Consider the following 52,310-nt stretch of genomic DNA (forward strand, 5'->3'; position numbering starts at 1 on the left):
ACGGGAGTGCTCGTCCGCCGGCGGCTACCTACCCACCAGGAGTCTGCCGGATGGCTTACTCCCAGAACCCATTAGGAAACCACTCCCGATGCCCTCGGCCATCCGCCACGTCACCGTCGACCTCGCGCCGCCGTACGAGCCGTACGAGCTGGCGTCGTTCTGGAGCGCGGTGCTGGGCTGCCCGGTGGGCGCCGCTGACCGGCCCGGCGACGACGAGGTCACGGTCGCGCCGCCGCACGGGCCGGCCCTGCTGTTCGTGCGGGTGCCCGAGGCCAAGACGGCCAAGAACCGGCTGCACCTGGACCTGGAGCCGGACACCGGCCGGGACGACGAAGTGCAGCGGCTGGTGAAACTGGGCGCCGCCCTGGTCGACGACCAGCGCCGGGCCGACGGCACCGGCTGGGTGGTGCTCGCCGACCCGGCGGGCAACGAGTTCTGCGTGGAGCGCAGCACCGCCGAACGCGCCGGCTGACCCGAGCCGCAGCAAGCCGGCCCGGGTGGGCTCAGCCGTACAGGTAGGCGCGGCCGTCACGGTTGGCCAGCAGCCGCCCGCGCAGGTCGATGTCGGTGATCCGGTCACCGGCGGCCAGGCCGGCGGTGGTCAGGTCCACGGCGCCGCCGCGCCGCCACAGTGCGGGATGGCTGGCGCCGTCGGCGGTGTCCGCCCACCCGGCGATCAGGCCCCGGTCGTTGACCGCCGACGCGGTGCCGTTGTCGCCGCCGAGGGTGCCCAGATCGGTCAGGGTGCCGTCGCGCCACCGGAACGGGTGGTCGAAGGCGATGTACGGCGTCGGTCCGGGCGTCGCGGCCCACCCGACCAGCACGCCGCGGTTGTTGATGTCGTACGGGTACGACTTCATCCACGCCTCGTCGACGCCGAAGTTGCCGACGGTGGTGACTTGCCCGTTCTGCAGCACCCCGGCGGAGCAGTCGCACGGGTAGCCCCACTGGGTCACCAGGTAGGTGCCCATGATCTGCATCCGGTTGTTCACGCCGAGCGTCTCGGTGTAGTCGGGGACCAGCCCGAGATCGGTCATCTGCCCGTTCGTCCACGCGAACCGGTGGATGTGCCCGTCGGCGATGTCGCTTTCGCCGATGACCACGCCGCGGTCGGTGATGCCCTTGGCGGTGCTCGCCTGCCCGCCCAGCGTGCCCAGGTCGGTGATCACCCCGCGGTGCCAGGTGACCGCGTGGGCGTTGCCGTCGGCGGTGGCGGCGGCGCCGGCGATCACGCCGAACTCGTTGACCGCGACGGCCCTCGACCAGGACCCGCCGAGGGTGCCCAGCGCGGTCATCTGCCCGCGGCGCCACACGAACCCGCGGCTGTTCCCGCTGGCCAGGGTGCCGTTGCCGACCACGGTGCCGGTCTCGTTCATCATCACCGCGGTCGCGCCGGGCCCGCCCAGCGTGCCCAGGTCGGTCGGCTGGTAGGTGTGTGCGGCGGCGGTGGCCGGGGCGGCGGGCAGCACGGCGGCGGCGGCCAGCGCGGCAACGGCGGCGGGCAGGGCCGCCGCACGTAAGGCATGAGATGGCATGGCGATCACTCCTCGTTCGTACGGGGATCCAGTGTGGACGCCCTGCAGCGGCCGAGACTGTCCGGGCGGCGACACCGGCGGCCGATGACATCGGGTCGTGCCGTCCGGCGGTGGCGGTGGCGGTGCGGCACTGACAGATGTCATGGCCGGGTCGTGACGCGTGAGCCACCGCCGCGGTGCGGCCGGCCGTCATGATCGACGTCATGACCCTCACGGCATCACCCGAGCGCAGCACCACCGGCCCGTACGCGGTCGAGGTGGTTTCGGCGGTCAAACGATTCGGCGACGTCACCGCCGTCGACGGGCTCAGCCTGTCGATCCGCCCCGGCGAGGTGGTCGCCCTGCTCGGCCCCAACGGCGCCGGCAAGACCAGCACCGTCGACATGATGCTGGGCCTGTCCCGGCCCGACACCGGCACCGTCAGCGTCTACGGCCGGCGCCCACGCGACGCGGTCGAGCTCGGACTGGTGTCCGCGGTGATGCAGACCGGCGGGCTGCTCAAGGACTACACCGTCGGGGAGACCGTGCGGCTGACCGCGGCGCTGTTCGGCCGCGGCCGAGGCGACGTGGAGAAGGTCATCGACCGGGCCGGGCTGGGCGAGGTGCGCGGCCGGCTGGTCGGCAAATGCTCCGGCGGGCAACAGCAGCGGCTGCGGTTCGCGATGGCGCTGCTGCCCGACCCGGAACTGCTCATCCTGGACGAGCCCACCACCGGCATGGACGTGGGCAGCCGGCACGCGTTCTGGTCGGCGATCCGCGACGACGCCCGCGCCGGGCGCACCGTCATCTTCGCCACGCACTACCTGGAGGAGGCCGACGCGTACGCCGACCGGGTGGTGTTCATGCGCCGCGGCCAGGTGGTGGCCGACGGCACCGCGGCGCAGGTGAAGGCGCTCGCCTCCGGCCGCACCGTGCGCGCCACCCTGCCCGGCGCGTCCCGCGAGGAGCTGGCCGCGTTGCCCGGCGCCGATCAGGTGGAGGTGCGCGGCGACACCGTGCTGGTGCAGGCCAGCGACGCCGACGCGGTGGCCCGCCACCTGCTCACCCGCACCGCCGCGCACGACCTGGAGATCACCTCACACAACCTGGAGCAGGCGTTCCTCACCCTGACCTCCGACGACACCGGCGGCGACGGCACCACGACAGGAGACCCCCGATGAGCACCACGAGCACCCCCGCCACCACCGGCCCCGCCGCCCGGACCCTGCCGCGGCTGGGCGGATTCACCCCGGCGATGATCGGGCTGGAACTGCGCCGGATGCTGCGCAACCGCCGCACCGTGGTGTTCACCGTGGTGATGCCGCCGGTGTTCTTCCTGATCTTCGGCAGCGGTGACGACCTGCGCCATCAGAGCGCCGGCGGCGGCAACGTCGCCGGGTACGTGCTGGTCAGCATGGCGGTGTACGGTGCGATGCTGGCCACCACCGCGGGCGGCGCGATGGTCTCCATCGAACGCGCCGCCGGATGGTCGCGGCAACTGCGCCTGACACCGCTGCGCCCCGCGGCGTACATCGCCATCAAGATCATCCTCGCGATGATCGTCGGGGCGGTGTCGGTGCTGGCCACCTTCGCCGTCGGCTCGGTGTCCGGCGCCCGGCTGCCCACCGAGGCCTGGATCGGCTGCGGCCTGCTGGCCTGGCTGTGCGCCCTGGTCTTCGCCGCCTTCGGCCTGTTCATGGGATATCTACTGCCCAGCGAGAACGTCATGCAGATCCTCGGGCCGGTGCTGGCCGTGCTGTCCTTCGCCGGAGGGCTGTTCGTGCCCGTCGACTCGCTCGGCCACACCTTCGCCACCATCGCCCAGTTCACCCCGGTGTACGGCGTCGGCGTGATCGCCCGGTACCCGCTGATGCACGACGGTGGCCTGGCCGTCGCGGTGCTCAACGTGCTCGCCTGGACCGCCCTGTTCGCCGCCGGCGCGGTGTGGCGGTTCCGCCGCGACACCGCCCGGGTCTGACCGGCCGGTACCGTCACCGTCATGAGCTGCGCGCCCCCGGCCCGGGGCCTACGCAAGGCCTCCCGGCACGGGTGGCTGCTGGCCGCGATCTGGCTGTTCTACCTCACCGACACCGTCCTCACGCTGTGGCACCAGGACGTGGCATGGATCCGCTACCTCGGCCTGGCCGCGGTCGCCGCGTTCGCCGGTGTCTACCTGTTCCTGGTCCGCATGGCCCGGCCCCTGCGGTACGGGGTCCGCCCGCCCGGGTTCGCCGGGCGGGCGGCCGCAGGGGTCGCCGTGCTGCTGGTGCTGTTCGCCCTGCAGATCCCCGGCGCCGGTTTCCGCGCGCTGAGCTGCCTGGTCTACATCGCCGCGTTCGGCATGGCCGCGCTGCCGCTGCCGGCCGGCATCCTGCTCGCCGCGCTGCTGGGCACCGGCGCGGAAGTCCTCGCCAGCGTGGTGCCCGGCTGGCAGGACAACGGCTACGGCCTGGCGGTGGTGCTCGGCTCGCTGGCCACCTGGGGAGTCCGGCTCGCCACCGAACGCCAGCAGCGGCTCAGCTCCGCCCAGCAGGAAATCGCCGACCTGGCCGTGCAGAACGAACGCGCCCGCATCGCCGCCGACCTGCACGACATCCTCGGCCACTCACTGACCGTGGTCACCGTCAAGGCCGAACTGGCCCAGCGGCTTCTCGACGTCGACCCCGGCCGGGCCCGCAAGGAACTCAGCGACCTGGAGGCGCTGGCCCGCGACGCGCTGGCCGACGTGCGGTCCACCGCGATGGGCGTGCGCGGCATGTCCCTGCCCGGCGAGATCGCCGCCGCCCGGGCGGCGCTGGCCGCCGCCAACGTCGAAGCCGACCTGCCCGGCGCCGCCGACGAGGTGCCCAGCCGCAACCGGGAACTGTTCGCCTGGACGATCCGCGAAGCCGTCACCAACATCGTGCGGCACAGCAAAGCCACCCACGCCCGCGTCCACCTGAACCCGGGCAGCGTGGAAATCGTCGACGACGGCGTGGGCCGCGCCGCCGCCGACGCAGGCGGGCAAGGACTCGCCGGGCTGCGGCGACGGGCCGACGCGGCGGGCGCCCACCTCACCGTCGGCGAACGCGACGGACAGCCCGGCTTCCGGGTACGCGTGGAGGTGCCCACATGATCCGCCTGCTGCTCGCCGACGACCAGGCCCTGGTACGCGGCGCCATGGCCGCCCTGCTCGACCTGGAACCCGACCTGAACGTGGTCGCCGAAGTGGGCCGCGGCGACGAGGTGGCCGCCGCCGCGGTGGCCCACACCGCCGACGTGGCGCTGCTGGACGTGGAGATGCCCGGCATGGACGGCGTCGCCGCCGCCCGCGAGCTGCGCCGGGCCGCGCCCTCCTGCCGGGCGCTGATGGTCACCACCTTCGGCCGCGCCGGATACCTGCGCCAGGCCATGGCCGCCGGCGCCTCCGGATTCGTCGTCAAGGACACCCCCGCCCGGCAACTGGCCGACGTGGTCCGCCGCGTCCACCAGGGCCTGCGCGTCGTCGACCCGTCCCTGGCCGCTCAGTCCCTCGCGTACGGGGACTCGCCGCTCACCGACCGCGAAGCCGACGTGCTGCGCGCGGCCCGCGACGGTGGCACGGTCGCCGACATCGCCCGCGAACTGCGCCTGTCCGAAGGCACCGTGCGTAACCACCTGTCCTCGGCCATCGGCAAGACCGGCGCCCGCACCCGCGCCGAAGCGGTCCGGCTGTCCCTGGACAACGGCTGGCTGCTGTCCTGACCCACCCCCGCACGGCCCGCGCCGATTGAGGATTTCCGGCGCCCCGATCCGGATGCAACCGTCCGGCAACCGCAAGTGATCTCCGCCTGCACCCCGCACCCCGAAAAGTTCCCCCGGTCAGCCGGTTGAGCCGCTCCGGCGGCCACACGAGGGGGAACCGACCATGACCGCAGCGCAGCGCACCACCGTCCCGGCCCTGACCCGCGCGCAGGAGGACATGATCCGGGAGAACATGCCACTGGTCGGCCACCTGGTCCGCGGCATGCTGTTCAAGGTGCCACCGCATGTGCACCGCGACGACCTCGCCTCCGCCGGGTACGCCGCCCTGGTCACCGCCGCCCGCGCCTACGACGAGACCCGCGGCGTGCCGTTCGGCAAGTTCGCCGCCGCCCGGGTGCGCGGCGCCCTGCTCGACGAACTGCGCGGCATGGACTGGGCCAGCCGCTCGGTGCGTGCCCGCGCCCGCCGCGCCGAGCAGGCCCGCGAAGAGCTCACCACCCGGCTCGGCCGCACACCCACCCCGACCGAACTGGCCGAACTGCTCGGCGTCGGCGTCACCGAACTCGCCGACGTCGACGACGACGTGCAACGCGCCGCCGTGCTGTCCCTGCAGGGCTTCACCGCCGGCACCGCCGAGGACATGGTCACCGAACCCGACCTCAACCCCGAGGAGATGCTGCTGCACCGCGAACGCCTCGGCTACCTGCACGACGCCGTCGCGGTCCTGCCGCAGCGCCTGCGGTACGTCGTCGAGGCGTCCTTCCTGCAGGAACGCCCGCTGTCCGAGGTGGCCGCCGAACTGGGCGTCACCGAATCACGAGTGTCCCAGCTTCGCACCGAGGCGCTGGCGCTGCTGCGCGACGGTCTCACCCGCCACATGGACCAGCGCGACACCACCACCGGCCGCGGCACCGCCGGCAAGGACGGCTGCGTCGCCCGGCGCCGGGCGGCGTACGCCGCGCAGATCGCGGCCCGCACCACGGTGGCGTCCCGGCTGGCCGCGACCGACGTGCGCGGCCACCGCATCGCCCCGGCAGCGTGAGCGTTCAGCCGCCCGCCCCGGCCAGCACCGCCGCCTCCACCCCCGGATCCAGCCCCACCTGCGGCCGGTCCGGCCGCGGCGTGAACCCGTGGACACCCCGCAACCACGCCCAGGTGTCCGCGACCGTCTGCTCCACCGGCCGCACCCGCAGACCCGCCGCCACCGCCCGCGACACGTCCCCCCGGTGCAGGAAGTCGTACTCCGGGCCGGGCGGCAGCCACACCGGCAACTGCACCCACGGCTGAATTCCGGCCGCCAGGATCCGCTCCGGCGGCACCCAGCGCAGCCGCCCCCGGCCACCGGTCACCGCGTTCACCGCCGCCAGCAACCCACCCATCGTCGTATGCCCCGGCTCACTGACCAGGTTGAACGCGCCGGACCGCCGGGCCGACGCAGCATCCAGCAGGAACCGCGCCAGGTCCCGCGCGTCGATCAACTGCAACGGCAGATCCCGCGGCCCCGGCGCCAGCACCGGACCGCCGCGCCGCATCCGGTGCAGCCACCACGGCAACCGGCCCACATCCTCATACGGGCCAAGGATCAACCCGGCGCGGGCCAGCAGCACCGGCGCGTCCGACTGCAGCGCGGCCAGTTCACCACCCCGCTTGGCCGCCGCGTAGTCCCCGTCCGCACCCGCATCCGGGTCACCGTCGACCAGCGGCGCGTCCTCGGCCAGCCGCCCGGCCGCCGCCTGCAGGTCGTACACCGAACGGCTCGACACGTACGTGTAATGCCCCACCCGGGACCGCAGCGCCCGCGCCGCCTCCCGCACCACCCGCGGCGCACCCGACCAGGTGTCCACCACCGCATCCCAGCACGCGCCACCCAGCGCGGCCAGACCCTGCGGCCCGGCCCGGTCACCGGCCACCGCCCGCACCCCAGGCACCGGCGCACGCCGCCCCCGGTTGAACACCGTCACCCGGTGACCGTGCGCCACCGCAGCCTCCGCCACCGCCCGGCCCACGAACCCCGTCCCACCCAGCACCAGCACTCTCATGGCCGAGACGATCCCCGGCCGGCGCCCCCGCGGGGAAGCGCTGATCGCTGTCAGCGGATTACGCCGCCCGCGCAATCCCGCCCGTGGATCAGTCCCGACTCCGCAGCCGGCGCAGCCACAACCCCGCCGCGGCCAGCGCCACGAACACCACCGCCGAACAACACACCGCCTTGATGAACACCCTCACCTCCCGTTGGCTACTGTCGACGCCGTGCGCCTGGCCACCTTCAACCTGCTGCACGGCCGCTCACTGTCCGACGGCAAGGTACACGCCGGGCGCGTCGCCGCCGCGGTGGCGGCCCTCGACGCCGACATCCTCGGCCTGCAAGAAGTCGACCGCGGCCAGCCCCGCAGCGGCCTGCTGGACCTCACCGCCATCGCCGCCGACGCGCTCGGCGCTCCCGTGCACCGCTTCGCCGCCGCCATCGCCGGCACGCCGGGGGAGACCTGGCAGCCCTGGCGCAGCGACGACGACAACACCCGCCCCCTCTACGGCATCGCCCTGATCAGCCGCTACCCGGTGCGCCGCTGGCAGATCACCCAGCTTCCCGCCGCGCCGGTGCGATCCCCGGTCTACGTGCCGCAACGCGGCGTGACCCTGCTCAAGGACGAACCCCGCATCATGATCGCCGCGGTGCTGGACACCCCGCGCGGGCCGCTCACCGTCGGCACCACCCACCTGTCGTTCGTACCGGGATGGAACCTGCGCCAGTTGCGGGCCGCCGTCCGCGCCCTGCGCGCCCTGCCCGGCCCGCGGGTGCTGCTCGGCGACCTCAACCTGCCCGGCGGCGCGGTGCGCGCCTTCACCGGGTGGCGAACCCTGGCCCGCACCCCCACCTACCCGAGCCCGTCACCCCGGGCGCAGCTCGACCACATCCTCACCGACCCGCACGGCGGCCCGAGCGCCCCGGTCATCCGGGTGAGCACCCCGCACGCGGACATCTCCGACCACCGGCCGCTGGTGGTGCAACTGGGCGGCCCCGTCGGCTAGCCGCGCTCAGCGCCCAGCTTCCCCCGACCCGCGCGCCGGCCCGCAGGCCGGGCGGCGGAACACGAACTCCAGGCCGTCCTCCGGATCCCACTGCTCACCCACCTTGGCGAACCCGAACCCGGCGATCGTCGCCAGCGACCCGGCATTGTCCGGGCGGATACTCGCCCGCACCGCGGTCACCCGCGGATCGGCGTCGGCGCGGCGCAGCAACGCCGCCAGCATCGCCCGCGCATAACCCCGCCGCCGGAACCGGGGATCCACCGAATACGCGACCTCGACCACACCGTGCTCGTCCGGGCCCGCGTGGAACCCGCCGTGCCCGACCACCACACCCTCCGGCTCGGCCACCGCGGCACCCGCGATCCACGCCGCGTCCTGCGGCGTGCGCTCGATCTGCGCCCGCCGGATCCGCCACAGCCAGGCCTCCTCCACCAGGTACTCCGACAGCGGCACGCCCGCGGCGGCGCTGGCCGCGTCCCGGTCCCCGTGAATCAGGGCGGTCAAGGCATCATGATTTAACGCCACGAACCGGATATCATGCACCGAGGGATGATCACACGGGAGACTCCGGCCACGCCACTCGCCCCCGGACGAGATCAGGGTGCGGACTGGTCCGCGGCATCGACGTCCTCGCGGACACCCAGCCCGCGCAACGCCCGGTTGGTGCGATTCGCCCGCACCGCGGCCCGCTGCTGCTCCGCCGTCACCTCGATGTAGTTCTGCGACGTCGTCAGGCTGGCATGCCCCAGCAGACGCATGATCTCCGAGGCGTTCGCGCCGTCCTCGGCCAGCCGCGTGGCGAACGTATGCCGCAACGCGTGCAACTGCGCCCCGCGCGGCACCCGGTCACCGATGCCCGCACGCCGGAAGCACGACGACACCAGATATTGCAGGCCGCCCCGCCGCAACGCACCCCCCGCATGGTCCACCAGCAGCGCATCCGTCGACCGCCCGGCCCGCTGGGAGCGCGTACGCAGATAATCCCGCACGATCGCGTCCAGCTCCGGCTCGATCGGCACCGTACGCGGCCGGCCACCCTTGCCCGCCACCTCCACCCGCCGCTCACCGTCACGCCCGGCGAACGAACCCACCCGCAACGCCAGCAACTCCGACAGGCGCAGACCCGCACACAACGCCAGGGCCAGCACCACCAGATCCCGCTCCGGCCACGGGCGGCGCTGCCGCTCGTCGGCCCGGCTCGCCACCTCCAGCAGATGCTCCGGGGTGTCCTCGCCGCGTAACGGCTTGGGCGCGGGCAACGTCATCCGCGGCTTGTCGACCGCCGACATGGGGTTACCACCCACGACACTCTCAGTGACCAGGAAGGTGAAGAAGCCGTTCCAGGTCGACCACGCCCGGTACACCGACGCGGGGGAGCGACCGGCGGCGAACCCGGCGAACGCGGCCCGCAACACCCGGGGGGAGAGGTCGGCGACACGGGTGCCGGCGGGCAGGTGGGCGCGCACCCCGGACAGGTCGCGCCGGTACGCCGCGAGCGTGTGACCGGACGGTTTGCGCACCGCGCGGGCGGCCAGAAACTCCGCGAACAAACCGTCCAGCGGCGCATCGTCACCGTCATGCATAAGACATATTATGCATCATTTGTCCCGTTCCACGGGGCCACCGACTCCGCCGATCTTGAGCTTTTCGGTCCGGCATGTCGCATAAGGCGCACCAAAACGGGCCAGCAAACTTCAAGATCGCCGTAGCGGGGGCGGCGCGACGGCCGAGGTCTCCTGGGACACCGGGGGTCGGTGGCGCGGGGGTCTCGGGGCGTGCCCGGCGGGGCGTCCCCGGCGGGGCGGGATGGTCGGCTCGGGAGGGTGCGGTGTCGACGATCCGGAGGGGCGTCGCACACGCTCAGGTTGACATAATGTCAATTATCGACCAAGCGAACGGGGCGTCTCGGTGGCTCCGTCTCAGGCCACGTGACCGCTCTGCGCCGCGTGCGCGATCGCCCTCCGCAGGGCCGACACCGACACCACGCGGTCATGGTCGTTCTCGGTCAGCCCCAGCTCGATCCACTCGCGCACCAGTTGCGAGAACGGCACTCCGGCCTGGTCGGCCGCGGCGCGCACGCGCCGGGCCACACCGGCCGGCACTCGCACGCCCAAGGGCACCATCGGTTCCGACTCCGGCACCGGCGGCAGCGGCGCGGGCGCCGATTCGTCGTAGGTCACCTCGCCGCGCGCGAACGCCGCCGCCGCCGCGACGATCTGCTGCTGGTCGGGTCGCTGGGTCTTCCGCTGCCGGCTCATGGCGCCGCCTTCCGTGCCGCGAGAGGTCGCCGGGTGCGAGCATCTGGCTACCTCTAGCGTAAGACGATTGTCAGACGAACGTCGAGTCGCGACGTGTCGGGGGCTGCTGATAGAAACAACGGGTTCATACAGGCGTACGAGTGGAGGGTGGTCGCCGGTGGTGGCAGCACGGGCAGGTGCGCGGGGTCTCGATGAGGGCGATCTGCAGGCGATCCGGGAGTCGCTGGCGGCCAAACGCCGCCCGAAGGTGCAGTTCACCGAGTCCGCGGGGCAGATCTCGGGCCAGGTGGGCCAGGTGGTGGCGTTGCTGGATCCGGCCGAGTCGGACGAGTGGGTGGTGGTGCGGTTCGGCCGCGACGAGTTGCCCTTCTCCCCCGGCGACGTGCGGATCGCGCCGAAGGGCGCGGCGGCGCGCAAGCCGGCCGCCGCGGAGCCCGCTGCGGCACCGGAGGCAGCGCCGCCGCCACCCGAGCCGGAGTTCGTGATCGACAAGCCGGCGCCGGTCCGCGAGGAGCCTGCCGCGCCGGCGGGTTCCTCGCCGACAGGTTCGGGCGCCGCTCCCCCGCCCGCGCCGCGCAAACCGGCGCGGGCGGCCGGCAAACCGGCGGCGAAGCCGAAGTCGCCGGCGTTGACGGTGACGTTGGCCTACACCGAGGGTGAGTGGACGGTGGCGGCGGCGCAGGGCAGCAAGGCCCTGGCGAAGCCTTATGTGATCAAGCCTGCCGAGGCGTTGCGGATGGTGGCGCTGGTGGACGTGCCGGGCGTGCAGGAGGCGGTGGATCAGATCATGGCGGCCGAGCGGTCGCAGGCCGAGCAGGAGGCCGACCGGTTGCGGGCGCAGTTGGCGGAGGTGGAGGCGCGGCTGGCCGAGCTGACCGAGCCAGCCTGACCTGGTCGGCCTGGGCGAGCCAGCCCCGAACACCGGCCGTGGTCAGGTGCGTGTGGAGCGGACGGCGGAGCCGCGCTGACTCCCCCGGCCGGTGTTCGGGGGCGGCTCGGTGTTCAGGACTGGCTCGGTGTTCAAGGCTGGCTCGGTGCTCGGGCGGGGCCGGGCGCGTCGGGTGTCCGCCGGGCGGGTGGGGTCCCGGTGGCGGGGTGTGCGGGGTTCGTCGCGGCGCAGCGGCGCCAAGGCGCGGTCCAGGGCGTCCATGATGCGCCGGGTGGCTTCCCGGGCCTGCACGCCCGGTGTTCCGGTGAGCCCGTGCAGGTCCACCGGCTCGCCGAAGTGGACGTGCACGGCCGGCCGAGTCCGCATGGCGTGCCACACGGCGCGGGCCAGGTCGCGGGGAAAGGCGTACGGCATGACGGTGTGTGTCCCCCAGTGGGCGACCGGCAGCACCGGCGCGCCGGTCATCGCCGCCATCCTGGCCACGCCGGTCTTGCCGCGTTCGGGCCACATCCACGGGTCCAGGCCGATGCGGCCTTCGGGATAGAGCAGCACCGGTGCGCCGTCGTGCAGCGCGCCGAGCACCGCGGGCAGGGCGTCGACGGCGCCGGTGGTGGTGCGCTCCACGCTCAGGTGCCCGGCGCGGCGAAGGACGGCCCCGACGAGGGGGACGCGGAACAGTTCGGCGGCGGCCAGGAACCGGGGTGCCAGGCGCGCCCGGTGGCAGGCCGCGGTGAGGATCATCGGGTCGACGGGGCTGAGGTGGTTCGCGGCCAGCAGCAGCGGGCCGTGGCGCAGGTGGGCGGGGACGCTGCCGGTGACGTGCAGCCGGCAGAACGGGGCGACCACCGCGGGTGCCACGCTCAGCAGCGCCCGCCACAGCCACGGCGGCTGCCAGGCCGGTGTGGTGCACGGGTGGGTGGTCATCGCCGCCGCTGGCGCAGGTAGGCCAGGACGGCTTCGCGGGTGGTGCGGACGCCGAACAGGGCGCGGGCTTCGGCGATGCGCCGGTTCGCGGTGCGCAGGGACAGGAATTCGGCGGCTGCCGCGGCGGCGATGGTGTCGCCGGCGGCGAGCCGTTCGAGCAGGGCGCGCTGTTCGGGGACGAGCGCGGCGATGACGTCTTCCTCGGTGGGGCGCGCGTCGTCGTGGTGTAGGGGGCCGAGCCGGCCGAGGTCGTCGGCGAGTGCCCGGCCCAAGGGGCTGCCGGGGTCGCAGACGGCGACGACGCCGGCCCCGCGGGCGGCGGCGAGCACGGCCAGTTGCAGGGTTTCCGGGTCGGTGATGCGTCCGTGCAGGACGAGCCCATTGCCGGCGACGTCCCATGCCGGGTCGGGCAGGGCGAATCCTTCGCGCAGTGTCCAGCCGTCGCGGGCCAGGCGGCGCAGCACCGCGTCGGCGTCGGCGGGGGTGGCCACGATGTGTCGTGGTGTGTCGGAGTGGCGGGTCACCGGTTGCCCCTTCCGGTGCTGGGCCGCGCGGGTGCGGGCATGTCGGCGAAGGCGAGCGCGGCGGCTTCGGTGCGGGTGCGCGCGCCGAGTTTGCGCATACCGGCGCGGATGTGGGTGTCGACGGTCTCGGTGGAGATGCCGAGCTGCCCGGCGATGCGCCGGGTGGGTTCCCCGGCGGCCACCAGCCGCAGCACGTCGGTTTCGCGGCTGGTGAGCCGGCTGCCTGATCGGGGTCCGCGGGTGTCGCGGTGGATGTGGTGGCGGCGCAGGCCGCGGCGGGCGCGGCCGGCCAGGACGGTGAGGGCGGCGGTGTCGGCGAGGTGCTCGGCGGCCAGCAGCGCGGCGACGGCCCGCTGCGGGTCGCTGTCGTGCAGGCCGGCGGCGAGCAGGCAGCGGACGCGTTCGCGGGTGACGGTGTGGGTCCAGGTGTCGGCGGCGGTGGTGAATCCGGTGCCGGTGGCCCAGGCGAGCAGGGTTTGCCGGGCGGGTTCGGGCAGGTCGGCGGGGATCGGTGTGGGCGGGTGGTGTCCGGTGTCGTGGCCGGCCCAGCGGGCGGTGATGTGGTGCAGGCCGGTGATCAGGTCGCTGCGGTCGGGCCGGCCGGCCGGGCCGGTGGCGCGGTCGGGTTGCCCGTCGAGCCAGGCGGCTTCGCGGGTGACCCAGTCGACGGCGGGGTGGGCGGGTGCGGCGGCGAGTCGTTGCCGGGCGGCGGCGAGCAGTCCTGCATCGGCTTCCAGCAGCGCGGAGGCGGCGGTGGCGTAGGCGCGGGCGGTGTCGGGCATGGCCCGGTCGGTGAGGTCGGTGGCGTGCCGGTGCAGACGGTCGGCGCCGCCCGCGTCCGGTCCATGGTGGTCCGGCGGGTGGTCGTCGGTGGCCTGGTCGGGCGAGGGCGGGCCGGACCCGGCCGAGGTGACCAGGGCCTGGTCGGGCAGGGTCGGGCCGCGCAGGGCGAGGGCCCAGTCGGCGGCGGCCGCGAACCGGGTCTGCCACCCGTACGCCAGATCGGCGGCGCAGTGGTGCGCGGCGTCGGCGGCGGCCTGCGCGGCGTCGGCGAGCCGCCCGTCGGCGGCCAGGTGCTCGACCAGTTGCCAGGCGCTCCACCGGCTGGTCAGCGGGTCGGTGGTGTCGGACGCCGCGGTGGCCAGTTCGGTGTCCCAGCCCGGGGTGCGGTGGGTGGCGTGCACGGCGGCCAGGGCCGCGGCGACGCCGGGCGGCGGCTGCGGCCAGCGCGCGGCGATCTTGTCGGCGGTGTCGGTTGCGGTGTCCGGGTCGGTGGCCAGTTCGGCCAGCAGCAGCACCCGGTCGCGGGCGGCGGTGATGGGTGCGGCGGCCGCGTCCGGCACCGGCCGCACCGCGGCGTGCGCGCCGCGCGGGTCGCCGGCTTGCAGCAGGGCTTCGCCGCGCAGCACGTCGGCTTCCACACCCAGCGGCGCGATGGTGGCCAGCACCGCGGCGGCGGCCCGGGGGCGCCCGGTGGCCAGCAGCGCGTCCGCGGCGGCCAGCCGCACCCGCGGGTCGGGGCCGATGCCGGGCAGGTCGCAGGCGAACCGCAGCAGGGCCGCGCGGTCCCCGCCGGTGGCCTGGTCGGCTGCGGTCAGGGCGTGCCGGTACGCGGCGTCGTGTTCGCCGGCGGCGGCCAGGTGCCGGGCGGCCTCGGCGGGTGGGGTGAGCTCGGCCAGCCGCCGGTGCAGGTCGGCGCGGGCCGGCGGGTCGAGCAGCCCGGCGGCGGTCTCGGCCAGATAGGTGGAGACCGGCTGGGCGGCGTCGTGGTCGCCGTGCACCAGTCCGGCGGCGCGCAGGTCGGCGGTGCCGGCGCCGAGCAGCGTGTCGGGGGCGGGCCGGCCGAGCAGGCCGAGCGCGGCCAGCGCGGTGCGTGCCGGGCGGGGCAGGTCGGCCAGGGCGGCGGCCAGCGCGTACGCGACCTGGTCGATGTCGTCGCCGGCGGGTCCGCGGCCGGAGGCGGCGTGCCGGGCGAGGGCGGTCAGGGTCAGCGGGTTGCCGCCGGCGCGGTGCACGACCCGGGCCACGGCGTCGTCGTCGAGGGTGGGTGCCGCGGTGCGGGCGACCGCGGCGGCGGCGTCGTGGGACAGCGGCGGCACGGTCAGCCAGGCGGTGGCCGCCGCGCGCAGCGGTTCCTGCCCGATGCGGTGCGGGGTGCGCAGCGCGACGAGGACCCGGCAGTGCGGGGCGAGTAGCGGCACCGCGGCCAGCGTGGCGGCGTCGGCGTACTGCAGGTCGTCGAGGATCAGCAGGCCGCCACGGACCCGGGAGCGGACGGCCTCGGCGAGCAGGTGCACGTCGTGGGCGGGCAGGCGGGCGCGGACGGCGCGGGACAGGGCGAGGCCGGGCACGGCGCGCAGCATCGCCAGGCCACCGCCGGCGTGCACGGCGAGGCCGGGCCGGCTCGTGCCGGCGGGCCCGGTGCTGCTGGGCCCGGTGCTGCTGGGGTCCGTGCCGGCGGGCTCGGTGCCGGCGGGCGCGGCCGGGCCCGCGGCGGCGGTGCGCAGCCGCCCGGCGACGGCGCGCAGAGCGCTGGTGCGGCCACATCCGGGGGGTCCGCTGATCACGACGAGGCCGGGTCGGCGCAGGTGTGTGGTGGCGGCGGTGATCAGGTCGTGCAGTTCCGCCACCGGGTGCCCTCCTGTTCGTCGTCCGGGTGCGGGCCGGGTAAAGCCGATGCCCGCGTTGGCACGAACACGGGATCCTGTCTCGCCGGCCGCCTCCGTAGTGTGTGGTGCGGCAGGCGTCCCGCCCTGCCGGGTCACGGGAACCGGAAAGGCAAGCCAGCGTATGTGGACGACGGCCGCGGTCTGCACATTGTCTCCGACAGCCGCCGCAACTGACGAGTCGTCGTGACCGGTCCGCTGTCCCACCGCATCGCCGAATTGTGTGATGAGATCGTTACACAGGTCGGCCCGCACGGCGCTGATCAGGTACGACACATCGGCGAGCGTCTCGGTGAGCCGCTACGCGTGGCCATCGCCGGGCGGCTGAAAGCCGGAAAGTCGACACTTGTCAACGCGTTGATCGGCCGCCGGGTGGCCCCCACCGCGGTCGGCGAGTGCACTCGCGTGGTCACCCGGTTCCGGTATGGAACGGCCGATCGGGTCGATGTGGTGGGCCGCGACGGCAGTCGCCGCAGCCTGCCGCTGGACGACGACGGCATGATCCCCGGCCGGCTCGGCGTGCCGGCGTCCAGCGTCGCGTACGTCGATGTCGCGTTGACCACCGACCGGCTGCGCGACCTCACCGTGGTGGACACGCCCGGCCTGGCCTCGGCCGACCAACAGGTGTCCGAACGCGCCCATCCGGTGGTCGGCGTGGCCGCCGCGCCGTTCGACGACGGCATCGACGCCGACTCCACCTCCGAGATCGCCGCCGCCGAAGCCGTCGTCTACGTGTTCACCCAGGCGGTCCGCGCCGACGACGCGAACGCGCTGGCAGCGTTCCGGGCCAGCACCGCCCGGCTGGCGTCCAGCCCGATCAACGCCGTCGGCGTCCTCGGCAAGATCGACACCCTGGTGGCCGGGCCCGACGACCCGTGGCCGGTGGCGGTGCCCCTCGCAGCCGGGCAGGCGCGGCTGCTGCAACGCACCGTCGGCGACGTGGTCCCGCTGGCCGCGCTGATCGCCGAGACCGGCGAAGCCGGCCGGCTCACCACCACCGACGTCACCGCCCTGCGCACCCTGGCCGCCCTGCCCGGCGCCCAGCTACGGCTGCTGCTGGCCTCCGCCGACCTGTTCCGCACCCGGGCCGCCCCGGTCGAGCAGGCCCGCCGGGAACGGCTGCTGCGCCTGCTCGACCTGTACGGCGTCGGGTTCGCCCTGGCCCAGCTCGCCGCCGATCCGCGGCTGAGCACCGGGGACCTGATCCGCCGGCTGGTCCAAGCGTCCGGCATGCCGCGGCTGCGGCACACCCTCGACCAGGCCGTCCGCTGGCGCTCCGACGCGATCAAGGCCGGCTGGGCGCTGGCCGCCCTGGAACGCCTCGCCGGGCGCAGCCGCGACCGGCGCGACCGCGCGGTGCTGCGCGACGCCGTGGAACGGCTGCTGCGCGACCCCGCCTACCACCGGCTGCGGCTGCTGGACGTGGCCCACCGGGTCACCACCGGAGCCGTGCCGATGCCCGACGAACAGGTGCAGGAACTGACCCGGCTGGCCGTGTCCGACGACCCCCGGTGGATCCTGCGCATGCCCGGCGCCGCCGCGCCGCAACTCCGCGAGGCCGCCGTGCAGGCCGCGCACCGGTGGCGGGCATACGCCCACGCCGGCGGCGGACCCGCGCAATCCCGCGCCGCGCAGGTCGCCCACCGCGGCTTCCACCTGCTCGCGCAGCAGACACAGGCGGACGGCTCGCAACCCCCGACGGTGGCCCGGCACACCGGCGGCGAAACCACCGAACGGGTGCAGCCGTGAACCCGGCCGCGCCCGCCCGCGACCTGACCGCAGCCCTGGACGCCGTGGTCGGCGACGCGGTCGCCCACGTGCGCCTGTCCGACCCCGACGCCGGAGCCGAACTGGCCGAGCTGCGCCGCCGCCGCGTCACCCGCGCCGCCGTGGTGCTCGTCGGGGAAACCAAACGCGGCAAGAGCAGCCTGCTCAACGCCCTGCTCGGGGTGCCCGGCCTGTCCCCCGTGGACGCCGCCGTGTCCACCTCCGCCTACCTGCACTTCTCCCCCGGACCCGCCTTTGGCGCCCGCGCCTGGCCACCCGGCGCCGCCGAACCGGTGGACGTCACCGACCTGACCGACTGGGCGGGCGGCGGCCGCCGCGCCCGGCGCATCGAGGTGACCCACCCCGCGCCGCTGCTGCAATACGCCACCCTGGTGGACACCCCCGGCGTCGGCGGACTCGACCCCGCGCACACCGCCGTCGCGCTGGACGCCGCCGGGCGGGCCACCGCCCTGCTGTTCGTCGCCGACGCGTCCGCGCCGCTGTCCCAGCCCGAACTCGACTTCCTGCGCCAGGCCAGCGAACACGTCAACGCCGTGGTGTTCGCCCTCACCAAGGTCGACGCGTTCCCCGGCTGGCGGCGCATCGCCACGGACAACCAGGCGCTGCTGCGCGCCCACGCGCCCCGCTTCGCCGGCGCGCCCTGGTTCCCCGTCTCCGCCCGCCTCGCCGAACTCGCCCTCACCGGCGGGGACGGCGCCGCCGACCTCGCCGCCGAATCCCGCATCGCCGGCCTGCAACACGCCCTGGTCGACCTCGCCGGGCGCGGCCACCAACTGCAACTGGCCAACGTGCTGCGCTCAGCCCGCGGGGAACTGGCACGCCTGGAAGCCGCCGCCACCGCCCGCATCCACGCCGCCGAAGCCGACCCGGAGGCCACCGCCCACGCCCGGCAGGAACGCGCCGCGCTGGCCGCCCGCAAACGCACCGAGTCACGGCACTGGACGCTGCTGCTGTCCAGCCAGACCCAGCGCGCCCGCATCGAGGTCGTCGGCGCGCTACGCACCCGCATCGCCGCCGTGCAACACGACCTGTCCGCGCGCGTCGACACCGCCGGCCGCGACACCCTGGCCGGCCTGCCCGACACGGTCGACACCGAACTGCAGGCCGTGGCCGCCGACCTCACCGCTCACCTGCAGAACACCTTCCGGGAAACCACCGAACGGGTGCTCGCCGAAGTGTTCAACGACGCCGAACTCGCGGCCACCCTGGGACGGCTCAACGCCACCCTGCGCCACGAACTGGCCGCCGCGCCGCCCCGAGACGGCGCCGGCGACAACATGCTCATCGCGCTGTCCGCCGGCGGCATCGCCTTCATGGCCGGGCGCAGCGCGATGCTGGGCGCCTCCGCGCTGTCCGCCGGCGGGCTGGCCCTGGGCGGCCTGCTGGTGCCCGCCGCCGGCATCGGCATCGGCCTGGCCGCCGGCGGGTACGTCCTCTACCGGCGCCGGGTGCAAACCGACCGGCAACAGGCCCGGCTGTGGCTGCGCGACGTGCTGGCCGAAGCCCGCGCGTCGCTGTCCGACGAAATCTCCTACCGGTTCACCGACCTGCAGTACGCCCTGTCGGTCGCCGTCGACGACGCGGTGGAACGCCGGCTGCGCGACCTGGACGCGCACATCGCCGACATCGACGCCGCCGCCGCCGAAGACGCCGCGGGACGCGCCCGCCGACGTGCCGCCGCCCAGCACGACCGCGACCGGGTGCGGCACCTGCTGCGCCAGGCCGACGACGTGCTGACCCGCGCGCAGGCGCTGACACCCACGCCGACCGACCCGGCCGGCGCCGCACCGGACCCCGTCGACCTGGACACCGGAGACTTGGCATGAGCGATCACGGCTGGGACCACCTGGACGGCCCGGACGACCAGCAAGCCCACGAGGCCCACCACCACGACCTGCCCGATCACGGTCTGCCCGACCATGACCTGCACGGCCACGGCGACGACCCGTACGGCGAACACGCCGGCGACGCGTACCCGGACGACCTCACCCACCACGACCCGATCCCCGACCCGGACCACGCCGACGACCAGGTCGCCGGCCACCACGACACCGGGGCCGACACGCCGTACCAGCACCACCCCGACCCGGACCCCGGCCTGCCGGACCCGGAACCACCCGCGACCGGCCCGCACGGACTCGACGGCCCGGTCGGCGCCGACCCCGACGCCCTCGACGCACACCACCCAGCCGGTGACGACCCCGAGTTCCCGCCGCACCTGGACGTCGGCCCGCTGCCCGAACCCGTCGACGGGCACCCCTGGACCGACGCCGCCGTGCTGGGCGCCACCCCGCCGGACACCGACACGCCCGGCGCCGACCTACCCGCCGTCGGCGACCACCCGGTCGGCTGGCGTGAACTCGCCGACTACGCCGGCATCCACCCACCCACCGGCGACGACCCGTGGGCCGCCCTCGCCGACAGCGACGACCCCGCCGTCAGCGCCCTCGCCCGATGGTGGTCCGGCCAGCCCTGACCCACACCCGGCGGTGGTGATGGCATCATGAGCGCGCCACCCGACGCACCCGCTGGAGCCCGCCGCCATGGCCCCCACCGACACCACACCCGCCCCCACCCGGCTGCGCCGCGAACGCACCGGCTGGTACTTCTACGACTGGGCCAACTCCGCGTTCGCCACCACCGTCATCACCGTCTTCCTCGGCCCGTTCCTCACCAGCATCACCAAACAAGCCGCCGGGTGCGCCGTGGACGCCGACGACTGCACCGCCCGCGTCCACCCGCTGGGCATCGCCGTCGCCGCCGGGTCCTACTTCCCCTACCTGGTGTCCCTGTCGGTGCTGCTCACCGTCGTCATCCTGCCCGTCATGGGCGCCCTGGCCGACCGGGCACCCCGCAAGAAACCGCTGCTCGCCGGCACCGCCTTCATCGCCTCCGCGGCCACCATCGCGATGGCCTTCGTCACCGGCGACCGCTACCTGCTCGGCGGGGCACTGTTCCTCATCGCCAACATCAGCGGCGGCGCGTCCATCGTCGTCTACAACTCGTTCCTGCCCCAGCTCGCCGGCCCCGACGAACGCGACGCCGTCTCCAGCCGCGGCTGGGCCATCGGCTACCTCGGCGGTGGGCTGCTCCTGCTACTCAACCTCGTCGCCGTGCAGACCCTGTCCCGCGACGGCGACCCGCAACGCACCCTCGACCTCGCCCGCTGGTGCATCGTCTCGGCCGGGGTGTGGTGGGCCGGATTCACCCTCATCCCCCTCGCCTGGCTGCGCGAGCACCCCGGCGCCGACGCCGGCCACCCCGGCGCCAACGTGCTCACCGACGGCTTCCGCCAGCTCGGCCGCACCCTGCGCGGCCTGCGCGCCTACCCGCTCACCCTGTACTTCCTGCTGGCCTACCTCATCTACAACGACGGCGTGCAGACCATCATCGCCCTGGCCAGCCAGTTCGGCACCGAAGAACTGCACCTGGAACAGTCCACCCTGATCGTCACCATCCTCATCGTGCAATTCCTCGCCTTCGGCGGCGCCCTGCTGCTCGGCTTCCTCGCCGCCCGCATCGGCGCCCGCAAAACCGTGCTGCTCAGCCTCGCCCTCTGGCTCGGCGTCGTGCTCGCCGCGTTCTGGCTACCCGCCGGCGCACCCTTGCCGTTCATGCTCCTCGGCGCCGCCATCGGCCTCGTCCTCGGCGGCACCCAAGCGCTCAGCCGCAGCCTGTTCTCCCAACTCATCCCCACCGGACGAGAAGGCGAGTACTACGGCTTCTACGAGATCAGCGACAAGGGCACTAGCTGGCTCGGCCCGCTCGCCTTCGGACTGGTCTTCCAGCTCACCAACAGCTACCGCGTCGGCATCGTGTCCCTGGTGGTGTTCTTCATCGTCGGCGCCGTACTGCTCGCCCTCGTCCCGATGCGCCGCGCCATCACCGACGCCGGCAACACCCCACCGCGCCTGCTCTGACCCACCCGCCGTGCGAAGGAACCACCGTGCCCGACATCCACATCGACCACGACTCACCCGTGCCACCCTACGAACAGGTCCGGCTGCGCATCGCCGAACTGGCCGCCACCGGCCACCTCGCCGCCGGGGCGAAACTGCCACCCGTACGCCGCCTGGCCACCGACCTCGGCCTGGCCGCGAACACCGTCGCCCGCGCCTACCGCGAACTCGAACACGCCGGCCTGGTGGAAACCCGCGGCCGGCTCGGCACGGTGATCACCGCCCGCGCCGCGGGCACCTCCGAACAAGCCCGGCAAGCCGCACAGACGTACGCCGACACCACCCGCCGCCTCGGCATCCCCACCGACCAGGCACTCGACCTGATCCGCGCGGCCCTGCAGAACTGAGCGGCCGTCACTGGGCCCCGATCGCCCCCGTCGCCAGCAACACCATCAGCACCGCACCCACCACCAGCCGGTACACAATGAACAAACTGTACGAATGCCGCGCCACATACCGCAGCAGCCACGTCACCGACCCGTACGCCACCACGAAACTCACCGCCGTGGCCACGATCGTGTTGAGCCAGCCCACCCCACCCGAGATGTTGTCGTACTCCTCGGCCGTCTGCAGGACCGTGGCCCCCAGCAACGCCGGAATCGACAGGAAGAACGACAACTTCGTCACCGTCACCCGATCAAGGTCCCGCAACAAGCCCGCCGACATCGTCGCCCCCGACCGGGACACCCCCGGAATCAGCGCCAGGCACTGCACCACCCCGATCACCAGGGTGTCCTTCCAGGTCACATCCTCCTCGTGGCGCACCTGCGTCGCCGCGTGATCCGCGAACGCCATCGCCCCGCTCCACACGATCAACGCCCCGGCCACGAACCACAGACTGCGCAACGTCGTCTCGATCGAATCCTTGAACAGCAGACCGATGATCGCGATCGGCACCGACCCCAGAATCACCGCCCACCCGAACCGGTAATCCAGCGAACCGCGATGCTCGGAGCCGAACAGCCCCCGCACCCACGCCGGCACGATCCGCACGATGTCCTTCCACAGGAACAGGATCGTCGCCAGCACCGCCCCCGACTGGATGATCACCGTGAACGCGGTGATGTCCGGATCATCGATCCGATACCCCAGCAGCTTCTCCAGAATCGTCAGATGACCGGTCGAGGAGACGGGGAGGAACTCGGTGACCCCCTCGACCGCACCGAGCAACACTGCTTCGAAAATGTTCACGTTTCCGGGACCCGTTCCATGATCGACCTGCCGTGGACCGCGGTCGAGAATAGGCCGTTGTGTCAGGCTTGCCCGCGCCGGGCCCGGGCCGACGCCAGCACGTACGCCGGATCACGATCCAAGTTGTGCCGGTCCCGGTCATAACGCCGCGTCGTCCGCGGATCCGCATGCCCCATCGCGTCCTGCACATCCTCCAACGGCACACCCTCGGACCGCGCCGCCGTCGCGAACGCGTGCCGCAGCGAATGCGGCGACAACCGCTCCCACCCGGCCACACCCGCCTGCCGCGCCAACCGCCGCACCAGCCGGAACACCGCATGCCGGTCCACCCGCGCCCCCGACGACGTCACGAACAGCGGCCCCGGCGCCACCCCCCGCACCGCCAGATACGCATCCAGCGCCGCCCCGGCCTCCCCGGTCAGCGCCCGCCGCCGCGCACGACCACCCTTACCGGTGAAACGCACCGTCCGATGACCCCGCTCCCAGCCCACATCGGCCACGTCCAGGCCCACCACCTCACCGACCCGCAACCCCAGGTCGGCCAGCAACGCCACCATCGCCCGATGCCGCACCGCCGTCGGCCCCTGCTCGGCCGCGGCCACCGCGAGCACCCCGTCCACCTCCTGCGGCGACAACCCCACCGTCGCCGAATGATCCCGCGACACATACGGCCGGTCCGCGCCACTCACCGGATTCGCCGGCACGGCCTGCAACTTCGTCAGAAAGTCGTACCAACTGGACAGTCCCGACAACTTACGGGCGACCGTGGCGGCCGACAACGCACGCCCCGTCCGGGCATCGGTCGCCGACTCCAACTCCCGCGCGTACGCGTTCACGTCCAGAAACGACGCCCGCAACGGATCCACCCCGGCGCGCGCACACCACGCCAGCCACGCGCGCACATCCCGCCGGTACGCGTCACGGGTGTGCTCCGACAACCGGCGATTGGCGAGCCACGCGTCGGTGACCTGCTCCGCGCTGCCGCCGACCGCCAACTCCCCGCCCTGACGCGGCACGATCACCATGACCCCATGCTCGCGCACGAACCGCGGCCGACACGCACACCGACACGCCGAAAAGCCCCGCCACCGGAGCCATCGTGGCGCAACCCGTCCGTGCCGGGGCGCTCCGTGGGCTCAACCGAATCTCACTGGGTCAAAAGGTGGGTTGTCGTTGATTCCTTTGTGTTTTTGGTAGGCGTGGCGTGAGTGCGAGGCCGGGCACATCCTGTAAGGCATCCTAGGATGAAGGAGTGCCGAGGGTGTTGCTGGACACCCTCGGTGCGCCTTGCACCGCGTTCCTCGCTTCGACACCCGACAATGGCTGGGTGACCCTGGTCAGCTACGACGGCATCCGCTTCGAGCTCCGGCAGGCGCGCCCCGGCCTGCTGCAGCCGTTCGACGCCGCCCTGCCCGGTGCGCGCTCCGCCGTGCTGGCCCGGCTGTTCGGCGCGCTGATCCGCGAACCGCTGCCCGGCCTGCTGCGCCGCAGCACCGACGGCACCACGGTGCGGGTCGCCTTCACCGGCGGGCGCTCGGTGGTCTTCCCCGCCGACGCCGGGCTGCCCTTCGCGCCCGCCGCGGACGGGCTGCACGCCGTCGCGCACGGGCCGGACACGGCGGACACCGACCCGGACGGGCGGTCCGTCGCCGACCCCGCCGAACTCGCCCGCCTGCTGTGGCCCGGCGCCCGGCTGAGCCGGGAACTCGCCGACAGCGTCATCAACACGGCGCTGGCCCGCGCCGATCGTGCCGGCACTCCGGTCACCCTGCGCGCGGCCACCGGGGATCCGGACGGGCTCGGCCGGCTGGAACAACGCGTCGTCGACGGCCATCCGCTGCATCCGTGCTGCCGGACCCGCCTGCCGATGAGCATCGCCGACGTCCTCGCGTACGGGCCCGAGCACCGGCCGGTCGTCCGGCTACGCCGGCTGCGCGTCCCCGCGGCGCACTGGGCCGGCGACGGACCGCCCGTGCTGTACGCGCATCCGTGGCAGGCGTCGCGGCTGCTGGCCGAATACGGCTGGCTCGCCGACGACGGCCCGACCGCTCCGGTGCGGCCGCTCATGTCGCTGCGGACGCTCGCCCCGCTCGACGGCGGCGACCACGTCAAGACGGCGGTGGACGTGCAGATGACCTCCGCCGTGCGCACCGTGTCCCCGGCCGCGGTGCACAACGGGCCCCGGCTGTCCGCGCTGCTGCGCCGGCTCACCGCCGACCTGCCGCTGACGGTGCTGGCCGAAACGTCCGCCGGTGCGGTCACCGTGGGCGGGGTGCCGCAACGCCGGCTGGCCTACCTGCGCCGGCAGGCGCCCCGCCTGGCCGCGGACGAGGTGGCGGTGCCGCTGGCCGTGCTGGCCGCCGGCCGTGCGGCGGCGGGCGAGCGGGCCGACGAGCCGCTGATCGTGGAGGCCGTGCACGCCAGCGGGGGCGACCCGCACCGCTGGTTCGCCGACCTGGCCCGGGTGCTGTGGCCGCCGCTGTGCGCCCTGCTCGAACGGGGGGTCGCGCTGGAGGCGCACGGCCAGAACACCCTTGTCGTGCTGGTCGGCGGCCGGCCGGTGCGCACGGTGTACCGGGACCTGGGCGGCGTGCGGGTGGATCCGCGGCGGCACGACATCGACCTGCGCGGCGACCTGGCCGAGCCGGACCCGGCCGCACGGCGGGCGAAACTGGCCGCCGCGGCGCTGAGCACCGTGGCCACCGAACTGGTCGACGTGCTGTGCCGGTGGCTGGACGCCGACCCGGACCGGTTGTGGCGCACCGTGGCCGGCGTGGTCGGCGACCCGGCGCTGCGCAACGAACCACTGCCGATCAAGGCGATGACCGCGATGCGGCTGGCCCCCGACCCGCTGCGCGACATCTGGACCCACATCGCCAACCCGATGGCGGCGTGCTCGTGACCGGAACGACCGGCCGGGGAGCGGCGCGATGACCCGCAGCGTCGGCCGCGGGCGTCTGGACGCCGACGCCGCCCGCGCCGAGGCCGGACTGGCGGCGCACGCCGGGCACCTGAGCGGCCCGTTCCGTGACGCGCTGGGCGAGGCCGCCGACACGGTGGGCCGCCGGTTGCGCGCCGCCCTGGTGCGGGAGGACATCGGTGACGCGCGCGCCCGCAACGCCGGTCTCGGGCGGCGGCACGGCTTCGACCGGGTCGAGTTCGGCGCCGCCGGGGTCGGCGACCCGGCGGACCTGCTGGCCGGCCTGGACGCACCCGGGCTGGCCGCCGAACTGCGCGACGCGGTCGTCAACCTCGCGGTGGCGCTCGCCCGCGGCCCCAGCCGCGCCGGGCCGGATCAGGTCGGCCCGGACGAGGCTGCCATCACCGCCGAACAGATCGCCGTCGCCGGGCACAACCTGCACCCCTGCGGCCGGACCCGGCTCGGCTGGGACACCGCCGACGTGCTCGCCCACGACGTCGAGTCCGGCCACACCCGGGTCGGGTTCGTCGCGGTACGCGACGACGGCCACCTCGGCGACGACGTCGGGCTGCTGCTGCGCGACTGGTACCCGCGGCTGCCCGCGCCACCCCCCGGGTTCCGGTTGCAGCCGGTGCACGCCTGGCAGCGCGACGCGGTGCTGTCCCGGCGGTACCGGGACCTGCTGGACGACGGGGCGCTGCGCCTGCTCGACGCCGAACTCGACGCGGTGCCGACCGGCGCGGTGCGCACCGTGCTGCTGCCGCCGGACGCCGCCGGCCGGCGGCACTACCTGAAGCTGTCCCTGGACATCCTGATCACCTCCACCCGGCGCAGCATCAGCGTGGCGTCCACCCGCAACGGCCCGGTGGTGTCCCGGCTGGTGCGCCGCCTGATCGACGCCGACCCGGACGGTCACCGGCTGCTGCCGCTGGCCGAGACCGCGGGGGCGGCGGTGCCCGCCGGGTCGGGACGCGACATGTCGGTGATCGTGCGCGAAGCCCTGCCCGCGCTGCGGCCCGGCGAGACGGTGGTGCCCGGCGGCGCGCTTCCCGCGCTGGCCGGCCGACTGGCGGCCGTGACCGGTGCCGGCCGCGACGGCGCCCGCGCCTGGCTGGACGCGTACGCCCGCCTGCTGCTGCCGCCGCTGCTGCGCCTGACGCGCTGCGGTGTGGCGCTGGAGGCGCACCTGCAGAACTGCCTGCCCACGTTCGTCGACGGCCGGCCGCACCGGATGATCGTGCGGGACTTCGCCGGGCTGCGGCTGCATGCGCCCCGGCTGGCCGCCGCCGGGCACCGCCTCGACCTGTGGCCGGGCTCGGTGATCGGCACCGCGGACGTGGGCACGCTGCGCGCGAAGATCGGATACACCGCCCTGCAGGCCCACCTGGGCGAAGTGATCATCGCGCTGGGCCGGGCGCACGGTCTGGACGAGGACACCGCGTGGGGTACGGTCCGGGCGGTGGTCGACGACACGTACGCGCCGCTGCTGGCCGACCCGGACGCCGCCGCCGACCACGCCGCGCTGACCGCCCCCCGCGCGCCGCACAAGGCGCTGGTGCGGATGCGGCTGTCCGGCGGCGGTGACCTGTACGTGCCGGTGCGCAACCCGCTGCATGGCCGCGCCTGAGCACGTCCGGGCCGCGCTGACCGCCCGGACGCGCGGCGGGCCGCCGCTGTGCGCGTACGTGTACGACACCGCCGCCCTGCGCCGGCGGGCCACCCAGGTGCGGGCCGCGTTTCCGCCCGGCACCACCATGCTGTACGCGGTGAAGGCCAACGGGCATCCGGACGTGGTGCGCGCGCTGGCCGGGGTGTGCGACGGGCTGGAAGTGGCCTCCGGCGGTGAGCTGCGCCTGGCGCTCGCGGCCGGCGCCCGGCGCGTGGTGTTCGGCGGGCCCGGCAAGACCGACGCCGAACTGGCCGCCGCGCGGCAGGCCGGGGCGCTGCTGAACGTGGAGAGCGAGCATGAGCTGCGCCGGGTCGCCGCGGACCGCGCCCCGGCGGGACAGCCGGTGGCGATCCGGGTCAACCGCGCCGCGGCCGCGCCCGTCGGCAGCCACGCGATGACCGGCACGCCCACCCCGTTCGGCGTGGACGAGGCGCATCTGCCGGACCTGCTGGAGCTGGCCGGCCGGCTCGGGGTGCCGGTGGCCGGCTTCCACCTGCACGCCGTGTCCAACAGCCTGGACGCCGCCGGGTACGCCCGGTTCGTCACCGACGCGCTCGCCTGGTCCCGGTCCGTCGCCGCCCGGCACGGCGTGGACCTGCGGCTGGTCAACGTGGGCGGCGGGCTCGGCGTCGACTACCGCGGCGCGGCCACCATCGACCTGGCCGATCTGGGCCGCCGGCTGCACGGCGCGGCGCTGCCCGGCGTGGAGCTGATCGTCGAGCCGGGACGCGTGCTGGCCGCCGACGCCGGCTGGTACGCCGCCCAGGTGCTCGACCTGAAGACCACGCACGGGCGCACGTTCGCGGTGCTGCGCGGCGGCACTCACCACTTCCGGCTGCCCGCCGCGTGGGGGTACAGCCATCCGTTCAGCGTGCTGCCGGTGGACCGGTGGCCGTATCCGTGGCCGCGCCCGCAGGTGGCCGCGACAACGGTGGACGCCGTCGGTGAGCTGTGCACCCCGCGCGACGTGCTGGCCCGCGACGTGCCGGTGGCCCGGCTGCGCCTCGGCGATGTGCTGATCTTCGGCCGGGCCGGCGCGTACGGCTGGGACATCTCGCACCACGACTTCCTGCGGCACGATCCGCCGGAGTTCATCGTGCTGTGAGCGCTACACCGACTGGCCGTTACGAGGCGCGGCCGGAGCGCAGCGCGCGCAACGCCTGCCGACGGGTGTCGCCGCGCAGCGTGTCGATGTAGAGGGTGCCGTTCAGGTGATCGGTCTCGTGCTGCAACGCCCGCGCCAGCATGCCGGTGCCCTCGATGCGGCGCGGCTCGCCCTGCACGTCCTGGCCGGTGGCCACGCACCGCATCGCCCGCGGGGTCGGGAAGGCCAGCCCGGGGATGGACAGGCAGCCCTCCTCGTCGTCCTGCGCGCCGGACAGCTCCGACAGCACCGGGTTCACCAGGTGCGAGACGACACCGTCCACGTGGTAGGCGAACACGCGCAGGCCCACCCCGATCTGCGGGGCTGCCACCCCGGCGCGGCCCGGCTCGCGCACGGTGTCCTCCAGGTCGGCGACCAGGGCGCGCAGTTCGTCGTCGAAGGACGCCACGGGATCGCTCGCGGTGCGCAGCACCGGGTCGCCGAGCAGCCGGATTCCTCGGATCGTCATGAGCGCAAGGCTAACGGGTCCTTACCGGCGGAGACCACCGCGCAGATCGCGACGGCGCGGTCACCAGCGGTCGGTGTGCAGCACCTGGCTCAGCGGCGTGCGGGACCGCCAGCCGTGCCGCTCCAGGTCCGGTGACGCCTCCAAATGCGTCACCGGGCCCAGGCACAGCCACGCCACCGGGCGTACCCCCGGCGGGATGCCGAGCAGGTCGCGCAGGAAGTCCTCGCGGTAGAACGACACCCAGCCCACACCCAGCGACTCGGCGGTGGCCGCCAGCCACAGGTTCTGGATCGCCAGGCACACCGAGTAGAGCCCGGCGTCGGCGATGGCGTGCCGGCCGAGCACCGCCGGTGCGCCGCGCTGCGGATCGTAGGTGACCACCAGCGACAGGCTCGACTCCAGAATCCCGTCGATCTTGATGCGCGCGAACCGGGCCGCCTCGTCGCCGGACAGCGTGGCCGCGAAGACCTCCCGCTCGCCCTGCACGTGGGCGTGGAACGCGCGGCGCACACCGGCGTCACGCACCAGCACGAAATCCCACGGCTGGGACAGTCCGACGCTGGGCGCCGCATGCGCCGCGCCCAGGATCCGGTCCAGCGCGGCCGGATCCACCGGGGCGCCGGTGAACTGAGCCCGCACGTCGCGGCGGCGGGCGATGACGTCGTACAGGCGATCGGTGTCCATGGCGACCGCGACTGTAGCCGACCGGCCCGCGGGCTCAGGCCACCGGCTCCGCGCGGCCGGCCAGCACCCCGGCGGCCAGGTCCAGCAACTGCGTCACCGCGTCCCCGCCGGCCGGCGGCGGCACCGGCTCCGGGCCACGGCAGCGGTCCAGCAGCAGCTCCACCAGCGCCGCCCGGTCGACGATCGGCGCCGCGTCGATCGCGCCGGGCAGGATGCGCACCTCGACGGTGTCCCGCACCGGGGTGTCGGTGAGCACCTGGGTGAGGTTCACGTCGAAGAACTTGGTCAGCCCACCCTCGTCCGCAGCCGCGCGCAGCGCGTCGCTCGTGCACGACCCGCGGGCCGCGGCCACCAGGGGCGCCGGCAGCGGCGCGAGGCGGCGGCAGGCCGGGTTGGTCTGCAGCACCGCACGCAGCGGCTCCCGCCAGTACGCGAACAGCCGCACCACGTTGGCCAAAGCTTCCGGGCGGCGGAACGGGGCGCCGTCGAGGTGCACGTGGACGGCCGCCTCGCGGGGCACCGTGAAGCCCAGCGACCGGGCCGGCGCCAGCAGTTCCTCCAGCGCCGCCCGGTGATCGCCGCGCAGCGGCGGGGTGATGATCTCGCAGGGCCGTTCCCGCTCGGCGAGAAGCGGCGCGGCCAGCGCGATCGTCGACCCGCTCGGGTCGTCCAGCCGCAGCACGTCGCCGTGGCGCTGCACCGTGGTCCCCCACAGCCGCGCCGCGGCGTCCAGCACGGTCTCCAGCGCCCCCGCCGGGTCGGTCTGCCCCGCGAGCAGGTGCAGCAGCCGCCGGTCGTCGCTGAGCACCCGGAACCAGCCGGGCGGGGCGGGCGCGCGAGGGTCCAGGCCGTGCAGCAGTGTGATGTCGTCCACCAGGGTGCACAGCAGCGAGCCGTCCGCGCGGTGCACCGCGAAACCCTGCGTCAGGTGCAGGAACCGGCCCAGCCCGGGGACCAGGGACGGCTCGCTGTCGTGGTGCCACACCGCGGCGACCCGGCCACCGCAGCGGGCGGCGAGGTCGTCGGCCAGCGTGCGCCGGGTCGACCCGGGCGGGGCCATCAGCTCGATCTCGAACCCGGTCCGCCGCCGCAGCCGGGCGCTCGTCACGGCTTGAACGGCAGCGTCTCGCCGGCCAGCAGCCGCTTACCGCCTTCCGCCTTGGCGTCGTACGGGGTGGTCTTCTTCCACAGCTTCGCCAGCTTCGCCGCGTCGTCGTAGTCGTACCCGGCCGCGAAGAAGGCGTCCACCCGCAGCGCGGTCACCGACCCGGTCGACGGGTCCGGCTGCACCGGCAGGTCCTGACCGGCCAGCACCCGCTTGCCGCCTTCCACCTTCGCGTCGTACGGGGTCGGCTTGTGCCACAGCCTCGCCAGCTTCGCCGCGTCGTCGTAGTCGTACCCGGCGTCGAAGAACGCCGCCACCTGCAACGCCTCCTTCTGGCTGACATACCGGCTCTGAGCGGACTCCGTGGGCGTCGGCGTGGGCTTGAACGGCAGGTTCTGTCCCGCCAGCAGGCGCCGCCCGGCCTCCGCCTTCACCGCACCCACGTCGCCTGTCATCTTCCACAGCTTCGCCAGCCGCACCGCGTCGTCGTAGCCGTACCCGGCGGAGAAGTAAGCGTCCCACTCCTTGCGGGTCTGCGGGTCGTCCTGCGGCGACACCTGCGCCGGCGCGGAGGCCGACGCCGACGGCTGCGCGGCCGGGGCCACCATCGGGAAGCTGTCGGACGGCGGGGACGCCAGCAGGGCCGGCAGGTTGACCACGCCGGCGATCAGGCCCACGCCCAGCGCAGCGCCGCCGGCCGCCTGCAGACCGCGCCGGCGCCTGCGGTACGTCCGCGACAGCTCCTCCACCCGCGCGTACACCGCGGCGGGGTCCGGAGCCAGGTGTTCGTGGCTGGCGAAGGTCTCGCGCAACCGGTCAGCGTCGTGCGTCACGATATCTCCTCGGCGTGAATGCGGTTCTGCCGCTCCGAGCCCAGCCGGAGCGCTTTGAGGGCCTTCGAGGCGTGGCTGCGCACCGTGCCCGGCGAGCAGCCCAGCAGGTCGGCGATCGCGTCGTCGTCGAGTTGCTCGTAGTAGCGCAGCACCAGCACCGCGCGCTGCTTGCGGCCCAGCCCGGCCAGCCGCGCCCACAGATCGTCGGCGTCCACCACGGCCTGCGCGTGGTCACGCACGCCGCCGCGGGCGTCGTCGAGGTCGACCAGCCGCTCGCCCACCGCGTGCACGTTGCGCGCCGCCCAGCTACGCCGCCAGGACAGGTACTCGTTGAGCACCATCCGGCGCACGTACGCCTCGGGCGAGTCCGCCCCGCTGATGCGCCGCCACCGGACCTGCGCCCGCGCCAGCACCTCCTGCACCACGTCCTGCGCGAGATCACGGTCGCCGGTGAGCACCACCGCGTACCGCAACAGACTGGGAAGCCGGGCCATCGCGAATTCCTCGAAGGTCACATTCCCTACGATGCGGCCCAGCACGCGGATGTTGACCCGCGCTCGCGGATTTTTCGCCACCGGCACCTCGTGGCACGAATTTTTACATTACGTTAGCGATCACATGCGCACAGTTTTGGTCATTTCCCTCGCCAGCGAGGGGCATCATCGAAAGTCGTCACCACGCAGATTCCTATGACCACCGTCAGCGACATCTACCTCCGCCGATCGGACGATTCCGCGTGACTGTTCGGACGGTTCTCGCACTTCTGGTCCGTTGCGGTGCGAAAGGTCGGCATCACGCTTCGCCAGGCCCCTCCGCGAGACCCCCGCCCCCGCCAGCACATCTACACAGGGTGACCATGGCGGGAGCGGCTACAACGCAGTCACGTACCACGCAAACGTGTCGGAATGTGGTCGGCGACGGCCCTTCCGTGGACGATGGAAAGCGAGGATTCTTTCGATGGGACACCGTTACAGCGTCGAGCCGACATCGTTCGGATTGAGGTAATGTCCGTCACCGTCGTTGTGAACCATCACACAGCCCCCCTGACCGGAGAACCCCGATGTGCCAGCACCTGAACACCTGTCCGTCAGCCGACGCCGTCGACCGTGAAGCGGCCCGGATTGTCGCGACGTTCCCCGAGCAGGGTTGGAGCCTGCTGTGCAACGGCGTCATCGTCTTCGAAGACACCGGCGAGATCCTGCCGGACGGCACCATTCTCGAACCGCACCGCGGCCCCGCCCCGCACGCCCTGGCAGCCTGACCCCCAGGACACAGAACGTAACCGGCTATTCCCCCTCGTAGGCGTCCGGGGACGGGCACGCACAGACCAGGTTCCGGTCCCCGTACGCGCCGTCGATGCGCCGCACCGGCGGCCAGTACTTCGACGCCCGATCCACGCCCGGCGGGAAACCGGCCACCGACCGCGGATACGGATACGCCCACTCGTCCGCCGACACGCACGCCGCCGTGTGCGGCGCGTTCGACAACGGGTTGTTCCCGCCCGGCCACACCCCCGCCGCCACCTGGCCGATCTCCTCCCGGATCGCGATCATCGCGTCGCAGAACCGGTCCAGTTCCACCAGGTCTTCGCTCTCCGTCGGCTCCACCATCAAGGTGCCCGCCACCGGGAACGACATGGTCGGCGCGTGGAATCCGTAATCGATGAGCCGCTTGGCCACATCGTCCACGCTCACCCCGTGCGCCTTGGTGATCGGCCGCAGATCGAGGATGCACTCGTGCGCGACCAGGCCACCCGCCCCCGCGTACAGCACCGGATAGTGGTCCCGCAGCCGCGCCGCGACGTAATTGGCCGACAGCACCGCCACCGCGGTCGCCGCCGTCAACCCCTCCGGGCCCATCATCCGCAGGTACGCCCACGAGATCGGCAGAATCCCGGCCGAACCGTGCGCCGCCGCCGCCACCGCGTGCGAACCGTCCCGCAGCGGGTCGCCCGGCAGGAACCCGGCCAGATGCGCGCGCACCGCGACCGGCCCCACCCCCGGCCCGCCACCGCCGTGCGGGATGCAGAACGTCTTGTGCAGGTTCAGGTGCGACACGTCGGCGCCGAAGCGGCCCGGCCGGGCGAACCCGACGAGCGCGTTGAGGTTGGCGCCGTCCACATAGACCTGCCCGCCAGCATCGTGCACCTTCGCGCACAGATCCGCGATGCCCGCCTCGTACACGCCGTGCGTCGACGGATACGTCACCATGATCGCGGCCAACTCGCCCGCATGCTTCTCGATCTTGGCGTCCAGGTCCGCCAAGTCCACGTTGCCCCGGTCGTCGCAGCCCACCACGACCACCCGCAACCCGGCCATCACCGCACTCGCCGCGTTCGTGCCGTGCGCGCTGGACGGGATCAGGCACACCGTGCGGCCCTCATCGCCACGCGAACGGTGATAGCGGCGGATCGCCAGCAGGCCGGACAGCTCACCCTGAGAACCCGCGTTCGGCTGCACCGACACCGCGTCGTACCCGGTGATCTCCGCCAGCCAGCCCTCAAGCTGCGCCACCATCTGCTCATATCCGGCCGCCCGCGACGCCGGCGCGTACGGGTGGATGTCCGCGAACTCCGGCCAGCTCACCGGCTCCATCTCGGTCGTCGCGTTCAGCTTCATCGTGCACGACCCCAGCGGGATCATGCCCCGGTCCAGCGCATAGTCCCGGTCCGCCAGCCTCCGCAGATAACGCAGCATGCCGGTCTCCGAGTGGTGCGTGTTGAACACCGGGTGGCTCAGGTATCCGCTCGTGCGCCGCAACCCCGCCGGGATGCGCTCGACCGCGCCGCCCTCGTGCTCCCCGGCCGCCGCGGGATGCGCCACGCCGAAGGCGTCCCACACCACGGCCAGGTCCGCCTCGGTGGTCGTCTCGTCGCAGGACACCGTCACCGTGTCCGCGTCCACCAGCCGCAGATCCACACCGCGCCCCGCCGCCGCGGCCACGACCGCCTCGGCGCGCCCCGGCACCCGCGCCCGCACCGTGTCGAAGAACGCCTCCGACCCGGTCCGCAGGCCCTCCTCCAGCCGCACCGCGCGCCGGTGCACCCGCTCCGCGATCTCCCGCAACCCCGACGGGCCGTGATAGACGGCGTACATGCTCGCCATCACCGCCAGCAGCACCTGCGCCGTGCAGATGTTGCTGGTCGCCTTCTCCCGGCGGATGTGCTGCTCCCGCGTCTGCAACGCGAGCCGGTAGGCGGACGCGCCGTCGGCGTCCCGCGACACCCCGACCAGACGGCCCGGCAACGACCGCTCCAGCCCGGCGCGCACCGCCAGATAACCGGCGTGCGGCCCACCGAAGCCCAGCGGCACCCCGAACCGCTGCGTGGTCCCCGCCGCGATGTCCGCACCGATCTCGCCCGGCGCCCGCACCAGCGTCAACGCCAGCAGATCCGCCGCCACGGTGACCAGCGCGCCCCGCTCGTGCGCCAGCTCCACCAGACCCGCATGATCCGCCAGCACCCCGGACGCGCCCGGATATTGCAGATGCAGGCCGAAGAACTCCTCCGGCAACGGCTCGGAGGCGAGATCCAGCACCCGCAACTCGATGCCCAACGGCTCGGCCCGGGTACGCAACACCGCCACCGTCTGCGCGTACGTGTCCGCATCCACCACATAGACGGTGCTCTTGTGGCGCGAAGCCCGCCGCGCCACCGTCATCGCCTCGGCCGCCGCGGTGCCCTCGTCCAGCATCGACGCGTTCGCCGTGGCCAGCCCGGTCAGATCGGTCACCATGGTCTGGAAGTTCAGCAGCGCCTCCAGCCGCCCCTGACTGATCTCCGGCTGATACGGGGTGTACGCCGTGTACCACGCCGGGCTCTCCAACACGTTGCGCCGGATCACCGCCGGCGTCACCGTCCCGTAATAGCCCTGCCCGATCATCGACCGGCTCACCCGGTTACGCCCGGCCAGCTCCCGCAGCTCGGCGACGGCCTCCTCCTCGGAGGCCGCCGGCGGCAGGTCCAGCCCGCCACGCCAGCGGATCACCTCCGGCACCGCGGCATCCATCAGCTCGTCCACCGAGCCGAACCCGATGGCCTTCAGCATGTGCGCCTGCTCATCGACGTCCGGACCGATGTGGCGGGAAGCGAAAGTCGTCATGGCGGCTCCTGGCTCGTGAGGTCGGGGACCTCCCCCTCTGTCGGGCGCACGCCTCCAGAGTCGCCTGCCCGCGCGGTCCTTTTGCCTGAGAGGTTCCGGGGAGGATTTGCCCCTTCGGCGCCACCGGGGCGCCTGCCGCTCCGGTGATCTCTCCCGCACGGGTGGTGCCGGCTAGGCCACCCAACCTACCAGCGCGTTCGTTTCCGGCGTGTGTCCCTAGGGTGTGGCGTGTGACCTACACACCCGCGAACGACCGCTACCAGACCATGACCTACCGGCGCGCCGGACGCAGCGGCCTGCGCCTGCCGGCCATCTCCCTCGGGCTCTGGCACAACTTCGGCGAGGGCCGCCCCGCCGAGCGCCAGCGCGCCATCGTGCGCCGCGCCTTCGACCTCGGCGTCACCCACTTCGACCTGGCCAACAACTACGGCCCGCCGCCGGGCAGCGCGGAGACCGCCTTCGGCGCCATCCTCGGCTCCGACCTGGCACACCACCGCGACGAGATCGTCGTGTCCACCAAGGCCGGGTACCACATGTGGGGCGGCCCGTACGGCGAATGGGGCTCCCGCAAACACCTCGTATCGTCGCTGGACCAGTCGCTGCGCCGGCTCAACCTGGACTACGTGGACGTCTTCTACCACCACCGTCCCGACCCGGACACCCCGCTGGAGGAGACCATGGGCGCGCTGGACGCGGTGGTCCGCGCCGGCAAGGCCCTCTACGTCGGCATCAGCAACTACTCCGCCGAGCAGACCTCCCGGGCCGCGGCCGTCCTGCAGGACCTGGGCACCCCGTTGCTGCTGCACCAGCCCTCGTACTCGATCCTCAACCGCTGGATCGAGAAGGACCGGCTGCTGGACACCCTGGCGCAGGCGGGCGCCGGATGCATCGCGTTCAGCCCGCTGCAACAGGGCCTGCTGACGGACCGCTACCTGGGCGGCATCCCGGACGACTCGCGGGTGCGCACGAGCACCTTCCTGAACGAGAGCGACCTGAACACCCGCACCATGGGCCGCATCCACGCGCTGAACGACATCGCCAAGCGCCGCGGGCAGTCGCTGGCCCAGTTGGCGCTGGCCTGGGCGCTGCGCGACGAGCGCATGACGAGCCTGATCATCGGGGCGAGCAGCGTCGAGCAACTGGAGGCCAACGTGGCGGCGCTGGACAAGCCGCACCTGTCGGCCGAGGAACTGGGCGAGATCGACGCAACGGCCCTGGACCTGTAGCCCACGTCGTCGGCGGTGCCCCGCTCGTCCCGGTGTGGCACCGCACCGCGCGTACGGCATCCTAGGATCCTAGTGGGTGATGGGTGCGCGGAGCCGTGCCGTCCGCGTACTATCCGTGCATGACCGCCGGAACCACCCCCTCGCCACACTCACCGCTGGTGAGCCGGCCCGGTCGCCTCGCCCTGGTCATCGGCGACCTCTGCGAGCTGCACGGCCCGGTCACCGGCGTGGTCGAACTGCCGCACCGGATGGTCTGGCTGCCCGCACCGGACCGCCGGTTCGACCTCGGCGACCCGTACGACCTGACCCGGGTCTACGAGATCGTGCTGCGCGAGGCCGTCCGGTTCGACGAGCTGCGCACCTGGCTCGACGGCGCGACGCTGGCCTTGCTGTGGCCACACCTGCTGCTGCCGCGCGGCGTGCGGCTGGCGTGGGAGCAGCGCCATCCGCGCCTGGCGGTGCTCCGGGCCGCGGCTTGACCGAGGGCATCGACCCCTTCCACGAGCGGGTCGCCGCGATCGCGCTGGCGGTGGCCGAACGTCACGGATTCGTGCTCGGCGGCGGGCTGGCGCTCATCGCGCACGGCGCGGTGGAACGCCCCACCACCGACATCGACCTGTTCGGCCCGGAGTCGGCCTCGGTGCCCGCGGCCGCCGACGCGGTGCGGGCCGCGCTGCGCGACGCCGGCATCCGGCACCGGGACGTGCCGTACGACGGTGACCTGTCCACCCTGGTGGACGGCATGACGGAGACCATGGCGGAGATGGTCGCCTTCCGCGACGACGCCGACCGTGACGGCATCGCCATCACGCTCAGCCACCTGGACCGGTCCCGGCGCCCGGTGAGCTTGCGCATCGGGCCGGTGATGGACCTGGCCGACCTGGCCGCCCACAAGGTGGCGGCGCTGGTGACGCGCGCCGAGGTGCGCGACTTCGTGGACGTGGCGGTGTTCCTCGCCGACCGGTCGCCGGGCGACCTGCTGACGCTGGCCCGCCGGGTGGACCCGGCGATGGAGGACTCCGACGTGGTGGCCGTCGGCCGCCGCCTGGACCGCACGCCGGACCGGGCGTTCACCCCGTACGGCCTGGACCCGGCGGCGGTCGCGGCGCTGCGGCGACGCTTCGCCGGCTGGCCGCGATGAACCGGGCCGGCCGGGAAGAACCGGGCCGGCCGGGAAGAACCGCTGGCCGCGATGATCGGCGCGGGCACCCGCGGATAGGGTTGGGCGCATCATGACGCTCACCGACCGGCTTCCCCGCACCGCCGAACCCGACGCCGTTTTCGACGCCTTCTCCGGCTGGGTCACCGAGCAGGGCCTGACGCTGTATCCGCACCAGGAAGAGGCGCTCATCGAGATCGCCACCGGCGCGAACGTCATTCTCAACACACCCACCGGCTCGGGCAAGAGCCTGGTCGCCACCGGCGCGCACTTCGCCGCCCTGGCCGCCGGGCGCACCACCTTCTACACCGCGCCGATCAAGGCGCTGGTCAGCGAGAAGTTCTTCGCGCTGTGCGCGGTGTTCGGCGCGCACAACGTCGGGATGCTCACCGGCGACGCCAGCGTCAACGCCGACGCCCCGATCATCTGCTGCACCGCGGAAGTGCTGGCCAATCTGGCGCTGCGCGAGGGCGCCGGCGCCGACGTCGGCCAGGTGGTGATGGACGAGTTCCACTTCTACGCCGAACCGGACCGCGGCTGGGCGTGGCAGGTGCCGCTGATCGAGCTGCCGCAGGCGCAGTTTCTGCTGATGTCCGCCACGCTCGGCGACACCACCCGCTTCGTCGCCGACCTGTCCCGGCGCACCGGCCGCCAGACCGCCGTGGTCGCCAGCGCCGAACGGCCAGTGCCGCTGTTGTTCTCCTATGCCACCACGCCGCTGCACGAGACGATCGAGGAGCTGCTCTCCACCCGGCAGACGCCGGTGTACATCGTGCACTTCACCCAGGCCGCCGCGCTGGAACGCGCCCAGGCGCTGATGAGCATCAACATGTGCACCCGAGCGGAGAAGGACGCCATCGCCGCGGCGATCGGCAACTTCCGGTTCACCGCCGGGTTCGGGCGCACCCTGTCCCGGCTGGTCCGGCACGGCATCGGCGTGCACCACGCCGGCATGCTGCCGAAATATCGGCGGCTGGTGGAGACGCTCGCCCAGGCGGGCCTGCTCAAGGTCATCTGCGGCACGGACACCCTCGGCGTGGGCATCAACGTGCCGATCCGCACGGTGCTGTTCACCGGACTGTCCAAGTACGACGGGGTGAAGACTCGGCTGCTCAAGGCGCGCGAGTTCCACCAGATCGCGGGCCGTGCCGGGCGCGCCGGCTACGACACCGTCGGCACGGTCATGGTGCAGGCGCCCGAGCACGTGATCGACAACGAGCGCGCGCTGGCCAAGGCCGGCGACGACCCGAAGAAGCGGCGCAAGGTGGTGCGCAAGAAGCCGCCGGAGGGCACCATCGGCTGGGGCCAGCCCACCTTCGACCGGCTCGTCGCCGCCGACCCGGAACCGCTCACCTCCAGCTTCGGGGTGTCCCACGCGATGCTGCTCAACGTGATCGCCCGCGACGGCGACCCGGTGGCGGCCATGCGGCATCTGCTCACCGACAACCACGAGGAGCCGGCCGCGCAGCGCCGCCACGTGCGCCGGGCGATCGGCATCGCCCGCGCGCTGCTGGCCGGCGGGGTGATCGAGCGTGTGGCCACGCCGGACGGCACCACGTACCGGCTGGTGGACGACCTGCAACTGGACTTCGCGCTCAATCAGGCCCTGTCGCCGTTCGCGCTGGCCAGCCTGGAGCTGCTGGACCGGGAGTCGCCGGACTACCCGCTGGACGTGGTGTCGGTCATCGAAGCCACCCTGGAGGACCCGCGGCAGGTGCTGTCCGCGCAGCGGCAGAAGGCACGCGGCGAAGCGGTGAACGCGATGAAGGCCGACGGCATCGAGTACGAGCAGCGCATGGAGCTGCTGGAGGACGTGACCCATCCGCGTCCGCTGGCCGAGCTGTTGGACGCCGCGTACGAGACGTACCGGCGGGGGCACCCGTGGGTGGCCGATTACGAGCTCAAGCCCAAGTCCGTGGTGCGAGACATGTACGAACGGGCGATGACCTTCACCGAGTACGTGTCGTTCTACGGCCTGTCCCGCTCCGAGGGGCTGGTGTTGCGGTACCTCGCCGATGCGTACCGGGCGCTGCGGCAGACCGTGCCCGAGGACGCCCGCACCGAGGAACTGGCGGACCTGATCGAATGGCTCGGCGAGCTGGTCCGGCAGGTGGACTCCAGCCTGCTCGACGAGTGGGAGCGGCTGCGCAATCCGGGCGCCGAGCCGCAGGAGGTCCGCGTCGACGACAAGCCGCCCGCGGTCACCCGCAACACGCGCGCGTTCCGGGTGCTGGTGCGCAACGCGCTGTTCCGCCGGGTCGAACTGGCCGCGCTGCGCCGCCACGACGAACTGGGCGACCTGGACGGCGAGGCGGGCTGGACCGCCGCGCGCTGGGCGCAGGCGCTGGACGACTACTTCGCCGAGTACGACGAGATCGGCACCGGGCCGGCCGCGCGGGGGCCCGCGCTGCTGCACATGGACACCGGGGCGACGGTGTGGACGGCGCGCCAGGTGTTCGACGACCCGGACGGCGATCACGACTGGGGCATCGACGCCGAGGTGGACCTGGCGGCCTCGGATGAGGCTGGCGCCGCCGCGGTGCGGGTGACCGGCGTGGGCCCGCTCACCGCAGTGGCCTGACCGGAGCGGCCCCGGGACACCGCCACGCCGAGCAGGCACAGCATCCCGCCGCCCAGGGCCAGCAGGCCGGGCACCTCGCCCAGCGCGACCCATGCCATCAGCACCACCAGCGCGGGCACCAGGTAGGTGGTCGCGCCCAGCCTGCCCGCGGTCGTGCGGGCCAGCGCGTACGCCCATGTGGTGAACGCCAGCGCGGTGGGGAACACGCCGAGATAGACCACGTTCAGCGTCGCCGTCAGCGGGGCGTCGGCCGCCTCCGAGACCAGTTGCCCGGCGAACGGCAGGCACACCGCCGCGCCCACCGCGCACCCGAACGTGGTCACCTGCAACGCGCTCGCGTGCCGCAGGGCGGGTTTCTGCGCCACCACACCGGCCGCGTACGTCACCGCGGCCAGCAGGCACAGCACCACGCCGAGCACCGAGGAGCCGTCATGCCCGGAGGTGGACCAGCCGACCACGGCGGCACCGGCGAACGACACCGCGATGCCCGCGACCAGCCGGCCGGGCAGTCCCTCGCGCAGCAGCCACCCGCCCAGCAGCGCGATCAGCACCGGGCCGATGTTCACCACCAGCGCCGCGGTGCCCGCGTCCACCCGCCTCTCCCCCGCGTTCAACGCGACCATGTAGCCGCCGAACCAGAGCACCCCGGCCACGGCGATGCCCGGCCAGGCCGCGCGCGGCGGCCACCCGGCGCGGCGCACCGCCCAGACCACGCCGAGCACCACCGTCCCGGTGAGCATCCGGCCGAGCGCGAGCGCACCCGGCGAGTAGGCGCCACCGGCGCTGCGGATGGAGACGAACGCGGAGGCCCACAGCAGGACGGTCACGCCCGCGGCGAGCAGCGCCGGCGTCTGCCGGCCGGCTTTGTCGGTCACGGCACGACCTTAGGGCCTAGGTACGACACCACCGGCCCGGCTTCCTCCACCGGCCCGGCTTCCTCCTCCGGTCAGGACGGGAGCCTGCGCACCTTGACGGTGGCGTCGCTACGGATGGCCGGCTCGCCGTCCGGGCCGGTCTGCTTGCGTTCGTGGGCCTCGCTGCGCAGCACCTCCCACTCCCCGTCGGCCAGGGCCAGCCCGGCGATCACCTCGTCGGGCGAGGGAAGCTCCATCTCGGGATGCGCCCGATGGTGGAACGGCCCGGGGTCCAGATGCCCCTCGATCAGCAGGATGCCACCGGGCGCCACGGCAGCCGCCGCGTCCCGCAGGATGCGCTCCCGCGGCATGTCGCCGTGCGAATGCAGGAACTGCGCGGACACCAGGTCGTACGTGCCGTCCGGAAAGCCGGACCCAAGATCGAGATGGCGCCAGTCCACCCGGTCGGCGACTCCAGCGTCCGCGGCGTGCTGCGCCGCGCGCTGCAACGCCACGCTGGAGATGTCCACCGCGGTCACCCGCCAGCCGCGCGAGGCCAGCCACACCGCGTCGGCGCCCTCACCGCATCCCAGGTCCAACGCCCGGCCCGGGGTCTCGTCGGCGACTTCCCGGACCAGCACCACGTTCGGCTGTCCGCTCCAGATCCGGTCGCTCTCGGCGTACCGGGCGTCCCACGAAGCCTCGTCGCTCATCGGATCGCTCCCCCGCCGTCATTCGTGTCGGTCATGGGACCAAGCGTGCCGGTCCGCCGGCGCGGGACGAAGACCGCTTGCTGCATTGGCAAGGCGGGAACGGCAGTGCGGGGCCGGTCAGCCGGCGCGGCGGCGGGCGCGGCGCGCGGCGAGCTCGTCCCCGGCCACCGGCTCGGCGGGGGTGGCCGAGCCGACCGGCTGGGGGCCGGCCGCCGGCTCGGACGGCAGATTCGACAGGGAGCCCTGGATCTCCTTGAAGGCGCCGCCGATGGCGATGCCGAACACCCCCTGGCCGCCCTGCAGCAGATCCACCACCTCTTCCGGCGAGCGGCACTCGTAAACGGTGGTGCCGTCGCTGATCAGCGTGATGCCGGCCAGATCGTCCACACCGCGCGATCGCAGGGTGTCGATGGCCTTACGGATGTTCTGCAACGAGACGCCGGCGTCCAGCAGACGCTTCACCACTTTGAGTACGACGAGGTCGCGAAAGGAGTAGAGCCGTTGGGTGCCGGAGCCCGACGCGTCCCGGATGCTGGGTACCACCAGCGTGGTGCGGGCCCAGTAGTCGAGTTGCCGGTAGCTGATGCCGACCGCGTGGCAGGCGGTGACTCCCCGGTACCCGACTTCGTCGTCCTCGCCGACAAGCGGACCCTCAACAGGATCTGACTCGTGCACGCGACTACCTCCCCGCTGCGCGGTGCCGCTTCACCTGGACTTCACGAGCCTATATCTCAACGCTGCCGGAAACAGGGAGGTAACGCTACGACACGCCGCGTACGGAGGAACCGGTGTCGATGAATGATCAGCCGGCGAAGTCCTCCGGACGCACCTGATCGAGGAACTCGCGGAACTTCTCGACCTCGTCCTCCTGCTCGTCCGGAATGACGATCCCGGCCTCGGACAGCACATCATCGGAGCACCGGATCGGCGCACCGACGCGCAGGGCGAGCGCGATCGAATCGCTCGGTCGGGCAGAAACCCGCAGCTCATCGCCGATGAGCAGGTCCGCGTAGAAGACGTTTTCCTTCAGCTCGGTGATCTCCACCGCGGTCAGCGGCGCCTCCAGCGCCGCCAGCACATCACGCAGCAGATCGTGGGTCAGCGGCCGGGCCGGCTTCACACCCTGCTGCTCGTACGCGATGGCGGTCGCCTCCACCGCACCGATCCAGATGGGCAGGTAACGATCACCGTCGACCTCCCTGAGCAGGACGATCGGCTGGTTGCTGGGCAGCTCCACCCGAACCCCGACCACGCTCAGCTCGCGCACCGCACGCCTCCGTGTCGTTTCCCGTGGCCGCCTGCTCCGTTGCGCCACTCGGCACGAAGGGCGACAGCCGCTCCTCCCTGCACGGTACACGCACGCACGGCCGTCCCGTCTGCACGGCATGCCCGTTGTGGGGTGTGCCGTGCCGTCCCGGTCAGCGGCCGAGTTCGCCCCGCAGCCCGGTGCGCACCAGCGCCGCGTGCAGCCGCTGAGACAGGGCCTGCAGCTCGCGCGCCATCTCGGCGGCGCGGGCCCGGGCGGCCGGGTCGTGCTGGCGCACCAGCGGCGCGAGCAACTGGGTGAACAGGCCCACCTCGCGGTCCGCGCCGACCCGGAACGCGCGCAGGTGGCGCACCTCCAGCCCGTACCGGGTGAGGCCGACGACCGCCTCCACGATCACCATCGCGTCGCCGTCGTACCAGCCCGGCGGGCGGCTCACCACCAGCCCGATCTTCTCCAGTTCGGCGAGCAGCTCGGCCGGGCAGCCGGTGCGCTCCAGCACGTCGTCGCGCGCCACGCGGGTGTCCTGCGGGTCGGCCGCGCGCTCCGATCCCACCGCCACCAGCGCGGGACGCTGAGACGACTGCTCCTCGTGGCGGCGCTGCTCCAGTTGCTCCCGGATCACCCGCAGCGGGAGATACTGATCACGTTGCGCGGTGAGCACGAAACGCAGCCGCGCCACGTCATCCCACGAGTACTTGCGATAGCCCGAGGCCGTCCGCTGCGGGTCGACCAGCCCCTCCGCCTCCAGGAACCGCAGCTTGGAGATGGTCGTGTCGGGAAACTCGGTGCGCAGGTGGGCCAGCACCTCCCCGATGCTCATCAGATGCTGAGCCGGACCCTGGGCGCGCGAGGGCCCCGGGTCGCGTGCGGCGGACCCGGACGGACTCACGCCCCGCCGACCTCGCCCTCCGGACGGGGTCCGGCGATGAAGACCAGCCGGAACTTGCCGATCTGAACCTCGTCGCCGTTGCTCAGTGTGGCGGCCTCGACGCGCTCCCGGTTGACATAGGTCCCGTTCAGCGAGCCGACGTCGCGCACGGTGAACGTGCCGGCGTCGCGGTGGAACTCGGCGTGCCGTCGGGACACCGTCACATCGTCCAGGAAGATGTCGCTGTCGGGGTGCCGGCCGCTCGTGGTGACGTCGTGGTCCAGCAGGAACCGCGCGCCGGCGTTCGGGCCGCGGCGCACCACCAGCAGCGCCATCCCCGGCGGAAGGGAGCCGGACATCCGGCTCGGCACCACGTCGGTCTCCGGCCCCTCGAGTGCCTCGTCGAGCGCACCGAGGTTCAGCGTGGACGTGACGTCGAGTGGGGGAAACTCGTCGTCTGGGCGCGTCATCGGACCACCTCACGGATCAGTGTCGGTCGCCGTCCGAAGGGCACGGGGTGGGCGAGACCGGACAGACGCCCGAGGCCGCGGCACCCCCGCCGCTGCCCGAAAGGCCCGGACGCACGACTATCGGTTGCGAACAAATAACGGTTCTACATGTGCTCCGCGAGCCTAGTCAGCGCCAATATCGCGGGCAACCGGACGCGCGGGTCCGCAGGTTCAGCTCTCGGTGAGAGAACGGTACGCCGCGGCGTCAAGCAGGCCGGTGACCGCCTGCGGATCATCCGGCGTGATCTCCACCAGCCACCCCGCCGCGTAGGGCTCCGCATTGATCAGCTCCGGCTCATCGGCCAGCGTGGCGTTGCGGGACACCACCGTCCCGGCGACCGGCGCGTAGATCTCGGACACGCTCTTGGTCGACTCGATCTCCCCGAGCGAATCGCCGGCCTGCACCGCGGTGCCCTCCTCCGGCAACTGCACGAAGACGATGTCGCCCAGCGCATCCTGCGCGAAGTGGGTGATCCCCACCCGCACCGGGCCGCTGCCGTCGCCGGACACCCACTCGTGCTCGGCGGTGTACCGCAGGTCCTCAGGAATCACACGTTCCTCCGTGTCGACGCCGCTGTAGTCTGCCGTGGCCCCGGTCAGGAGACCGGATGCGCGTAACGCAGGCTGGTGGACTCGCGCACCGCGGCCACGTCGACCATGGTGCGCTGTTCCACGGTCACGCTACCGCCGCTGCTCTTCACCGAAGCGACCACCCCGCCCGGGATCTGCAACGCCGTCTGCATGGTCTGCGGAGCGCCGATCACCCACAGCGTGTACGGGCCGTGCACGGTCGTGCCGTCGGCGACGATGCCGCCGTCGTCGGCGTCCACGAAGTAGGTCGACGCCACGATCCGCACCGCGGTGCCGTCCGCGCCGGCCAGTTCCATCACCTCGCCGCCGGCGCCGCGCAACTCCTGCACGGCGTTCAGCACCGCGGACGACTTCACCCCGGTCAGCATGATCCGCAACCCCGGTCCGCGGCCCGGCAGCGTGCCCGCCAGCAGCCCCAGCTCGTCGCCGCGTTTCTCGGCCTCGGCCCGCGCCGCCTGACGGCCCGCCACGCCCGAGGTGAGCTGCCGCTGCGACGTCTCCAAGGCGTTGATCTCGGCCTGCAACCGGGTGTCCCGCGCCTCCAGATCGGACAGGATGCGCACCAGATCCTCCTGGCGCGCGCTGGCCAGCCCGTCGTCGGTGTTGTTACTGCGCAACTGCACGACCAGGGTGAACCCGAACAACGCCAGCAGCAGCCAGATGAGCGCTCCGGCGCTGGACAGACGCCGCCACGGGGCGAGCCCGGCACGCGGCGGGCCCGCCTCCGCACGGTCGGCCGGGCCGTCCGCCGGCGCGCCGGCGGACGCGGACTCGGGGCCGCCGGTCTCAGCCCCGGTCTCAGGACCGGCTTCGTGGGGGCCGGCGGGCGCGTCCGCGCCCGCCGCACTGGTCTGCTGCGGACCGGTCCCGTGCGGATCGGCGCCATGCGGATCGGCGCCATGCGGATCGCTCCCGCGCTCGGTGTCACCGGCGCGGTCGCGGGCCGACGGCGGATTCACCGGTTCGGGGGACGGCGACGCCTCGCGGCCGGGCTCGTGTTGATCGCTCATGGTCCGCGCCTACGCCCGGAACAGGTGCCGGCGGATCGCCGCCACGTTGCCGAAGATCCGCACGCCCAGCACCACCACCACGCCGGTGGACAACTGCCCGCCCACCCCCAGTTGGTCCCCCAGGTAGACGATCAACCCGGCCACCACCACGTTCGCGATGAACGACACGACGAACTGCTTGTCGTCGAAGATGCCGTCCAGCTTCGCGCGCACCCCACCGAACACCGCGTCCAGCGCGGCCACCACCGCAATCGGCAGGTACGGCTGCAACGCCGGCGGCACCGTGGGATGGAACACGACACCGAGCACGGCGCCAGCGATCAGAGCGAGTACGGCGATCATCGGCCGCCTTCCGACTGGGAGCTACGAGGCTCGGCCTGCGAGCCGGTGGACGCGGACGGCGGAGGCGTCGACGGCTCCGCCACCCGGAGCTTGAGTTCCGTGGCCGCGGCGAGCGTCACGTCGTGCACCTCAGCGGTGTCGAACGACATGCCGTACCGGCTCACCAAGGCCCGGAAGAAACGGCCGGCGTATCCGTCGCGGAAATCGCCGGCCAGCGAGTCGGGGCCGATCGCCACCACCTCGTACGGCGTGGTCACCGGCCGGAAATCCACCAGGATGGCCTCGCCCGCCTGCCGGATGGTGGAGGTCGCGGTCAGCCGCTGCCCGTTGATCGCGATCGCCTCCGCACCACCCGCCCACAGCGCGTTCGCCGCTAGCTGCAGATCCGTGTCCTTGACCCGGGCGTCGGTGGACCGCTCCCCGGTGACCGGATCGGCCGCGGTCGGGCCGTCGCCCAGGGTGATCTTGGCACCGGAGCCGCGCACCGGAGCGAGGCCGGTCTGCGCCTCCAGCTCCCGCAGCCGGGCGGCGGCCTTGCCGTCCAGTTCCCGGTCCCGCAGGTCGGCCACCTCGCTGCGCAGGCCGTCGGCCTGGTCCTGCAACACCGACGTGTCCGCCCGGCGCCGCTGCACCTGACTCACCAACTGGTCGTGCGCGCTGCTGCGGGCCGGCTCGTCGGCCACCGTCTGCTGGTAGGCCACCACCAGCAGAAAGCCCAGTGCGGCCATGGTCACCGCGAGCACCGCCCGCAACGCCCGGCGGGCGGCCGGGCCGGGGCCCCGCCCGCTCCCCCGGCGTTGCGCCGCGGCGGCGTACCCGGGGTCGAGGGGGTTGCGGAACAGATCGGTGAGGAAGTCCGTGGTGTACCCGCGGCGACGACCGTCGCCGTCCGGAGACGGCACGTCGCCATGCGAGTCCCGCACGGCACCGGCGGAGACCGGACCGGGTCGGGTCATCCCGCGACCGCCTCGTCCGGCGTGCTCACCCGGCCGGCCCGGGGCGCACGACGCGCCGCGCGCACCAGCCGCGCGGTCTGCGCGAGGTAGAGGGCTGCGGCCGCCCAGTACAGGCCCAGCGCCCACCAGGCCAGGCCCCAGCCGATCGGCTCGATCACCGCGGACGCGTCCGGCGCCGCGTCGGCCAGCAGCATCACCGGGAACGCGAGCAACAGCACGAAGGTGCCGGTCTTGCCGACGTAGTGCACCGGCGGAGGACCGTACCCGAAGCGGCGCAGCACCAGCAGCGCGACGCCGAGCACCAGCTCGCGCAGCAGCAGGGCGGCGGTGAGCCACCACGGGACGACGTCGCGCACCGTGAAACCGATCAGGGTGGCCAGGATGTAGAGCCGGTCGGCGAACGGGTCGAGCAGCTCACCGAGGCGGCTCACCTGGCCGAGCCGGCGTGCGACGTAACCGTCGACCCAGTCGGTGGTGCCGCCCACCGCCAGCACGACCACCGCGGCGACGTCGTGCCGGGGCCCGAGCAGCAGGTAGAGGAAGAGCGGCACGCCGAGCAGGCGGACGAAGCTGATGACGTTGGGCACCGTCGCGATGCGCCGGGACACGACGGGAGTGGGCGCAGGCTGCTGCGACATCGCTACTCCCTCTCCCCCACGGCCGGGACCCCACCCGGCGGCCATCGGCGCGGACCCACGGACGCTGCCGACGGCCGCACCGACCGGCCCGCGACACCCCCCACGGCCCGCCGCCCTCCGTCACCGGGCGCGCCACGTGCGGTCACTCGCCGGGAGCAACTATAGCCAGCCGTCGGTCCCCGCCCCGGCAGGCCGTGCCGGGGCGGCGTAGGTCACCACCCCTAAAGCATCCTAGGACAATAGGGCTCGGGTTGGTGTGCCGCTCAGCGGCGCCCCCGGCGCGCGCGCACATAGTCGTCCACCACGTACCTGCCGAGCTCGCCGATCTCCGGGCTGAACACCCGGCCGCCGCTGCGCTGGGCCACCGCGTTCACGAACCGGCGCAACCCCTCGTCCTCTCCGAGCATGAAGAGGTTGAGCACGGCGCCGTATCGGGTCAGCTGATCGACCTCGCGCACCGTCGACTGCACCGTCTCGTGCGTGGTCGGCCAGGAGAAGAACGCCTCGCCGTCGTCGTCGAGATGGGCGGTCGGCTCGCCGTCGGTCACCACCAGCACCACCGGCTCCGACTCCGGATGGCGGCGCAGATGCCGGGCGGCCAGTTTCAGCGCATGCTGCAGGTTCGTGCCCTGCACCATGTCCGGCTCGATCGCCGCCAGCTCACCCTGGGAGAGCGGCATGGCGTACCGGCCGAACCCGATGATCTGCAGCGAATCCTGCGGGAACCGGGTCGCCACCAGGTGCGACAGCGCCAGCGCCGTCTGCTTCATCGGCCCCCAGCGGCCGTCGGCGAACATCGAGAACGACAGGTCGACACACAAGGCCACCACGGCCGAGGCGCGGCGCTCGGTCTCGGACACCTCGAAATCGTCCGGCTCCAGCCGCACCGGCAGCGTGGACACCCCGGCCGGGGCGCGCCGCCGCACCGCGTTGCCGATGGTGCGCACCACATCCAGCGGTTGCTCGTCGCCGAACTGCCAGCGCCGCGACGACCCGATCAGATCACCGGCCGCACCGGCGTCGCGCAGGTCATGCTCGCCCCGGCGCCGGCCGGCCAGGTCGGCGAAGACCTTGGCCAGCGCCGTACGCCCGAGGCGCCGCAACGCCTTCGGCGACAGCGTCAGCCCCTCGGCGTCGCGCGTCACCCAGCCCTGGCGCCGCAGTTCGCGTTCCAGCTCGCGCAGCCGGCGCAGGTCGTCCGCGGCCGATCGGCCCAGTTGCCGTTCCACCGCCTCCACATCGACGTCGTCCAGCGTGGCTCCGGGATGTTCCTGACCCAACTGGCCGAGCAGGTCGTCCAGTTCGCCGATCTCACCGAGCGCCTCGGTGGCGTCGCCGTATCCCAGGTCCGGAGCACCGCGCATCCGCTCGCCACGCGTCCAGTTCATGCCCGGCCGCAACGCACGCAGGTTGTCGGTCAGCTCGGCGAGCTGAGAGCGCAACGGGCCGTCCCCCAGCGCCTGGTCCATGAGTTGCTGCAGTTCCTCGCGCTGCTGCGGGCTGAGCGAGCGCATCAGCCGCTCGGCCGCCGCGGCCTGCCGCGCCAGCGAGTCGATCAGCTCGTCGACGCTGCCCGGCTTGTCCGGGAAGAAGTCGCCGTGCTTGTCCATGAAGCGCTGGAACGCGTCGCCGGTGTCCTCGCCGCGCGCGTGCCGGGCGAGCAGATCGTTGAGATCCGACAGCATCTCGCCGATCCGCGCCTCGGCCGCCGGGTCACGGCCGGACAACGCCTGCTTCATGCCCGCGAAGCGCTGCTCCACCACCTCCCGGCGCAGCCCGTCGAGGATCTGCTGGTAGGTGCGGCGTGCCTCGTCGCTGGCCCAGTCGTATCCGGAGAGCTCCTGCACCGCCTGCGAGGTGGAACGCGGCAGGCTGTCCAGCACCGCCTCGTGGAAACGGGCCGCATCGTCGTCGCGGCCCGCCAGCTCGTCGCGTTCCGCCGCGACCGCCTGATCCAGCAACTGCTGGGCTCGGGTCACCGCACCGTCCAGGTTTCCCCGGCGCAGCGCATCGCGGCGCAGGCGGCGGGCCCGGGCGCGCAGGTCGTCCAGGCCACGCCCGTCGCGCGGCCCGCGGTGGATCAAGTCGCGCAGGGCGTCCCGCAGGCTCTCCCCGGCCAGCACCCGCTCACCCACGTCGTCCACCGCGGCGCGGACGTCGAACGGCGGGGCGAGCGGGTCCGGGCCGTCCCGCCACGCGCCGTACCGGAACCGTTGACCTGCCATGATCAGCTCCCGTAGAGGGTGCGGCCGTCGTCGGTGGTCTCCTTGGCCATCCGGCGTGTCAGATGCAGGCCCTCAAGCACGAACTCCACCCCGGCGGCGGCCTGACCCGGGCTGGGCGCGTCGCCCAGGCCCAGCCGGTCAAGAACCTTCGCCAGGCCCGGCACGGTGCCGATCTGGCCGAGCAGGTCCTGCGCCGGCACCAGGTCACCGGTCTCGATGATCGCGCCCTGGGCGACCAGGTCGGTGAAGCCGGACAGGTCCAGGCCGGACAGGCGGGCGCGGAACGTCTCCGCGGTGGCCACCCGCAGCAGATGCGCGAGCACCTCGGTCTCGCGCCCCTCCTCGCCGCTCTCGAACTCGACCTTGCCGCGCAACGTCGACGTGACCGACACGGTGTCGCAGATGCGGGCCACCGCCTCGGACTCGCCGCGCAGCCCACAGCGTCGCAGGGCGGACGCGGCCACCGTCTCGGCCGCGGCGATGGCGAACCGCGCCGAGATGCCGGAACGGGCGTCCACCGACGGCGACTCACGCACCCCACGGGTGTATCGCGCCAGCACCTCGACCAGGTGGTCGGGCACCGTCGCGGACAGCGCCGCCTCCTGGCGGATCAGGTCGGACTCCAGCTCCAGCTCGACCGGGTAGTGCGTGCGGATCTCGGCGCCGAAGCGGTCCTTGAGCGGGGTGATGATGCGGCCCCGGTTGGTGTAGTCCTCCGGGTTCGCGCTGGCCACCAGCAACAGGTCCAGCGGCAGGCGCAACTGGTAGCCGCGGACCTGGATGTCGCGCTCCTCCAGCACATTGAGCAGCGACACCTGGATCCGCTCGGCCAGGTCGGGCAGCTCGTTGACCGCGAAGATGCCCCGGTTGGTGCGCGGCACGAGGCCGAAGTGGATGGTGTCCGGGTCGCCCAGGGCACGCCCCTGCGCGACCTTGATCGGGTCCACGTCACCGATCAGGTCACCGACGCTGGTGTCCGGGGTGGCGAGTTTTTCGCCGTAGCGCTCCGACCGGTGCAGCCACGAGATGGGCAGCAGGTCGCCTGCCTGGTCGGCGAGCCGGCGGGTGGCCGGGGCGAGGGGATGATAGGGATGCTCGCGCAGCTCCGAACCGGTGATGTAGGGCGTCCACTCGTCGAGCAGGTCGACCAGGCTGCGAATCAGGCGCGTCTTGCCCTGGCCGCGCTCGCCGAGCAGCACCATGTCATGCCCGGCGAGCAGGGCCCGCTCGACCTCGGGCAGCACGGTGTCGTCGAAGCCGACGATGCCGGCGAACCGCGGCGCGCCGCTGCGCAGCCGGTGCAGAAGGTTGTCGCGCAGCTCCTCCTTGACGGTGCGAAACTGGTGACCGCCGGCGCGCAGCTCGCCCAGGGTGGCGGGCAGGCCGGCGGGTGGTGTGGGTGTGGTCGCAGTTGGCGCGTCTGTCACCCGACCGAAGCTACTCCCGCCTTGTGACAAACAACGACGCGTGCGGGTACCGGCCGCAGGAGACGAACGCCACGCGCGGGCGGCGGCACGCGCCCGCCCAAGACGCCGACCCAAGACGCCCGCACGGTCCTCGCCGCTGCCGCGCCCACCCGCCGAACCCGCCAGCCCCTGTCCCGCCCCGCCGAGTCCCGTCCTGCCCCGCCGAGTCCCGTCCTGCCCCGCCGAGTCCCGTCCCGTCCCGTCTGGTCCCGGCCGGACCGGACCGGTCCCGTCGATCTTGAACTTCCGATGCCCGAATCGCCAAGGCATAACCGACTTGTCCGACCCGAAAGTCCAAGATCAACCCGAATCACCCCCGACGCCCCGCCGATCTTGGACTTGATGGTCGGGAATGTCGGGATATCCGGGGGCGAATGGGGCACGGAAAGCTCAAGATCGGCGGGGCGGGGCGGGGCAGGGCGGGGCAGGGGCCGCGGCGGCGAGGCGGAACCGGGGGCCGCGGGGCAGGGCGGGGGCGGCGACGGCGGGGCGGGAGCCGCGACGCGGCGGGGCGA

Annotated in this window: 50 protein-coding genes and 1 riboswitch; of the genes, 21 read left to right on the plus strand and 29 right to left on the minus strand. The window is 73.4% G+C overall.

The genetic code is table 11. The features are described 5' to 3' along the window. The first annotated feature begins 88 nt into the window (after positions 1-88). Positions 89-472 (plus strand): VOC family protein, encoded by a 384-nt coding sequence (locus tag IEY73_RS26690; protein WP_189082082.1) that lies wholly within the window; start codon positions 89-91, stop codon positions 470-472. Positions 473-503: 31 nt separating this feature from the next. Here the strand turns inward: IEY73_RS26690 and IEY73_RS26695 are convergent, their stop codons facing one another. After that, entirely contained in the window at positions 504-1,535 is a 1,032-nt protein-coding gene (locus tag IEY73_RS26695; protein WP_189082083.1) for a hypothetical protein, read from the minus strand. Positions 1,536-1,738: 203 nt separating this feature from the next. Between IEY73_RS26695 and IEY73_RS26700 the strand changes: the two genes are divergently transcribed. The 5 genes from IEY73_RS26700 (at position 1,739) to IEY73_RS26720 (ending at position 6,279) form a co-directional block, all read left to right on the plus strand. Continuing rightward, complete coding sequence (locus tag IEY73_RS26700) at positions 1,739-2,695, plus strand: ABC transporter ATP-binding protein (protein WP_189082084.1); 957 nt, start codon at positions 1,739-1,741, stop codon at positions 2,693-2,695. Next, entirely contained in the window at positions 2,692-3,492 is an 801-nt protein-coding gene (locus IEY73_RS26705) for an ABC transporter permease (RefSeq protein WP_189082085.1), read from the plus strand. Before IEY73_RS26700 ends, IEY73_RS26705 begins: the two co-directional genes overlap by 4 nt. A 21-nt stretch (positions 3,493-3,513) precedes the next feature. Then, complete coding sequence (locus tag IEY73_RS26710) at positions 3,514-4,629, plus strand: sensor histidine kinase (protein WP_189082086.1); 1,116 nt, start codon at positions 3,514-3,516, stop codon at positions 4,627-4,629. After that, entirely contained in the window at positions 4,626-5,237 is a 612-nt protein-coding gene (locus tag IEY73_RS26715) for a response regulator transcription factor (protein WP_189082087.1), read from the plus strand. Before IEY73_RS26710 ends, IEY73_RS26715 begins: the two co-directional genes overlap by 4 nt. 163 nt (positions 5,238-5,400) lie before the next feature. Continuing rightward, on the plus strand, positions 5,401-6,279 hold the full coding sequence (locus IEY73_RS26720; RefSeq protein WP_189082088.1) for a sigma-70 family RNA polymerase sigma factor: 879 nt from the start codon (positions 5,401-5,403) through the stop codon (positions 6,277-6,279). Between the two features lie 4 nt (positions 6,280-6,283). On the opposite strand, the gene IEY73_RS26725 is transcribed toward IEY73_RS26720, so the two are convergent. Further along, entirely contained in the window at positions 6,284-7,276 is a 993-nt protein-coding gene (locus IEY73_RS26725; protein ID WP_189082089.1) for an NAD-dependent epimerase/dehydratase family protein, read from the minus strand. Positions 7,277-7,487: 211 nt separating this feature from the next. Between IEY73_RS26725 and IEY73_RS26730 the strand changes: the two genes are divergently transcribed. After that, a complete protein-coding gene (locus IEY73_RS26730) occupies positions 7,488-8,267 on the plus strand; it encodes an endonuclease/exonuclease/phosphatase family protein (RefSeq protein WP_189082127.1) in 780 nt (259 codons plus the stop codon). Between the two features lie 6 nt (positions 8,268-8,273). On the opposite strand, the gene IEY73_RS26735 is transcribed toward IEY73_RS26730, so the two are convergent. The 3 genes from IEY73_RS26735 to IEY73_RS26745 form a co-directional block, all read right to left on the minus strand. Then, on the minus strand, positions 8,274-8,771 hold the full coding sequence (locus tag IEY73_RS26735) for a GNAT family N-acetyltransferase (protein WP_229716183.1): 498 nt from the start codon (positions 8,769-8,771) through the stop codon (positions 8,274-8,276). A gap of 92 nt (positions 8,772-8,863) precedes the next feature. Further along, on the minus strand, positions 8,864-9,850 hold the full coding sequence (locus tag IEY73_RS26740) for a tyrosine-type recombinase/integrase (protein ID WP_189082091.1): 987 nt from the start codon (positions 9,848-9,850) through the stop codon (positions 8,864-8,866). Positions 9,851-10,186: 336 nt separating this feature from the next. Then, positions 10,187-10,525 (minus strand): hypothetical protein, encoded by a 339-nt coding sequence (locus IEY73_RS26745; RefSeq protein WP_189082092.1) that lies wholly within the window; start codon positions 10,523-10,525, stop codon positions 10,187-10,189. Positions 10,526-10,682: 157 nt separating this feature from the next. Here IEY73_RS26745 and IEY73_RS26750 point away from each other — a divergent pair, with 157 nt between their 5' ends. Then, on the plus strand, positions 10,683-11,414 hold the full coding sequence (locus tag IEY73_RS26750) for a hypothetical protein (RefSeq protein WP_189082093.1): 732 nt from the start codon (positions 10,683-10,685) through the stop codon (positions 11,412-11,414). A 42-nt stretch (positions 11,415-11,456) separates the two neighbouring features. Here the strand turns inward: IEY73_RS26750 and IEY73_RS26755 are convergent, their stop codons facing one another. The 3 genes from IEY73_RS26755 to IEY73_RS34180 are packed head-to-tail and all read right to left on the minus strand — an operon-like array spanning position 11,457 to position 15,492. Then, complete coding sequence (locus IEY73_RS26755) at positions 11,457-12,338, minus strand: lysophospholipid acyltransferase family protein (RefSeq protein WP_189082094.1); 882 nt, start codon at positions 12,336-12,338, stop codon at positions 11,457-11,459. Continuing rightward, positions 12,335-12,862, minus strand: coding sequence for a LuxR family transcriptional regulator (locus IEY73_RS26760; RefSeq protein ID WP_189082095.1), 528 nt, complete (start codon positions 12,860-12,862; stop codon positions 12,335-12,337). Before IEY73_RS26760 ends, IEY73_RS26755 begins: the two co-directional genes overlap by 4 nt. Beyond that, positions 12,859-15,492: a LuxR family transcriptional regulator gene (locus IEY73_RS34180; RefSeq protein WP_268240495.1), complete on the minus strand. Its 2,634-nt coding sequence runs from the start codon at positions 15,490-15,492 to the stop codon at positions 12,859-12,861. The genes IEY73_RS26760 and IEY73_RS34180 overlap by 4 nt, the downstream gene beginning before the upstream one ends. Positions 15,493-15,714: 222 nt before the next feature. Here IEY73_RS34180 and IEY73_RS26770 point away from each other — a divergent pair, with 222 nt between their 5' ends. The 5 genes from IEY73_RS26770 to IEY73_RS26790 all read left to right on the plus strand — a co-directional run bounded on the left by IEY73_RS26770 (position 15,715) and on the right by IEY73_RS26790 (position 21,622). Then, the gene (locus IEY73_RS26770; RefSeq protein WP_189082096.1) at positions 15,715-17,277 is read left to right on the plus strand and encodes a dynamin family protein; all 1,563 of its coding nucleotides are present in this window, start codon (positions 15,715-15,717) and stop codon (positions 17,275-17,277) included. Next, on the plus strand, positions 17,274-19,142 hold the full coding sequence (locus IEY73_RS26775; RefSeq protein WP_189082097.1) for a dynamin family protein: 1,869 nt from the start codon (positions 17,274-17,276) through the stop codon (positions 19,140-19,142). Before IEY73_RS26770 ends, IEY73_RS26775 begins: the two co-directional genes overlap by 4 nt. Next, positions 19,139-19,792 carry a hypothetical protein gene (locus IEY73_RS26780; protein ID WP_189082098.1) on the plus strand — a complete coding sequence of 218 codons (654 nt, stop codon included), beginning with the start codon at positions 19,139-19,141 and terminating at the stop codon, positions 19,790-19,792. Before IEY73_RS26775 ends, IEY73_RS26780 begins: the two co-directional genes overlap by 4 nt. Before the next feature lie 67 nt (positions 19,793-19,859). Next, positions 19,860-21,236, plus strand: coding sequence for an MFS transporter (locus tag IEY73_RS26785; protein WP_189082099.1), 1,377 nt, complete (start codon positions 19,860-19,862; stop codon positions 21,234-21,236). Between the two features lie 26 nt (positions 21,237-21,262). Further along, entirely contained in the window at positions 21,263-21,622 is a 360-nt protein-coding gene (locus IEY73_RS26790; protein WP_189082100.1) for a GntR family transcriptional regulator, read from the plus strand. Positions 21,623-21,629: 7 nt separating this feature from the next. On the opposite strand, the gene IEY73_RS26795 is transcribed toward IEY73_RS26790, so the two are convergent. Further along, positions 21,630-22,466: an undecaprenyl-diphosphate phosphatase gene (locus tag IEY73_RS26795; RefSeq protein ID WP_189082101.1), complete on the minus strand. Its 837-nt coding sequence runs from the start codon at positions 22,464-22,466 to the stop codon at positions 21,630-21,632. Positions 22,467-22,528: 62 nt separating this feature from the next. Continuing rightward, complete coding sequence (locus IEY73_RS26800; protein ID WP_189082102.1) at positions 22,529-23,491, minus strand: tyrosine-type recombinase/integrase; 963 nt, start codon at positions 23,489-23,491, stop codon at positions 22,529-22,531. A 227-nt stretch (positions 23,492-23,718) separates the two neighbouring features. Here IEY73_RS26800 and IEY73_RS26805 point away from each other — a divergent pair, with 227 nt between their 5' ends. From IEY73_RS26805 to IEY73_RS26815, 3 genes are read left to right on the plus strand one after another with little or no spacing between them, the layout of a single operon-like run. Beyond that, on the plus strand, positions 23,719-25,368 hold the full coding sequence (locus tag IEY73_RS26805) for an IucA/IucC family protein (RefSeq protein ID WP_229716185.1): 1,650 nt from the start codon (positions 23,719-23,721) through the stop codon (positions 25,366-25,368). Positions 25,369-25,396: 28 nt separating this feature from the next. Next, positions 25,397-27,013, plus strand: coding sequence for an IucA/IucC family protein (locus tag IEY73_RS26810; RefSeq protein WP_189082103.1), 1,617 nt, complete (start codon positions 25,397-25,399; stop codon positions 27,011-27,013). Continuing rightward, entirely contained in the window at positions 27,000-28,160 is a 1,161-nt protein-coding gene (locus IEY73_RS26815) for a type III PLP-dependent enzyme domain-containing protein (protein ID WP_189082104.1), read from the plus strand. Before IEY73_RS26810 ends, IEY73_RS26815 begins: the two co-directional genes overlap by 14 nt. Positions 28,161-28,179: 19 nt before the next feature. Here the strand turns inward: IEY73_RS26815 and IEY73_RS26820 are convergent, their stop codons facing one another. The 5 genes from IEY73_RS26820 to IEY73_RS26840 are packed head-to-tail and all read right to left on the minus strand — an operon-like array spanning position 28,180 to position 31,805. Then, positions 28,180-28,668, minus strand: coding sequence for a peptide deformylase (locus IEY73_RS26820; RefSeq protein WP_189082105.1), 489 nt, complete (start codon positions 28,666-28,668; stop codon positions 28,180-28,182). A 60-nt stretch (positions 28,669-28,728) separates the two neighbouring features. After that, positions 28,729-29,352: a 5,6-dimethylbenzimidazole synthase gene (bluB, locus tag IEY73_RS26825; protein WP_189082106.1), complete on the minus strand. Its 624-nt coding sequence runs from the start codon at positions 29,350-29,352 to the stop codon at positions 28,729-28,731. Between the two features lie 34 nt (positions 29,353-29,386). Next, on the minus strand, positions 29,387-30,460 hold the full coding sequence (locus IEY73_RS26830; protein WP_229716186.1) for an amidoligase family protein: 1,074 nt from the start codon (positions 30,458-30,460) through the stop codon (positions 29,387-29,389). Then, a complete protein-coding gene (locus tag IEY73_RS26835; protein WP_189082107.1) occupies positions 30,457-31,290 on the minus strand; it encodes a hypothetical protein in 834 nt (277 codons plus the stop codon). Before IEY73_RS26835 ends, IEY73_RS26830 begins: the two co-directional genes overlap by 4 nt. After that, positions 31,287-31,805, minus strand: a complete 519-nt coding sequence (locus IEY73_RS26840; protein WP_229716187.1) for a SigE family RNA polymerase sigma factor — start codon at positions 31,803-31,805, stop codon at positions 31,287-31,289. Before IEY73_RS26840 ends, IEY73_RS26835 begins: the two co-directional genes overlap by 4 nt. Positions 31,806-32,350: 545 nt before the next feature. Between IEY73_RS26840 and IEY73_RS26845 the strand changes: the two genes are divergently transcribed. Beyond that, positions 32,351-32,551, plus strand: coding sequence for a DUF5999 family protein (locus tag IEY73_RS26845; RefSeq protein ID WP_189082108.1), 201 nt, complete (start codon positions 32,351-32,353; stop codon positions 32,549-32,551). A 25-nt stretch (positions 32,552-32,576) separates the two neighbouring features. Here the strand turns inward: IEY73_RS26845 and gcvP are convergent, their stop codons facing one another. Then, complete coding sequence (gcvP, locus tag IEY73_RS26850) at positions 32,577-35,390, minus strand: aminomethyl-transferring glycine dehydrogenase (protein ID WP_189082109.1); 2,814 nt, start codon at positions 35,388-35,390, stop codon at positions 32,577-32,579. Positions 35,391-35,453: 63 nt separating this feature from the next. After that, positions 35,454-35,556: riboswitch (glycine riboswitch) on the minus strand. A 64-nt stretch (positions 35,557-35,620) separates the two neighbouring features. On the opposite strand from gcvP, the gene mgrA reads away from it, so the two are divergent. From mgrA to IEY73_RS26870, 4 genes are all read left to right on the plus strand, one after another. Then, positions 35,621-36,616 carry an L-glyceraldehyde 3-phosphate reductase gene (gene mgrA, locus IEY73_RS26855; RefSeq protein ID WP_189082110.1) on the plus strand — a complete coding sequence of 332 codons (996 nt, stop codon included), beginning with the start codon at positions 35,621-35,623 and terminating at the stop codon, positions 36,614-36,616. A 119-nt stretch (positions 36,617-36,735) separates the two neighbouring features. After that, positions 36,736-37,095 carry a hypothetical protein gene (locus tag IEY73_RS26860; RefSeq protein WP_189082111.1) on the plus strand — a complete coding sequence of 120 codons (360 nt, stop codon included), beginning with the start codon at positions 36,736-36,738 and terminating at the stop codon, positions 37,093-37,095. Next, complete coding sequence (locus IEY73_RS26865; protein ID WP_189082112.1) at positions 37,092-37,757, plus strand: nucleotidyl transferase AbiEii/AbiGii toxin family protein; 666 nt, start codon at positions 37,092-37,094, stop codon at positions 37,755-37,757. Before IEY73_RS26860 ends, IEY73_RS26865 begins: the two co-directional genes overlap by 4 nt. Before the next feature lie 91 nt (positions 37,758-37,848). Then, positions 37,849-40,356: a DEAD/DEAH box helicase gene (locus IEY73_RS26870; RefSeq protein ID WP_189082113.1), complete on the plus strand. Its 2,508-nt coding sequence runs from the start codon at positions 37,849-37,851 to the stop codon at positions 40,354-40,356. Here the strand turns inward: IEY73_RS26870 and IEY73_RS26875 are convergent. The 13 genes from IEY73_RS26875 to IEY73_RS26935 all read right to left on the minus strand — a co-directional run bounded on the left by IEY73_RS26875 (position 40,251) and on the right by IEY73_RS26935 (position 51,756). Beyond that, positions 40,251-41,231, minus strand: a complete 981-nt coding sequence (locus IEY73_RS26875; protein ID WP_189082114.1) for a DMT family transporter — start codon at positions 41,229-41,231, stop codon at positions 40,251-40,253. The genes IEY73_RS26870 and IEY73_RS26875 overlap by 106 nt on opposite strands. 71 nt (positions 41,232-41,302) lie before the next feature. Then, positions 41,303-41,923 (minus strand): class I SAM-dependent methyltransferase, encoded by a 621-nt coding sequence (locus IEY73_RS26880; protein WP_189082115.1) that lies wholly within the window; start codon positions 41,921-41,923, stop codon positions 41,303-41,305. 117 nt (positions 41,924-42,040) lie between these two features. Continuing rightward, positions 42,041-42,598: a MerR family transcriptional regulator gene (locus IEY73_RS26885; protein ID WP_189082116.1), complete on the minus strand. Its 558-nt coding sequence runs from the start codon at positions 42,596-42,598 to the stop codon at positions 42,041-42,043. 127 nt (positions 42,599-42,725) lie between these two features. After that, complete coding sequence (locus IEY73_RS26890; RefSeq protein WP_189082117.1) at positions 42,726-43,190, minus strand: bifunctional nuclease family protein; 465 nt, start codon at positions 43,188-43,190, stop codon at positions 42,726-42,728. Positions 43,191-43,341: 151 nt separating this feature from the next. Then, positions 43,342-44,010 (minus strand): transcriptional regulator FtsR, encoded by a 669-nt coding sequence (gene ftsR, locus IEY73_RS26895; RefSeq protein WP_189082118.1) that lies wholly within the window; start codon positions 44,008-44,010, stop codon positions 43,342-43,344. 65 nt (positions 44,011-44,075) lie between these two features. Beyond that, positions 44,076-44,528, minus strand: a complete 453-nt coding sequence (gene odhI / locus IEY73_RS26900) for an oxoglutarate dehydrogenase inhibitor Odhl (RefSeq protein WP_189082119.1) — start codon at positions 44,526-44,528, stop codon at positions 44,076-44,078. 210 nt (positions 44,529-44,738) lie between these two features. Further along, positions 44,739-45,119 (minus strand): glycine cleavage system protein GcvH, encoded by a 381-nt coding sequence (gene gcvH, locus IEY73_RS26905; RefSeq protein WP_189082120.1) that lies wholly within the window; start codon positions 45,117-45,119, stop codon positions 44,739-44,741. 44 nt (positions 45,120-45,163) lie between these two features. Continuing rightward, positions 45,164-46,168: a DUF881 domain-containing protein gene (locus IEY73_RS26910; protein WP_189082121.1), complete on the minus strand. Its 1,005-nt coding sequence runs from the start codon at positions 46,166-46,168 to the stop codon at positions 45,164-45,166. A 9-nt stretch (positions 46,169-46,177) separates the two neighbouring features. Next, positions 46,178-46,510 (minus strand): small basic family protein, encoded by a 333-nt coding sequence (locus tag IEY73_RS26915; RefSeq protein WP_189082122.1) that lies wholly within the window; start codon positions 46,508-46,510, stop codon positions 46,178-46,180. Next, positions 46,507-47,466 carry a DUF881 domain-containing protein gene (locus IEY73_RS26920; RefSeq protein WP_189082123.1) on the minus strand — a complete coding sequence of 320 codons (960 nt, stop codon included), beginning with the start codon at positions 47,464-47,466 and terminating at the stop codon, positions 46,507-46,509. Before IEY73_RS26920 ends, IEY73_RS26915 begins: the two co-directional genes overlap by 4 nt. Next, positions 47,463-48,104, minus strand: coding sequence for a cardiolipin synthase ClsA (gene clsA / locus IEY73_RS26925; protein WP_189082124.1), 642 nt, complete (start codon positions 48,102-48,104; stop codon positions 47,463-47,465). The genes IEY73_RS26920 and clsA overlap by 4 nt, the downstream gene beginning before the upstream one ends. 263 nt (positions 48,105-48,367) lie before the next feature. Beyond that, positions 48,368-50,329: a vWA domain-containing protein gene (locus tag IEY73_RS26930; protein WP_189082125.1), complete on the minus strand. Its 1,962-nt coding sequence runs from the start codon at positions 50,327-50,329 to the stop codon at positions 48,368-48,370. A 2-nt stretch (positions 50,330-50,331) separates the two neighbouring features. Further along, positions 50,332-51,756, minus strand: a complete 1,425-nt coding sequence (locus tag IEY73_RS26935) for a sigma 54-interacting transcriptional regulator (protein ID WP_189082126.1) — start codon at positions 51,754-51,756, stop codon at positions 50,332-50,334. Between the last annotated feature and the right edge of the window lie 554 nt (positions 51,757-52,310).

Origin of the sequence: Mangrovihabitans endophyticus (genome assembly GCF_014646155.1) — a bacterium.
GTDB lineage: Bacteria > Actinomycetota > Actinomycetes > Mycobacteriales > Micromonosporaceae > Actinoplanes > Actinoplanes endophyticus.

What these genes read in the sequence shown, in the direction of transcription:
- IEY73_RS26920 (WP_189082123.1), bottom strand. Translation starts at nt 47,466, where the DNA reads ATGACCCGACCCGGTCCGGTCTCCGCCGGTGCCGTGCGGGACTCGCAT.
- IEY73_RS26800 (WP_189082102.1), bottom strand. Translation starts at nt 23,491, where the DNA reads ATGGTGATCGTGCCGCGTCAGGGCGGGGAGTTGGCGGTCGGCGGCAGC.
- IEY73_RS26780 (WP_189082098.1), top strand. Translation starts at nt 19,139, where the DNA reads ATGAGCGATCACGGCTGGGACCACCTGGACGGCCCGGACGACCAGCAA.
- gcvP (WP_189082109.1), bottom strand. Translation starts at nt 35,390, where the DNA reads ATGACGACTTTCGCTTCCCGCCACATCGGTCCGGACGTCGATGAGCAG.
- IEY73_RS26720 (WP_189082088.1), top strand. Translation starts at nt 5,401, where the DNA reads ATGACCGCAGCGCAGCGCACCACCGTCCCGGCCCTGACCCGCGCGCAG.
- ftsR (WP_189082118.1), bottom strand. Translation starts at nt 44,010, where the DNA reads ATGAGCATCGGGGAGGTGCTGGCCCACCTGCGCACCGAGTTTCCCGAC.
- IEY73_RS26915 (WP_189082122.1), bottom strand. Translation starts at nt 46,510, where the DNA reads ATGATCGCCGTACTCGCTCTGATCGCTGGCGCCGTGCTCGGTGTCGTG.
- IEY73_RS26815 (WP_189082104.1), top strand. Translation starts at nt 27,000, where the DNA reads ATGGCCGCGCCTGAGCACGTCCGGGCCGCGCTGACCGCCCGGACGCGC.
- IEY73_RS26820 (WP_189082105.1), bottom strand. Translation starts at nt 28,668, where the DNA reads ATGACGATCCGAGGAATCCGGCTGCTCGGCGACCCGGTGCTGCGCACC.
- IEY73_RS26725 (WP_189082089.1), bottom strand. Translation starts at nt 7,276, where the DNA reads ATGAGAGTGCTGGTGCTGGGTGGGACGGGGTTCGTGGGCCGGGCGGTG.
- IEY73_RS26715 (WP_189082087.1), top strand. Translation starts at nt 4,626, where the DNA reads ATGATCCGCCTGCTGCTCGCCGACGACCAGGCCCTGGTACGCGGCGCC.
- IEY73_RS26785 (WP_189082099.1), top strand. Translation starts at nt 19,860, where the DNA reads ATGGCCCCCACCGACACCACACCCGCCCCCACCCGGCTGCGCCGCGAA.
- IEY73_RS26870 (WP_189082113.1), top strand. Translation starts at nt 37,849, where the DNA reads ATGACGCTCACCGACCGGCTTCCCCGCACCGCCGAACCCGACGCCGTT.
- IEY73_RS26695 (WP_189082083.1), bottom strand. Translation starts at nt 1,535, where the DNA reads ATGCCATCTCATGCCTTACGTGCGGCGGCCCTGCCCGCCGCCGTTGCC.
- IEY73_RS26700 (WP_189082084.1), top strand. Translation starts at nt 1,739, where the DNA reads ATGACCCTCACGGCATCACCCGAGCGCAGCACCACCGGCCCGTACGCG.
- IEY73_RS26860 (WP_189082111.1), top strand. Translation starts at nt 36,736, where the DNA reads ATGACCGCCGGAACCACCCCCTCGCCACACTCACCGCTGGTGAGCCGG.
- IEY73_RS26880 (WP_189082115.1), bottom strand. Translation starts at nt 41,923, where the DNA reads ATGAGCGACGAGGCTTCGTGGGACGCCCGGTACGCCGAGAGCGACCGG.
- IEY73_RS26745 (WP_189082092.1), bottom strand. Translation starts at nt 10,525, where the DNA reads ATGAGCCGGCAGCGGAAGACCCAGCGACCCGACCAGCAGCAGATCGTC.
- clsA (WP_189082124.1), bottom strand. Translation starts at nt 48,104, where the DNA reads ATGTCGCAGCAGCCTGCGCCCACTCCCGTCGTGTCCCGGCGCATCGCG.
- IEY73_RS26740 (WP_189082091.1), bottom strand. Translation starts at nt 9,850, where the DNA reads ATGCATGACGGTGACGATGCGCCGCTGGACGGTTTGTTCGCGGAGTTT.
- IEY73_RS26705 (WP_189082085.1), top strand. Translation starts at nt 2,692, where the DNA reads ATGAGCACCACGAGCACCCCCGCCACCACCGGCCCCGCCGCCCGGACC.
- bluB (WP_189082106.1), bottom strand. Translation starts at nt 29,352, where the DNA reads ATGGACACCGATCGCCTGTACGACGTCATCGCCCGCCGCCGCGACGTG.
- IEY73_RS26690 (WP_189082082.1), top strand. Translation starts at nt 89, where the DNA reads ATGCCCTCGGCCATCCGCCACGTCACCGTCGACCTCGCGCCGCCGTAC.
- IEY73_RS26930 (WP_189082125.1), bottom strand. Translation starts at nt 50,329, where the DNA reads ATGGCAGGTCAACGGTTCCGGTACGGCGCGTGGCGGGACGGCCCGGAC.
- IEY73_RS26710 (WP_189082086.1), top strand. Translation starts at nt 3,514, where the DNA reads ATGAGCTGCGCGCCCCCGGCCCGGGGCCTACGCAAGGCCTCCCGGCAC.
- IEY73_RS26845 (WP_189082108.1), top strand. Translation starts at nt 32,351, where the DNA reads ATGTGCCAGCACCTGAACACCTGTCCGTCAGCCGACGCCGTCGACCGT.
- IEY73_RS26910 (WP_189082121.1), bottom strand. Translation starts at nt 46,168, where the DNA reads ATGAGCGATCAACACGAGCCCGGCCGCGAGGCGTCGCCGTCCCCCGAA.
- odhI (WP_189082119.1), bottom strand. Translation starts at nt 44,528, where the DNA reads ATGACGCGCCCAGACGACGAGTTTCCCCCACTCGACGTCACGTCCACG.
- IEY73_RS26755 (WP_189082094.1), bottom strand. Translation starts at nt 12,338, where the DNA reads ATGACCACCCACCCGTGCACCACACCGGCCTGGCAGCCGCCGTGGCTG.
- IEY73_RS26810 (WP_189082103.1), top strand. Translation starts at nt 25,397, where the DNA reads ATGACCCGCAGCGTCGGCCGCGGGCGTCTGGACGCCGACGCCGCCCGC.